The sequence below is a fragment of the Nocardioides psychrotolerans genome (assembly GCF_943371775.1).
In the GTDB taxonomy this organism is placed as follows: Bacteria; Actinomycetota; Actinomycetes; order Propionibacteriales; family Nocardioidaceae; genus Nocardioides; species Nocardioides psychrotolerans_A.
The window spans coordinates 57,275-100,315 of sequence record NZ_CALRWD010000003.1 but is presented as its reverse complement, the minus strand read 5'-3'; the positions used below and the strand labels follow the sequence as shown (position 1 = coordinate 100,315).

The following is a 43,041-nucleotide window of genomic DNA, read 5'->3' as shown; positions in this document are numbered from 1 at the left end:
CCGATCACCGAGGCGTTGTTGATGATCACGCCCTTGGTGCCCGACGCGACGAAGCGCTGGCCGGCCGCCCGCACGCAGCGGAACGTGCCGGTGAGCGTGATGTCGAGGACCTTGAGCCACTGCTCGTCGGTCATCTCGAGCACGTTGGCCGTGCCGCCGAGACCGGCGTTGTTGATCATGATGTCGACGCCGCCGAGCTCGTCGGCGACGTCGAGGAGAGCCGTCACCTGGGCCTCGTCGGTCACGTCGCAGACCAGCTGCCGCACGCGATGGGCGCCGAACTCCTCGGCCAGCGCGGTCTCGGCCTCGGCGAGCCTGCGGGCGTGGGTGTCGCTGAACACGACGGCCTTGGCACCCTCCTCGAGCACTCGTCGTACGACGGCGGCGCCGATGCCCGCGCCCGCCGCAGCGGTCACGACGACGACCTTGCCCGCGAGCAGGTCGTGTCCGGGGACGTAGTCGGGGACAGGTTGCTCGGGGCGTCCCTGGGTCGGGGCAGCACTCATCCGCGGGGCTCCTTCGGAAGGCCGAGCACACGCTCGGCGAGGATGTTCTTCTGGACCTCGTCGCTGCCGCCGTAGATCGTGTCGGCGCGGGAGAAAAGGAAGAGTCGTTGCCACTCGTCGAGGTCGTAGGGCGTGCCCGACTCCCGTGCGAGCAGCGAGGCGGGACCGGCGACCTGCATCGCGACCTCGCCGAGCCGCTGGTGCCAGTTGGCCCAGACCAGCTTGAAGATCGAGCCGGCTCCCCCGCCGGCGGCCGAGTCGGAGCCGCCCTCGACCGAGGAGAGACCGCGCAGGGCGAAGGAGCGGGTCACCTCGAGCTCGGCGCTCAGCGCGGCGAGCCGGTCGCGCAGGACCGGGTCGTCGATCGCCCCGGTCCGCTTGGCCAGGTCGACGACCCCGGCGAGCTCGCGGGCGTAGTCGACGGTCTGCGCGAGCGTGGACACCCCGCGCTCGAAGCCGAGCAGCCCCATCGCGACGGGCCACCCCTTGCCGATCTCACCGACGACCAGGTCGGCGTCGGTGCGAGCACCGGTGAAGAAGACCTCGTTGAACTCCGAACCGCCGGTCAGCTGCTCGATCGGACGCACGTCGACGCCCTCCTGGTCGAGCGGCACGAGCAGGAACGACAGTCCGTGGTGACGCTGCGAGCCGGGCTCGGTGCGCGCGATCACGAAGACCCACTGCGACAGGTGGGCGTTGGACGTCCACACCTTCTGCCCGTCGATCACCCACTCCTCGCGCTCCCCGTCGGTCGGGACCAGGCGCGCCTTCGTCTGCACGTTGGCCAGGTCGGAGCCGGCTCCGGGCTCGGAGTAGCCCTGGGCCCACAGCTCCTCGACCGCCACGATCTTGGGCAGGAAGCGCGCCTGCTGCTCGGGCGTGCCGAAGGCGATGAGGGTCGGCCCCATCAGCTCCTCGCCGAGGTGGTTGACGCGAGCCGGGCCCTGGGCGCGGGCGTACTCCTCGTGGAAGATCACCTGCTGCCACAGGCTCAGCCCGCGACCGCCGTGCTCGACCGGCCACCCGACACAGGTCCAGCCGTGGGCGGCGAGGTGCCTGTTCCACGCGAGCCGCTCCTCGAACATCTCGTGGTCGCGACCAGGGCCGCCGACACCGCGCAGGGCGGCCCACTCGCCGGTCAGGTTGTCCTCGAGCCAGGTCCGGATCTCGACCCGGAACGCCTGGTCTTCCTCGGAGTAGCTCAGGTCCACGAGTGCTACCCTACCAAGCACTTGCTTGGTATGGATAGGAGAGGCGATGGCGACGACCCTGCCGCAGGTCCTGCGTGACGCTGCCAGGCGTTTCGGTGACCACCCGGCGTACGTCGACGGCGACCGGGTCCTGTCGTTCGCCGCCCTCCTCGAGCGGGTGCGGGCGGTCGCGGCCGGCTACCGCGCCCGGGGCCTCGAGCCCGGCGGCCGCGTGGTCGTCTGGGCCCCCAACAGCATCGACTGGGCGGTGGCCGCCCTCGCGGTGACGTACGCCGGCGGCACGCTCGTCCCGGTCAACTCGCGCTACACGGGCCCCGAGGTCGCCGACGTGGTCGACCGCACCGGCGCCGTGCTCGTCGTCGCGGCCGACGGCTTCCTCGGCCGGACCCAGGTCGCCGACCTGCGCGCCGCCAGCACACTGGCGACGGTCGCCGAGGTCCTCGAGGTCACGCGGCTTGACGACGTGGCGGGCGACCCCGGCGGCATCGACGGCATCGACGCAGTGGCCGACGCGGTGGCCGCCGACGACGTGGCCGACATCCTCTTCACCTCCGGGACGACCGGACGCTCCAAGGGCGCGATGTCGGCGCACCGCCAGACCATCGGCGTCGCGCAGGTGTGGGCCGACCTCGGCGGGGTGCGGGCCGACGACCGCTACCTCGTGGTCAACCCGTTCTTCCACTCCTTCGGCTACAAGATCGGCATCGTGGTCGGGCTGCTGACCGGGGCGACGCTCTATCCCGTCGCGACCTTCGACGTCGACGAGACGATGCGGCTCATCGAGCGCGAGCGGATCACGCTGCTCCCCGGTGCGCCGACCATCTACCAGTCCCTGCTGGGCGCTCCGGGTCGTGCGGAGCGGGACCTCTCGTCCCTCCGGCTCGCCGTCACCGGGGCTGCCGTCGTGCCCGTCGTGCTGATCGAGCGCATGCGCGCCGCCGCGCCGGAGGGCCTGGCGATCGAGCAGGTCGTCACCGCCTTCGGCATGACCGAGGCCGTCGTCGCGACGATGTGTCGACAGGACGACTCCGCCGAGACCGTCGCCACCACCTGCGGTCGCGCGATCCCCGGCATGGAGGTGCGCGTCGACGCCGCTGCGGGCGAGGCCGGTGAGCTGCTGCTGCGCGGGGAGCACGTGATGCTCGGCTACCTCGACGACCCCGCGGCGACCGCCGAGGCGATCGACGCCGACGGCTGGCTCCACACCGGCGACGTCGGGACGGTCGACGACGCGGGCAACCTGCGCATCACCGACCGGCTCAAGGACATGTACATCTCCGGCGGGTTCAACGTCTATCCCGCGGAGGTCGAGCAGGCCCTCGCCCGTCTGGACGGCGTCGCCGACGTCGCCGTGGTCGGCTCGCCCGACGAGCGCCTGGGCGAGGTCGGGACGGCGTACGTCGTCCGCGTCGGCCAGCCCGCCGGAGCGGACCTCACCGCGGAGGCTGTCGTCGCCTTCGCCCGCGAGCGACTGGCCAACTTCAAGGTGCCCCGCCACGTCGTCTTCGTCGAGGCACTCCCCCGCAACCTGTCGGGCAAGGTCCTCAAGACCGCCCTGCGAGAGGACTGAGATGGACCTGACCCTGTCGGAGTCGGAGCTGGCCTTCCAGGCCGAGGCACGCGCCTGGCTCGCGGCCAACGTGCCGAGCGAGCCGCTGCCGTCGATGGACACCGCCGAGGGCTGGGTGGCCCACCAGGAGTGGGAGGCCCGCCTCTCGGCCGCCCGCTGGTCGGTCGTCTCGTGGCCCGCGGCCTACCACGGGCGTGAGGCGTCACTGGTCGAGTGGGTGGTCTTCGAGGAGGAGTACTACCGCGCCGGGGCACCCGGTCGTGTGTCGCAGAACGGGATCTTCCTTCTCGCCCCGATCCTCTTCGACCACGGCACCCAGGAGCAGCAGGACCGCTTCCTGCCGTCGATGGCCACCGGCGAGCAGGTCTGGGCGCAGTGCTGGTCCGAGCCGGAGGCCGGCTCGGACCTGGCCTCCCTCACGTCCACGGCACGACGCGACGAGGCCCGCGGCGGCTGGCTGCTCAACGGCCAGAAGACCTGGTCCTCGCGGGCCTCCTTCGCGCACTGGGGCTTCGGGCTGTTCCGCTCCGATCCCGAGGCCCAGCGGCACGCCGGCCTGACCTACTTCCTCTTCCCCCTCGACGCCGAGGGCGTCACGGTCCGCCCGATCGCGCAGCTCGACGGGGAGGCGGGCTTCGCGGAGATCTTCTTCGAGGACGTGTTCGTCCCCGACGCCGACGTGCTCGGCGGGGTCGGCGAGGGGTGGAGCGTCGCGATGAGCACCGCCGGCAACGAGCGGGGGCTGTCCCTGCGCTCGCCCGGGCGGTTCTGTGCCGCTGCCGACCGGCTCGTCGAGCTCTGCAGGGCGACACCCGACGCAGGTCCGGCCACCGACCGGGTGGTCGACGCGTGGCTCAAGGCGCAGGCCTACCGGCTCTACACCTGGGGCACCGTGACCCGCCTGGCCGGAGGTGGCGACATGGGGGCGGCCGGGTCGGTCAACAAGGTCTTCTGGTCCGAGCTCGACATCGCCCTGCACGAGACGGCCCTCGACCTGCTCGGCCCGGAGGCCGAGGTCGAGTCCCCCTGGCTCGACGGCTACGTCTTCTCGCTGTCGGGACCCATCTATGCCGGCACCAACGAGGTGCAGCGCAACATCGTGGCGGAGCGGATCCTTGGCCTTCCGCGCGAGCCGAAGGGAGTCAAGGCGTGAGGTTCGAGCTGACCGAGGACCAACGCGACTTCGCGTCGTCGCTGGAGTCGCTGCTGTCGTCCTCCGACACCGTGGGCGTGGCACGCGCCTGGGCGGCCGGCGACCACGCAGCCGGTCTGCGCCTGTGGGCGAGACTGGCCGAGCAGGGGCTGACGATGCTGGCCACCGAGGCCACGCCCGTCGAGCTCTGCATCGCCTTCGAGGCACTGGGCCGGCACGCGGTGCCGGGGCCGTGGGTCGAGTCCGCGGCCTACCTGCCGCTCGCCCTCGGCCACGAGGTCGAGGGCGTGGCCACCGTCGCCATCGCACCTCTGGTCCCCTACGCCCTGGACGCCGACGTGGCCGACCAGGTCCTCGTCGTCAAGGACGGCTCGCTGCACCGCGCGACGGTGGGCGAGGCCACGACCTCGGTCGACGGCACCCGTCACCTCTTCACCGTCACGGCCGGCGAGAGCGTCGAGCACGGCGACCTCGACGCGGCGTTCGACCTGGCCGTGCTGGCCACCTCGGCCCAGCTCCTCGGCGCCGGTGAGCGGATCCTGGCCGACGCCGTGACCTACGTGAAGCAGCGCCGGCAGTTCGGACGCGAGATCGGCTCCTACCAGGCGATCAAGCACGCGCTGGCCGACGTGCGCATCGCTCTCGACTTCGCCCGCCCGCTGGTCCTCGGGGCGGCGCTCGGCGAGGTCAGCGCCTCCGCAGCCAAGGTGGCCACGGCCGACGCCGCCTACCTCGCCTCACGCACGGGCCTCCAGGTCCACGGCGCGATCGGCTACACCGCGGAGCTCGACCTGAGCATCTGGATCACCAAGGTCCGCGCGCTCGTGACCGCCTGGGGCACCCCCGCCCACCACCGCGCCGCCGTCCTCCGCGAGCTGGTGGGCTGATGGACTTCGCGTTCTCCCCCGAGCAGCAGGAGCTGGCCACGATGGTCCGCTCGTTGCTGGACAAGCGCGCCGACTCGCGGGCCGTGCGGGCCGCGATGGGATCCGACCTCGGGCACGACGAGGCCCTCTGGCAGACGCTGTGCGACCAGATCGGTGTCAGCGCGCTCGCCGTCCCCGAGGCCTACGACGGCGCGGGCTTCACCCTCCTCGAGCCGCTGATCGTGCTCGAGGAGCTCGGCAGGTCCCTGGCGCCCAGCCCGCTGCTGTCCTCCCTGGTGGTGACGGAGGCGCTGCTCGCCGGCGCCGACGAGGAGGCCAAGCGGCGACTGCTCCCCCGCATCGCGGCCGGCGAGGTCGCGGCGATCGTGCTCGACGACGGACCGGTCCTCGACGGTGACACCGCCACCGTGCTGGTGGCGGTCACGGAGGCCGGGCTGGTCGAGGTCGACCCGGTCAGCGCCACCCGCACGTGGGCCGAGTCGATGGATCAGACGATCCGCCTGGCGCACGTCGACCTGGCGGGCGCCACCACGACCGTCATCGGTGACGCCGCTCCGGCGCTCGCGCGCGCCCGCCTCGTGGGTGCCGTCGGCACCGCCGCGCTCCAGGCGGGGCTGGCCGCCCGCGCCCTGGACATGACCGTCGCCTACACGAAGGACCGCGTGCAGTTCGGTCGGCCGATCGGCTCCTTCCAGGCGCTCAAGCACCGCATGGCGGACATGCTGGTGCTGCTCGAGATGTCGCGATCGGCGTCGTGGGCGGCGTCGTACGCCGTCTCGAGCGGCGCTGACAACGCCGAGCGGCTGACCCACGTCGCCAAGTCCTACTGCTCCGACGCGCTGGCCCGCATCGCCGGGGAGACCGTGCAGCTGCACGGGGGCATCGCCATCACGTGGGAGCACGACGCTCACCTGGTGCTCAAGCGCGCGCATGCGCTCGGACAGCTCTTCGGCCAGGCGCACGAGCACCGCGCGCTGCTCGACCTCTGAGGGCAGGAAACCCCAGTCTTTGTTAGGGATTCGTGGACGATCCGTGTGTCCTGAGTGGAGAGCCGGTCCCTAGGGTCAGGTCATGAACGACTTCGACGACGACACCGAGTCCCGCGAGTCCCTGGAGGTCACGACCCTCCCCAGCGCCGACGAGGCCTATCCCCCGGGGATGCTCGCCAACCCGATCCGCACCCGCATCTGACGCAGGCGCACCGGGTCGCCCGGATTCAGGGCGCCAGTACCTTCTCCAGGAAGGCGACCTGCGCGGTGACGTTGGGCTCGAACACCTCGTCGACGTAGACGTCGAAGTGGCCGCAGTCGAAGGACACGGTCTGCGCCAGGTCGCCCAGCCGCCGCGCCACCTCGCGCACCGATGCCACCGGGGCGATGTTGTCCTGCTCCGCGACGACCAGGAGCACCGGGCACGTCACGTCGGCCGCGTGCCGCACCGGGCGGTTGGCGGCGATGCGCAGGATCCCACGGGCGCACATCTCGTTGCGGAACGTGGGACCCATGATGGCGCCGTAGCCGGCGACCGCCCCCGGCGCCGAGATCACCGCGGCCGAGCCCGGCTCGCCCACGACCGGCACGAGGTGCGGCTCGCGACGGGTCGCCCATCGAGCGAGGTCCTTGAGCCCGGCCCCGGTAAGCGCGAGCGCCTTGCCGCTGCCGCTGGTCTGCTGCACCCCGCGGAACGCCGCGAGCCCGTCCATCGCCGCACCCTGGCTGATCACGCCGGCGATCCGGTGGTCCCCTGCCGCCACGACGACCACGTGGCCCCCGGAGTAGGAGCTCCCCCAGAGCACGATGCGGTCGGGATCCACGCCCTCGAGCCCACGCGCTGCGACGACGGCCGACCGGTAGTCCTCGCGGTGGCGTCGGTGGTCCACGTCCTGGCGTGGCCAGCCGTCGGACGTGCCGAAGCCGCGGTAGTCGAAGACGAGCACGTCGGCACCGGCGTCGGCGAAGCGCTCCGCGAAGGGCAGCAGCCCGGCGTCCCGGGTGGCCCCGAACCCGTGACCCATCACGACGCACGGCCTGCCGCCTGCGGTCGTCAGGGCATCGGACCGGGCGGCCAGCAGCCAGGCCTCGCAACGGACACCATGGCTGTCGAACGTGATCGTCTCCACGGCACTCAGTCTCGCCGATGCGGGAGCGAGACGGGAGGGCCGTTCAGCACTCAGTCGGTCGAGCGGTACTGCCCCTTGTAGAACAGCAGCGGCGTCTCGGCGCCCTGGAGTCCGAGGTCGACGACGCGGCCGATCACGACGTAGTGGTCGCCGGCCTCGTGGACCGCGTGGATGGTGCAGTCGACGTAGCCGACGGTGTCGGCGAAGAGCGGGGAGCCGGTCGCGGCCGAGGGGGCCCAGTCGACGTCGGCGAACTTGTCGGTGCCGCGGCTGGCCATCGTGTTGGACAGGTCGGCCTGGTCGGCGGCGAGGAAGTTGACGCAGAACTTGCCGGAGCGCTGCATGAGCGGCCACGCCCGCGAGGTCTTGGCCGGGATGAAGAGCACGAGCGGCGGGTCGAGCGAGACGCTGGAGAACGACTGGCAGGTCATGCCGACCGGCTCGCCGTTGCTCGTGGAGGTGACGACGGTGACGCCCGAGGCGAAGCTGCCGAGGACGTCGCGGAAGCGTCGCGCGGCGGCGACGGCCTCCGGATCGTCCGCGTGGACGCTCGAGCCCTCACCGGGACGCCACTCGACGTCGAGGTCGATATCACCGAGCCAGGAGCTGATGAGCTCGGGGCTGGGCCACGTCTCGCGAGCGTCGTGGCTCATCCCGTCGGGGATCTCGGGAGTCCCGGAGTGGTGTGGCATGGCCCCAACGCTAGCCATGCTCAGTGGCCCGCGCCGAAGTCGTGTCCCCAGTAAGACACGGCCGTCGACTCCCGGGCCACCCAGCGATCGTCCTCGACGGTCAGGCCGTCGGTGCCGAACTCGACGTCGAAGCCACCCGGGGACTTCACGTAGAACGACACCATCTCGTCGTTCATGTGCCGACCGAGCGTGGCCGAGAGCGGCGCCTGGTGCTTGCGCACGCGGGTCAGCGCACGACCGACGTCGTCCAGGTCCTCGACCTCGAGCATGACGTGGACGCACTTGGACGCGTTGGGCATCGGCAGGAACGCGAGCGAGTGGTGGCGCGGGTTGACGCCGAGGAAGCGCAGCCACACCTTGGAGCCGGGCTCCTTGCCGACGAACTCCCCCGGCATGCTCATCGAGTCGCGCAGGCGGAAGCCCAGCACGTCGGTGTAGAAGCGCAGCGCCTCGACGTCGTCGAGGACGGGCAGCACGATGTGGCCCATACCCTGGTCGCCGGTGACGAACCTCGCGGCGTACGGCGTCACGAGCGGGTGGGACTCGTAGGTGATGCCGTGGAACAGCTCGAAGACGTTGTCCCACGGGTCACTGAACCGCACGAGCTCCTGCACGCGCCGCTCGGCGAGCTCCTCGGCCGTGCCCTCCTCGAACGCGACACCGGCCTTCTGCAGGTGCTCACGCGCCTCCTGCAGGGCGCGCGGGTCGGCGACCTCCCAGCCGACCGCGGAGAGCTGGTCGACGTCGGAGGGGAAGACGACGAGCCGCGCGGAGACCTGGTCGATGCGCCAGTACTGGTGGTCGGGGTCGGGCCCGCGCCCCTCGGCCAGCCCGAGCACCTTGCCCGCGAAGGTGCGCCACTGCTCGAGGTCGGTGGAGGCCACGCGGACGTAGCCCATGGACTTGATGTCGATGGTCATCAGGACTCCTGGGGCGGTGCGGGGCGTCGTTCGACGTGCCGTGCGTAGAACGACGTGGCCACGTCGCGGAACTCGTCGGCAGCCTCGATCTGTGCCCAGTGCCCGCAGTTGGGGAAGACATGCAGCGACGCCTTCGGGATCAGCTTGAGCGCGACCATGGCCCCGTCGAGCGGGTTGACGCGGTCCTCGCGCCCCCAGGTGAGCAGGGTGTGCTTGCGCAGGCGGTGCGCCTCGCGCCACAGCATCCCGTCCTCGGCCGTCTCGGGGTTCCAGAAGGACATGCCCATCGAGCGCATCGCCTCCTGGGCGCCGGGCGCGGTCGCGTCGGCGAACCGCTCCTCGACCAGCTCGTCGGTGACGAGCGACTGGTCCACGACCATGGTGGAGATGAACGCGCGCAGCTTGTCGCGGGTCGGGTCTGCCCCGAAGTCCATCAAGCGCTGCACGCCCTCGGTCGGGTCGGCGTGGAAGAGGTTGAGCGACAGCCCGCCCGGTCCCATGAGCACCAGGCGACCGACCCGCTCGGGGTAGGTGAGCGCGAGGCGCATCGCCGTGCCGCCGCCGAGGCTGTTGCCCAGCAGGTGCACCTTCTGGATGCCGAGCTCGTCGAGCAGCCGGACGACGTGGTCGGCCGCGTGGCGGTAGAAGTTGCCCACCACGGGTGGCTTGTCGGACGCGCCGAAGCCCGGCTGGTCGACGAGGAGCGTGCGGAACGACGCAGCGAAGCCCGGCAGGGCCCGGCCGAAGTTGGACCAGGCGCTGGCGCCGGGCCCGCCGCCGTGGAGCATGACGAGGGGCAGCCCCCCACCGAGATCGGTCGAGACCCCCGCCTCGTAGTAGTTGAGGGTGATCTCGCCGGCCTTCGCCGAGCGCCGAGTCGCTTCCTGGGAGAAGTCCGTCATCGCAGGTCAGTACATCCCGGGGTCGACCTTGTGGCCGAACTCGTGGGCGCCGAACATCTGCAGTGCGCGCTCGGGGTCGTTGGCCGCGTGCACCCGGCCCGCGTGGGCGTCGCGCCAGGCGCGCTGGAGGTAGGTGCCCTCGGTCAGGGCACGACCCCCGGACGCCTCGAACAGCGCGTCGATCGCCTCGATCGCACGCTGGCTGCCGATGACCTGGTCACGACGGACCTTCAGACGCGTGCCGAGCGGGATCTTCTCCCCCTTGGCGACGTAGTCCTGCTCCTCGCGGATGTTGTTGACCAGCAGGGCCCAGGCGGCGTCGATCTCCGAGGAGGCACGCGCGATGCGCACCATGGCGAAGGGGTCCTTGGAGGCTTTCTCGCCGAGGTAGGCCGCGCGGCTGCGCTTCTGCTGCATCTCGATGTGGTCGGCATAGGCACCCATCGCCATGCCGATGATCGGGGTGGTGATGGTGCCGGTGAAGATCGAGTGGAACGGCAGCTTGTAGAGGTCGGAGGTGTTCTGCTCCTGGCCCGGGCCCTTGCACTGCCCGGTCTCGCCCATGCTCAGCGTGAAGGCCTCGGGGATGAACACGTCCTCGACCAGGATGTCGTTGGAGCCGGTGCCGCTCAGGCCGACCATGTGCCAGACGTCGATGATCGTGTAGTTGTCGCGCGGCACCATGAAGGTCTTGAAGTCGATGACGTTGCCGTCCTCGTTGAACACCAGGCCGCCGAGCAGCACCCACGAGCAGTGGTCGCAGCCCGAGGAGAAGCTCCACTTGCCCGAGAGGATGTAGCCACCCTCGGTCACGGTCGCCTTGCCGGTCGGTGCGTAGGACGAGCTCAGGCGGGTGTTGGTGTCCTCGCCCCAGACGGCCTGCTGCGCCTCGTCGGCGAACAGCGCGACCTGCCAGGGGTGGACGCCCACGACGCTGGAGACCCAGCCGGTCGACCCGCACGCGCTCGCGATGTCGCGCACCGCGGTGTAGAAGGTGATCGGGTCGGCCTCGTGGCCGTCGAACCGCTTCGGCTGGAGCAGCTTGAAGAAGCCGGTCTCCTCGAGCTCCTTGATGTTGGACTCCGGGACGACGCGCAGACGCTCGGTCTCGTCAGCGCGGTCACGGAACGTGGGGAGCAGATCACGAACACCGTCGAGCACAGCCTGGGACATCTCGATCTCCTGTCATGGTGGGACGCGACCAATACTAGAACACGTTCTTGTTTTGGACCATATCCGGGGGCCTGCGCAACTTATGCAGTTCTCGATGCGGTGGGGGGTATCGGCCGGCAACCGCACCACCCCAGCCCCTCGTCACCCGCTCCCCGGGCCTACGTCCGCAGGTGGAAGCGGACCCGTCCATCAGCGAGCCGGTCGCTGCGATAGCGGTGGTCGTGGGCGCGATGGTGGTGGAAGGAGCACAGCAGCACCCCGTCGCTCAGGTCGGTCCGCCCACCCCGCGACCAGGGGGCACCGCCGTGGTGGGCTTCGCACCAGGCGGCCGGGATGTCGCATCCTCGCCCCGACACGTCGTTCTGCGGAGCGGGCGTTCCGAGCAGACCTGGTGTCGGCAGATCACATGCGTCGAACCACCGCGATCGGCTCGGCCCGCGGGCCCTCAGGCACTGACTATCGTGGGCGTCGATGATCACCCGCCGCGACGCTGCCCAACGCCTGGACATCCCCCTGGAGATGGCCACCCGACACGGCCTGCCCACGACGCTCACCGAAGCCCAGCTGCGTCAGATAGAGGACAGCCCGCCACCGTGGCTGGTCCAGTCCCGTGCCCATCGGACCGGCAAGAGGCCGGTGTGGGTCGATCTGGTCTGCAGTGTCTGCGGGTCTGCCGAGAGAGCCCGGCCGAAGAAGTGGTGGCCGACCTTCACCTTCATCAGCTGCGACCACCACCAGCCCTCCGATCTGCCGCCTCCGCTCCGCGGCGACCATCGTGAGGAGATCCTGGGAGTTGGCAGCCGCTTCGTCGGCTGGGTCGACACCCCACTGGACTGAGCCAACCGTCGCCCGGCATTTGGCGCTGACGCTGGGGCCGGCGCTTGGGCTGGGAACGGTCAGGAGTTGGCGGTCAGCTTGTCCTGCTCGGCCTTGAGCATCAGCGCGATGTCGATGAGCTGGTCCTCCTGGCCGCCGATCAGCTTGCGGCGACCGGCCTCGAGCAGGATCTTGGCGCCGGAGACGTCGTAGCGCTCGGCGGCGTTGCCGGCGTGCTTGAGGAAGGAGGAGTAGACGCCGGCGTAGCCCATCATCAGCGTCATCCGGTCGAGCTGGCACTCCTCGGGCATGGCGGGCCTGATGACGTCCTCGGAGGCGTCGACGATGGTGAGGAAGTCGATGCCGGTCTTCCAGCCGAGCTTGTCGCAGACCCCGACGAACGCCTCGAGCGGCGTGTTGCCGGCGCCGGCGCCGAAGCGACGCACGGAGCCGTCGATCTGGGTGGCACCGGCACGGGCGGCGATCACGGTGTTGGCGACGCCGAGGCCGAGGTTCTCGTGGCCGTGGAAGCCGACGGTGGCCTCGTGGCCGATCTCGGCGACGACCGCTGACACCCGGTCGGCGGTCTGCTCCATGACCAGGGCACCGGCGGAGTCGACGACGTAGACGCACTGGCAGCCCGCGTCGACCATGATGCGCGCCTGCTTCGCCAGCACCTCGGGCGGCTGGGTGTGGCTCATCATCAGGAAGCCGACGGTCTCCAGGCCGAGCTCGCGGGCCAGCCCGAAGTGCTGGATGGACACGTCGGCCTCGGTGCAGTGCGTGGCGACGCGGCAGATCTGGCCGCCGTTGTCCTGGGCGGCGCGGATGTCGTCCTTGGTGCCGAGGCCGGGCAGCATCAGGAAGGCGATCTTGGCGCGCTTGGCGGTCTCGGCCGCGATCTTGATGAGCTCCTGCTCGGGGGTGCGGGAGAAGCCGTAGTTGAACGACGACCCGCCGAGGCCGTCGCCGTGGGTCACCTCGATCACCGGCACCCCGGACGCGTCGAGCGCCTCGACGATGTCGTGGACCTCGGTGGCGGTGAACTGGTGGCGCTTGTGGTGCGAGCCGTCGCGCAGGCAGGTGTCGGTCAGCCGCAGGTCCAGCTCGCCCCACGGCTCGGTGCCGTGGGTGCCGGACCAGGTGCGGGACAGGGCGTTGAGGTCGCTCATGCGACACCTCCAAGGACGGAGCGGGCGATGTTCTGGCCGACCTGGGTGGCCGCGGCGGTCATGATGTCGAGGTTGCCGGCGTAGGGCGGCAGGAAGTCACCGGCACCCTCGACCTCCACGAAGATCGAGACCTTGGTCTGGCCCTGGGTGGCGGCCGACGGCTCGTCGATCTGGGGCTCCTGGAGGAGCCGGTAGCCCGGGACGTACTCCTGGACCGCCTTCTCCATCGCGAAGACCGACGCGACGATCGCGTCGCGGTCGGCGTCCGGGGAGACCGCGCAGTAGATCGTGTCGCGCATGATCATCGGCGGCTCGGCGGGGTTGAGGATGATGATCGCCTTGCCACGCTCGGCTCCCCCGATCGACATGACGCCCGCAGACGTCGTGCGGGTGAACTCGTCGATGTTGGCGCGCGTGCCGGGGCCGGCGGACATCGACGAGACCGAGGCGACGATCTCGGCGTAGGACACCGCGGCGGCGCGCGAGACGGCCGCCACCATCGGGATCGTGGCCTGACCGCCGCAGGTGATCATGTTGACGTTCCACGCACCCACGTGCTCCTCACCGTTGACCGGCGGGATCACGGCAGGCCCGACAGCGGCGGGCGTCAGGTCGATCGCCCGGATGCCGGCCTCCTCGTAGCGCGGGGCGTACTCGCGGTGCACGTAGGCCGACGTCGCCTCGAAGATCAGGTCCGGCAGCACGTCCTGCTTGAGCAACCAGTCGACCCCCTCGTGGGAGGCCTCCAGCCCCTTGCCGGCCGCGAGGCGCAGCCCCTCGGAGGAGGGGTCGACGCCGATCATCCACCGCGGCTCGATCACGTCGGACCGGAGCAGCTTGTAGAGCAGGTCGGTGCCGATGTTGCCGGGGCCGACGATCGCCGCCGTCAGCTTGGTCTGGGTCTGAGTCATGGGTCTACTCCTCGAACTGGGCGACCAACGGGGCGAACCCGCTGATGGACGCCTCCACCCGGTCACCCGGCGCGAAGGGGACGAACGGGCCGAGGGCCCCGGACAGGATCAGGTGGCCGGCCCGCAGCGGGTCACCGAAGCGGAAGGCCTGCACGGCGAGCCAGCGCAGCGCCTCCAGGGGGTCGCCGAGGCAGGCGGCGCCGGTGCCGCTGGAGCGCTCCTCACCGTTGATCGTCAGCGACATCACCACGTCGATGGGCTCGACCTCGTCGAGCGTGCGGCCCTCGCTGCCGACGACGTAGAGCCCGCTCGAGGCGTTGTCGGCCACGGTGTCGGTGAAGCCGATCGCCCAGTCGGCGATCCGCGAGTCGACGATCTCGAGCGCCGGGAGCGCGACGTCGACTGCCGCGCGCACCAGGTCGAGGGTGATCTCCTCCTCCGTCGCCGGCGCGATGTCGCGCGCGAGCACGAACGCGACCTCCGCCTCGACGCGTGGCTGGAGCAGCCGCGCCATCGAGATCGGCTCGTGGGTGCTGACGTCCATCTCGTCGAGGAGGTAGCCGAAGTCGGGCTGGTCGACGCCGAGCTGGCGCTGCACGGCCTCGGAGGTGGCCCCGATCTTGCGGCCGACCACGGTGGCGCCCGTCGCGAGGCGACGCTGCACCAGCCCCTGCTGCACGGCGTACGCCGCCGGCAGGTCGTCGGTGCCGATGAGGTCGCGCACGGGGGCGCAGGGAGTGCGGGTCTCGAGCGCCTCCGCCAGCCGATCCACGGCGGCCGAGACAGCGTCCTGGTGAGTCACGGGACTCATACTAGAACCTGTTACAGTTTCGTGCCATGAGCACCCCTCTGCCTGAGTCGGTGGACGTGGTCGTGGTCGGCGCCGGTGGCGCCGGCATGACCGCTGCGCTGGCCTCCCGCAAGCACGGCCTGGACACCATCCTCGTCGAGAAGAGCGCCTACTTCGGTGGATCGACCGCCCGCAGCGGCGGAGGCGTGTGGATGCCGGGCAACTACGCGCTCCAGTCCGCCGGCCAGGCCGACGCGCTGGAGGAGTCCAAGCGCTACCTCGACTCCATCGTGGGCGACGTCGTGCCCAAGGTCCGCCGCGACACCTACCTCGAGCGCGGCGCCGAGGTCATGGACTTCATCCGCGACAGCACCCCGGTGCGCTTCACCTGGGTCCCGGACTACGCCGACTACCACCCCGAGGCACCGGGCGGACGGCTCAAGGGCCGCTCGGTCGAGCCGGTCCCCCTGGACGCGAGCTTTCTCGGCGACGAGCTCAAGCGGCTGCACCCGCAATACACCAAGGCCCCGGCCAACATGATCGTCACGCAGGCCGACTTCCGGAAGATCAGCCTCGGGATGCGCACGATCAAGGGCCCGATCACGATGGTCAAGGTGCTGATCAACCGGATCATCGCCGGACTCCGTGGTCGCCGCATGTATGCGATGGGCAACGCGATCGCCATCGGCCTGCGCAAGGGACTCATCGACGCCGGCGTGCCCGTGCACTTCGAGACCGAGCTCAAGGACCTCGTCATCGAGGACGGCCGGGTCGTCGGCGTGCGCGTGCTGCGCGACGGCGAGGAGCACGTCGTACGAGCCCGGCGGGGCGTCATCCTCGGCAGCGGCGGCTTCGAGCGCAACCTCGAGATGCGGGAGAAGTACCAGCCGCAGCCGACCTCCGTCGACTGGACCACCGGCTCGGAGTTCAACACCGGTGGCGGCATCCTGGCCGGCATCGACGCCGGCGCCCAGACGGACCTGCTCGACGACGCCTGGTGGGGACCGACCATCCCGCTGCCGTCGGGACCGTGGTTCTGCCTCGCGGAGCGCAACCTGCCCGGCTCGATCATCGTCAACCAGGCCGGGCAGCGCTACATGAACGAGGCGCTGCCCTACGTCGAGGCGGTGCACGAGATCTACAAGGGCGAGGAGACCGGCGTCGGTCACGTGCCGAGCTGGATGATCATCGACCAGCGCTACCGCAACCGCTACCTCTTCGCCGGGCTCATGCCGCGCCAGCCCTTCCCGGGCCGTTGGTACAAGCAGGGCACGATCCGCAAGGCCGACTCCGTCGAGTCGTTGGCTGCCGAGATCGACATCCCTGCGGAGGCCCTGGCCGCCACGATCGAGCGCTTCAACGGCTTCGCCCGCTCCGGCACCGACGAGGACTTCCACCGCGGCGAGTCGGGCTACGACAAGTACTACTCCGACCCCACGGTGAAGCCCAACCCGTCGCTGCACACCATCGACCAGGGCCCCTTCTACGCCGTCAAGATCGTCCCCGGCGACCTCGGCACCAAGGGTGGCCTCGTCACCGACGAGCGGGCCCGGGTGCTGCGCCCCGACGGCTCGGTGATCGGCGGCCTCTACGCCGCCGGCAACGTGTCGTCGGCCGTCATGGGCAACACCTACGCGGGCCCCGGCGCCACCATCGGTCCCGCGCTGGCCTTCGGCTACCTCGCCGCCGAGGACATCGCCGCCACGCCCGCGAGCGCTCCCTCGCCGGTCGAGAAGCAGGAGACCGCCTGATGCCCATCGACCCGTCCGTCGCGATCGGCGCCGAGATCGGTGAGCGCAGCTTCACCTGGTCGCCCAGCGACGTGCTGCTCTACCACCTCGGCATCGGCGCCGGCTCGCGTGCCGGTGACAACCTCAGCGCGGACGCGCTGCGCTACACCCTCGACGGCCCGGCGCTCCAGGTGCTGCCGTCCTTCGGGGTCGTCGCGCCGAGCTTCCACGAGACCGACCCGCCCCCGCTCGACCTCCCCGGCTGCGACATCAACCTCGCCCAGGTCGTGCACGGCTCGCAGTCGATCACGGTCAACGGCCCGCTCCCGACGTCCGGCGAGGCGACGATCCGGGTGCGCATCAGCGACATCTGGGACAAGGGCAAGGCCGCTGTCATCTGGCAGGAGGGCGTGGCCACGGCGCCGTCCGGCGAGGAGCTGTGGACGGTCCGCTCGTCGATCTTCGTCAAGGGCGAGGGCGGCTGGGGGGGCGATCGCGGGACCTCCGAGAAGGTCGAGCTGCCCGACCGGCCGGCCGACACCGACACGACGTACGACGTGACGCCGCAGCAGGCGCTCCTCTACCGGCTCTGCGGTGACCGCAACCCGCTGCACGCCGACCCCGACTTCGCGAAGGCGGCCGGCTTCCCGGCGCCGATCCTGCACGGGCTGTGCTCCTACGGGATCGTGCTGCGCGAGCTCACCGACGGGCTGCTCGGCGGCGACGCCACCGCGGTGTCCGGCTTCGGCGGCCGCTTCTCCGGCGTGGTCCTCCCCGGCGAGACGATCCGCGTGCAGGGCTGGCGCGAGGACGGCCGGGTCGTGGCCGCGGCGAGCATCGCCGGCGGCGAGCGCGACGGCTCGCCGGTGCTCTCCGACGTGGCGCTGACGCTAGCCTGACCGCATGGACCGGGGGCTGCTCGCGCACCTCGAGCCCCAGGTCGGTCCGGCCTCGGCGCAGAGCCTCGTCGGCGTGCTGCGCGAGCTGGACAGCGGCGCCCGCGACGCCCTCGGTGACGAGGTCGTGAGCATCCACCTGGTCGGCTCCTTCGCGACCGGGGACGCCGACGAGCACAGCGACGTCGACGTCGTCGTGGTCACCCGCACCGCGCCGACGCCGGCGGCCGAGGCAGCGCTGACGACGCTGCACGCCCACCTGCCCGACCTGGGCTCCTCGTGGGCGGGGCGCCTCGAGGGCAGCTATGCCCCGGTGGCCGACCTGGCCAACCCGACGACCGTCGGGCGGCGCTGGCTCCACGTCGACGACGGCAGCCGCGTGCTGGAGCGCTCGGCGCACGACAACACCGCCCACACGCGGTGGGTGCTCCGCGAGCGCGCCCTCACCGTCAGCGGGACGCCCGCCCACGACCTGCTCCCCCGGGTCTCCCGGGGGATGCTCTTCGCCGAGGCCGTCGGCGAGGCCCGCCAGCACGCCGCCATGGTCGAGGACGACCCGGCGTCGCTGGCCGACGTCCGGGCACGGACCCAGGTGATCCTGGGGATGTGCCGCCTGCTGCACACAGCGCGTGAGGGCACCGTGGTCGGCCAGCGAACCGCGGCCCGGTGGACCCTGGGGCTGCTGCCGGAGCAGTGGCACGACCTGGTCCTCGCAGCGCTCGCCCACCGCGCCGACCCGCGGGGGCACCACTCCGGCGACGGCGACGGCGACGGCGACCCGGAACCCGCCCGTCGTACGCGTGCCTTCGTCTGGGACGTGCTCGCCCTGGTGAGCGCCAGCCGCTGAGCGAGGCGGCTGGGCGGCACCCACTAGGTTGTAGCCCGTGACGATCCTGGGCACGCCGCTGAGCGAGACCGCCACCCGAGTGCTGATGCTGGGCTCGGGAGAGCTCGGCAAGGAGGTGGTCATCGAGCTGCAACGCCTCGGCGTCGAGACCATCGCGGTCGACCGCTACGCCGACGCACCGGCCATGCAGGTCGCCCACCGCAGCCACGTCATCGACATGCTCGACCCGGCCGAGGTGCGCCGCGTCGTCGAGCTGGAGCGGCCGCACTTCGTCGTGCCGGAGATCGAGGCGATCCACACCCCCACGCTCCAGGAGCTCGAGAGCGAGGGCGTGACCGTCATCCCCACCGCCCGTGCGGCCCGGCTGACCATGGACCGCGAGGGCATCCGCCGCCTCGCCGCCGAGGACCTCGGCCTGCCCACCTCGCCCTACCGCTTCGCCGGCACCGCCGAGGAGTACGCCGCCGCGGTCGAGGAGATCGGGCTGCCCTGCGTCGTCAAGCCGGTCATGTCGTCGTCCGGCAAGGGCCAGTCGACGCTGCGCACTCCGTCCGACATCGAGCCTGCGTGGGACTACGCCCAGTCCGGCGGCCGCGCCGGCCAGGGCCGCGTGATCGTGGAGGGCTTCGTGCCCTTCGACTACGAGATCACCCTGCTGACGGTCAAGCACGCCTCGACCGACGGCGGCCCCGACGTCATCTCGTTCTGCGACCCGATCGGGCACGTGCAGGTCGACGGCGACTACCGCGAGTCGTGGCAGCCCCAGGCGATGAGCGCCGTCGTCCTCGAGCGGGCGCAGGAGATCGCGGCGTCGGTCGTGTCGGAGCTGTGCCAGCCCGCCGGCCGCGGCCTCTTCGGGGTCGAGCTCTTCGTGCGCGGCGACGAGGCCATCTTCTCCGAGCTCTCCCCGCGCCCCCACGACACCGGCCTGGTCACGCTGGTCTCGCAGGACCTCTCGCAGTTCGCGCTCCACGTGCGTGCCATCCTCGGCCTGCCGATCCCCTCGATCCGCACCCGCGGCGCCTCGGCGTCCTGCGCGGTGCTCCTCGAGGGCGACCAGGTGGCGCCGTCGTTCAGCGGGGTCGACCGTGCGCTCGCCGCCCCCGACACCCAGGTCCGGGTCTTCGGCAAGCCCGCCGTCTCGGGACGTCGCCGCATGGCGGTCACCCTCGCCCTCGGTGACGACGTCGACGCGGCCCGCGCCACGGCGCGCGACGCCGCGGCCTGCATCACGACGTAGGGCTCGTGCGCCCCCGCAACCGTCGTACGACGAACACGGCGAGCAGGAGCGCCAGCAGGACGTAGACGACGTTGGAGACCTCGCCCATGCGGCCCTCGACGACGTGCCACTGCTCGGCCAGCTGGTAGCCGGCGATGATGAGCCCGGCGTTCCACACCAGGCTGCCGGCGGTGGTGTAGCCGGCGAACTGGAGCAGCGGCATCCGGTTGACGCCCGCGGGGATGGAGATCAGGCTGCGCACCCCGGGCACGAGGCGTCCGAGGAAGACCGCGGCGCGACCGTGGGCCTCGAACCACGCGATCGCGCGCTCGACGTCGCGGGCGTGCACGAGCGGGACCCGATCGGCGATCGCGCACAGCCGACGAGCGCCCAGCACCGCTCCGGCGTAGTAGAGGACCAGCGCGCCCACCAGCGACCCGATCGTCGCCCACACGATGGCGGCCACGAGTCCGTAGTGACCCTGGCTCGCGGTGTAGCCGGCCAGGGGAAGCACCGCCTCGGACGGGACCGGGGGGAAGACCGTCTCGAGCGCGGTCGCGAGGCCCACGCCCGGCGCACCGATCGTCTTCATGATCCCGACGACCCAGTCGAGCACCGCGTCCATGGCCCTCCTCCCCCTGTCGTGATGTCGTTGTCGATGTGTGTGGCGTCCTGCGTGGCGACGAAGCCGTCACCGTAGACAGGCGCTCCAAGCCGCAGTGCGGTGGGTCAGCGCGCCGTGGTGGGCGCGCTGAACGCCCCCTCGGCACCGAACGCCAGGGCCGCGAAGCGCTCTCCGATCAGCCGGTGCGTCGCGGCGTCGGGGTGCAGGTCGTCGGGCAGCGGCAGGTCCACGGCGTCGGCCTCGCTGTAGAGCTCCCGGCCGTCGAGGAGGTGCAGGCGCGGGTCGTCCGCGGCCCGCGCGGCAACGATGGCCGCCAGCTGCTCCCGGATGGTCCGCAGGGTCAGCCGCGTCGGGTCAGCGGAGTCGCCCGTCGCGACGAAGCCCAGCCGCCCCTCGGACATCGCGCTCAGGTCGGGCGCCGCCGGCCCCGGGGTCTCCTCGTGGATCTCGCACCAGAGCGGTGAGACCACGAGCAGCGGGGTCGTCGGGTGTCCGTCGCGGATCGTGTCGAGGAAGCCGTGGACGGCCGGGCCGAGGGCGCGCAGCCGCATCAGGTCGTGGTTGACCAGGTTGATGCCGATCTTGACGCTGATCACGTCGGCGGGGAGGTCGCGGATCGTCCGCGCGGTGAAGGGGTCGAGCAGCGCGCTGCCGCCGAAGCCGAGGTTGACCAGCTCGACGCCGCCGGCGACCGCGGCCAGCGCGGGCCACGTGGTGCTCGGGCTGGCGGCGTTGGAGCCGTGGCTGATCGAGCTCCCGTGGTGCACCCAGACGGGTCGCCCCCGGTCCGGGACCGGCTGCACGGGCGCGTCGGAGCGCAGGGCGACGAGCTCGGTCGCCTCGTTGTGCGGCAGCCAGACCTCGACGTCCTTCTCCCCCGCAACGAGCCCGGAGAAGCGCACGGTCCCGACCGCGCCCGGCGTCAGCTCGGCCGCCCCGGTGGTCATGTCGATCGTGTGGACATGGCCGCCGTCGGCGCTCTGCTGGTCGACCAGGACGCCGTCGACGAGCAGGTCGTAGACGCCGTCGGGCCGCGGAGGCGCCCCGCGGTAGGCCATCTTGGTCGGCAGCACGTCGACCTCGAGGGCGGTGGCCGCCGTGCGCAGCACCAGGCGTACGCCGGAGGGCTGGGCCTCTGCCATGGCGAGCTGGCCGTCCGGCACCTGCGCGCGGGCCCAGGCCGGGAGCCGGTGCGGCCGCAGGCCCAGCGCGGTGGGCTCGAGCTCGAGCGCTCCCCGCACGAGGTCGGCGGTGATCGGCGTCGTCAGCCAGGCATCTGCGGAACCCGAGGTCATGCCACCACTGTGCCGGACGCCCTCCCGACGACATACAGCCGCTCGGTGGTCTCGCCCCGGGAGGCCACCGGTCCGCGGAGGTACCACTCGACGTCGGTGAGGCCGGCAGCCTGCACGAGGGCCACGACGTCCGCTGGCTCGTGAGCCACGAAGTCCAGCGCGACGTCCTGGTCGAACCACGTGTCCAGGTGACGCACCGTCGAGCCGGCGTGCAGACCGAGCACGAGCACGCCGCCGGGACGGAGCGGCCGGACCAGCGCCGCGACGGCGTCGGGCAGCTCGGAGCCGGCGAGGTGGATCAGGGAGTACCACGCGAGCACCGCGCCCCAGCCGTCGCTGGTGGTCGGGCGCATCAACCGGCGCAGGTCCCCCACCGCATAGGTCCCGCTCGGGTGCAGCCGTCGCGCCACCTCCACCATCTCGGGCGTGAGGTCGATCCCCGACGCCTCGACGCCCAGGTCGGCCAGGTGGGCGGTCACGTGGCCGGGTCCGCACCCGACCTCGACGACCGGGTGGGGCCCGGCGAGGTCCGCCACGTGCTCCAGGAGCCACCGCTCGAACGGGAGGTCGTCGAGCTCGGAGGCCAGCGCGGCGGCGTACCCCTCCGCCACCCGTGCGTACGACGAGCGGACCCGCTCGTCGCGCGCGTCACCGCCGTCGGCGATCACCTGCTCCCGGTCGACGGCGGGTGCTGCGGCACTGGCGCCCGGAGTGGTGTCGACCTCGACGGGGCCGAGCAGGTGGATCCACCGGTGGTCGTGCTGGCCCGGTCGCCGCTCGAGCTCGCGGACCAACGGGGTCGGCCGCGCGGCGAGCCGCTCGAGGACGGCCTCGACGGCGCCCTTGTCGGCGAAGGCGTGGAGGCGCTCGGAGCGGGTGCGGAGCTCGCCCGGGGTCTGCGCGCCGCGGAGCAGGAGCACGGTCACGAGCGCGCGCTCGTCGTCGGCCAGCGAGAGCTCCTCGGCGAGGGTCTGGTGGTACTTCAGCGTCCGGCGCCCGGTGGCCGCCCACACGATGCGGACCAGCCCGCGGTCCTTGAGCTCGCGGGCGACACGCTCGACGGTCGCCTCGTCGAGGTCGGTGATCGGGTCGCGGCTGCTGGTCTGGTTGCAGGCCGTGCGCAGCGAGTTGAGCGACAGCGGGTAGGACGCGGGGACCGTCGTCTCCTTCTCGAGGAGGCTGCCGAGGAGGCGTTGTTCGGTCGGGTCGAGCACGAGCGGGTCGGCCATGACCCGCACCCTAGTCGGGCCCGTGCCCGCGGGGGCGTCAGTCGCCGGCTGCGTCGCCGGGTCCGCCGGCGCAGCGCAGGGCCGCGTCGGTGAGCGGCGTCCCGGGATCGACGGCGGCGACGGTGCCGTCGTCGGCGACGATCCGGAAGGTGTCCTGCGCGTCGGCGCTCTCGGTGCGCAGCCAGGTCACGGTCATCTCGTAGGTCGCGGCGAGGTCGTCCATGACACCGGGGTCCGCGCGGAGGGAGTAGACCTGAGCCGCGCGCTCGCACGGCGCGGCCTGCTGCCCGAACCCCTGCGCGGTGGCGCCGAGGACCAGCGCCCCAGCCGCAGCCGCACCGAGCCAGACGAGGTTGCCGGCGCGGCGGCGGCGGAGGATGAGGGGCACCAGGAGAGCGAAGGCCAGTCCTGCCCCGAGCAGGAGGAACACGCTGACCACGGTCCCCGAGGAATGGGTCCCACGGGGACCCAGCGTCCGGACTTACCCGACTCTGGGGACGAGGGGGCGACTCATCGCCGGCTCATCACCACCTTGAGCGCCTTGCTCTCGGCTGCGTTGCCGAAGGTCTCGTAGGCCTCGAGGATCTGGTCGAGGTCGAAGTGGTGCGTCGCGAAGCGCTCGGCGTGCAGCTTCTGCTGCGCCACCAGCTTGAGCAGCATCGGGGTCGTCGAGGTGCTGACCAGCCCCATGGTGATCGCGATGTCGGAGATCCAGAGGTCCTGGAGGTTCAGCTGGACCGGTGCGCCGTGGACGCCGACGTTGGCGACCGTGCCGCCCGGACGGACGATCTTGGTGCAGGCGTCGAAGGTCTGCGGCACGCCGACCGCCTCGATCGCCACGTCGACGCCGAACCCGTCGGTCATGGCCATGACCTGCTCCACCCAGTCCTCGGCGGCGCTGTCGACGGTGTCGCTCGCCCCGAAGGCCAGTGCCTGGTCGAGACGGTTGTGGTCGATGTCGAGGGCGATCACACGCGCGGCGCCGTAGAGCCCGGCGGTCATCATCGCGGCCAGCCCCACGGGGCCGGCGCCGACGACGGCCACGACGTCGCCGGGCTTGACGCGCCCGTAGCGGACCCCGATCTCGAAGCCGGTCGGAAGGATGTCGGAGAGCATGACGGCCTGCTCGTCGGTCACCCCCTCGGGGACCTTGTAGACGGAGTTGTCGGCGAACGGGACGCGCACCAGCTCGGCCTGGGTGCCGTCGATGAGGTGGCCGAAGATCCAGCCGATGCCGCTGGCACCCTCCTCCGCCAGGCAGTGCGCGTAGAGACCCTGGTGGCAGTAGGAGCACGAGCCGCAGGCGCTGATGCACGAGATGATCACCCGGTCACCCACCGCGACGGTCGACACGGCTGCACCGGTCTCGACGACGGTGCCGACGCCCTCGTGGCCGAGGATCCGCCCCTCGGTGACCGCGGGCACGTCGCCCTTGAGGATGTGCAGGTCGGTGCCGCAGATGGTGGTGGTGTCGATGCGGACGATGACGTCCGTGGGCTGCTGGATGCTGGGGTCCGGGACGTCGTCCCAGCTCTTGCGACCCGGGCCGTGGTAGACGAGCGCTTTCATGGTGGTCTCCCTCCGCGGAGGGCGGCGGGCCGATGCCCGCGCGAGGCTCCTCCGCCGCCGACTCTTCCGTCGTGGGAGATGCCCGAGAAGGGCCCAAGGTCCCGGTCGGTTCAGGCGATCCAGCCGTGGGCGCGGCGGGTGTGGGCGGCCTTCTTGGCCGGGTCCATGCCGTCGTAGAGGTTGGCGATCATCCGCGACCGGGGGTTGCCGGCGAAGACGTCGTGGTGGTCGCGCACGAAGGTCCAGTAGAGCGCGTCCCAGTCGTCGCACCAGTCGCCCTTCGGTAGGTCCGACATCTTCCTCAGGTAGTTGCTGCCCGACACGTAGGGCTTGGTCGTGATCGCGGCACCTGCGGCGAACTGGCTCATCGCGTAGACGTTGGGCACCATCACCCAGTCGTAGGCGTCGACGAAGAGCTCCATGAACCACTCGTAGGTGGCCTCCGGGTCGGTGCGCAGCAGGCACTGCGCGTTGCCGAGGACCATCAGCCGCTCGATGTGGTGGGCGTAGCCCGTGTCCAGGACCCGCCGCAGGACGTGGTCGACCGGGTCGAGGCCGGTCGTCGCGTCCCACCAGCCCTGACTGAGCGGCCGCGTGTGCTGGAGGTGGTTGCGGCTGCGCATCCGGCGCCCCCACAGGTGGTAGGTCGCGCGCATGTACTCCCGCCACCCGATCACCTGTCGCACGAAGCCCTCGAGGGAGGCCAGCGGCACGTCGTGCTCCTCGGTGTGCTCGAGGGCGCGCGTGAGGACGTGGTGGGGCGAGACGAGCCCGATGTTGAGCCCGGGCGTGAGCAGCGAGTGGAAGACGAAGCCGTGCTGCGCCGAGATCGCGTCCTCGAACGGGCCGAAGTCGACGAGGCGCTGCGCCAGGAACTCGTCGTACGACGCCTCGGCCTCGGCGTGGGAGGTGGGCCAGGCGAACGTGTCGGCGTTGCCGGGCGCATCGGGGAACTCGCGGGCGACCCAGGCGATCGCCTCCTCCACGGCAGGGTGGCGCTCCGGCGGCGTGACCGTCGGGACGGGGTGGCCCTTCGGCAGCTTCTTGCGGTTGTCCTCGTCGAAGGACCACTTCCCACCGACCGGGCTGCCGTCGGCCTCGACGAGCACGTCGAGGCGGCGGCGCTGCCAGGTGTAGAAGGTCTGCATGCGCGCCGACGAGCCGGCGAAGTGGTCGGTGAGCTGCTGTCGGGTCGTGAGGAAGTTGGGGGTCTCGAGGACCTCCAGGTCGGGCACGGCCCGGTGGAGGTCGCGCGAGAGCCAGTCGTCGACGACGTCGTAGACGCTGGTGCCCGCAGGGGTCAGGTCGGTGAGGAGCGCGGTCAGCTGGTCGTGGCTGGTGCGGTCCGCGCTGGTCTGGATGACGTGGACCTCGCGGTCGTGCTCGCGCAGCAGGTCGGCGAAGCGGCGCATCGAGGCGCGGTGCAGGACCAGCTTCTGCGCGTGGAAGCGGTAGTGGCGGAAGAGGAGGTCGTGCTCCACCAGCACGAACGTGGTGCCGTCCCCGGCGTCGAGGTGCTCGCGGAAGAGCTGGTGCGGGAGCACCAGCCGCACGTGTCGCTCCCCCATGCCGCGAGACTAGCCAGACGCCGGTGACCTGCGCCCTATCCTCGGCGCATGACCCTCCTCGACAGCTGGATCCGTGGCGAGCACACCGGCGAGACCCTGCGCGGCACGACGGCGACCTTCCCGACGTACCGCAAGGGCAGCGGCCCCGGGGTCATCGTGATCCACGAGATCCCGGGCCTGACGCCCGAGGTGATCGGCTTCGGCGAGGAGGTCGTGGCGGCCGGCTACACCGTGGTCATGCCGCACCTCTTCGGCACGCCGGAGCGACCTCTGGGCCCCGGGTCCCTCGTGTCGGCGATGCGGCAGGTGTGCGTGAGCAAGGAGTTCACCAAGCTGGCTCGTCGGGAGACGTCGCCGGTGGCCGGGTGGCTGCGCAGCCTGGCCCGCGACCTGCACGCCGAGCTCGGCGGGCCCGGCGTCGGCGCCCTCGGGATGTGCTTCACCGGCGGCTTCGCGCTGGCCATGATGGTCGACGACGCCGTCGCCGCCCCCGTGCTGTGCCAGCCGTCGGCCCCCTTCCCCGTGGGCAAGGAGCGGGCGGCCGACCTCAACCTCTCGCCGGCCGACCTGTCGACCGTGAAGTCGCGCGCGGCTGGTGGTTGCCAGGTGCTCGGGCTGCAGTACTCCTCCGACGCCGCCACCGGCACCCGCTTCGACACCCTGACGCGCGAGATCGGCGGCGCCTTCATCCGCGTCGAGTTCGAGGGCAAGGGCCACTCCACCGTCACCGCGCACCGGCAGCAGGAGGGCGTCGACCGGGTGCTCGCGTTCTTCTCGGAGAAGCTCACGGGCTGACGGAACCTTGTGCGGGAGGTGGGAGGTCTGGTGGGCATGAGTGATCCACGACCTCGGGACGAGGACTTCGACTCCTACATGCGTGCGCGTTGGGGCGACCTGGTGCGCACCCTCGTCTCGATGGGCTGCGAGCCCCACGAGGCCGAGGACGTCGCCCAGACCGCCCTGACCCGGTGCTACCGCTCCTGGGACAAGGTGCGCGCCGCGACCGACGTCGATGCCTACGTCTACCGCACGCTCTTCAACTGCTGGGCCGCGAGCCGCAAGCGGCGCTGGTGGGGCGAGCAGCCGACCGAGACGCTGCCCGAGCGGACCGTCAGCGGCGTGGCCGAGGGGGTGGTGACCCGCAACAGCATCAACGGCGCGCTCGCCCGCCTCACTCCCGACCACCGGCAGGTGCTGGTCCTGCGCTTCGGCGCCGACCTGACCGAGGCCCAGACGGCCGAGGTCCTGGGCATCGCGGTCGGCACGGTCAAGAGCCGCGTGTCCCGCGCCCTGGCCGCCATCGACAGCAGCGACCTGAGCGAGGAGTCCGCATGAACGAGCAGCAGATCACCCAGCTCCTCCGCGAGGAGTGGAGCACCATCGAGGTCGGCCCCGCCCCGGTCGAGGCCGTGACGGCCTCGGCGCGGCTGCGCCGCAGCCGCTTCGCCACCGCCGGCGCCGTCGGCCTCGCCGCCGCGGTGACGCTCGCCGTGGTCCTCGTCACGGGCGGTGACGACCCGCGCACGATCCCGCCCACGGGCACGGACCTCCCTCCGCGCAGCAACCCGGTCGACATCGCGTGGCACGACGGGCAGACCCTGCACCTGCGGGCCGTCGACGTGCCGATGGACCTCGTCCTCGACGTCGCTCCGGTGCAGGACGGGGGGACCTACGGCGCCGTGGTGAGTCGGCTGGTCGACGACGTGGTCGAGGTCGTCCACGTCGACGCCGCAGGCGAGCAGGCCGTCATCGGCACCATCGTCACCAAGGCCGACGTGGTCGGCTCTCCCCGCGACACCGTGGCCGCCTGGGTCGAGGGCACGGGTGCGGACCGCGAGGTCGTCGCCTACGACACGGCCCTTGCAGCGGAGATCGCCCGCACCCCCCTGCCCGCGGACCGCCCGGAGCTGAACGCGGTGGCCGTGGACGGCGGCGCGGTCTACCTCACCGACTCCCAGGGCAGCCAGGTCTGGGTGCCGGGGGACGGCACGCCGACGGCGTACGACGCCGGCGAGGGGTTGCTCCTCGACGTGGCCGGTGGTGTCCGGCTGGTCGCCGCCCGCGACTTCCGCACGGTGAGCGTCGGACCGGTCGGTGCGGCGCGCACCATCCCCGGCGGCAACGGAGCGACCGGGCTCTCTGCGGACGGCTCGTTCGTGCTGCCGGGATCCCCGCTGGGCGTCGGCACCATGGACGCCTCGGAGTCCCCGGTCCACCGGACCGAGGACGGCGAGGCGGTCTCCCTCGATCTAGGCCTCGAGCCCGAGACCGCGGTTCTGGATGCCGCGCTGGGTGACGGCGTGGTCGTCTACGTGATCGCCCGCGACTTCCTGCTCCCCGAGAACCCTGAGGACCCGGCCGGCTATCAGGTGTTCTCGCTCGTGACGTGCGACCTCGGCTCCGGCACGTGCGACACGGCGGTCGCGGACGTGAAGGCCGATCCTTCGTCCCGCTCACCGGTGCTCCTCGCCCGCTGACTGGGCCCTCAGCGGCGCGGCTTCGTGCGACTCGTGGGGGGCGCCGTCCACGGGTCGTCTGGCCAGGCGTGCTTGGGATAGCGACCCCGGAGCTCCGCGCGCACCTGCGGATAGCCGGTGGTCCAGAAGGACGCGAGGTCGGAGGTGACCGCAGCCGGTCGCCGGGCCGGTGACAGCAGGTGGAGCAGCAGCGGCACCCGCCCGTCCGCCAGGGCGGGAGCCGCCGGCCAACCGAAGACCTCCTGGATGCGGACGGCGAGCACGGGCTGGTCGCCGTCGTAGTCCACCCGCACCGACGACCCGCTCGGCACCGCCACCCGCTCCGGCGCCAGCTCGTCCAGGCGGCCGGCCTCGGGCCACGGCAGCAGCCGCCGCAGCGCCGAGGTGACGTCGATGCGCCCCAGGTCACGGGTGCCACGGACCCGGGCGAGGTCGGGCCCGAGCCAGGTCTCGACGGTGTCCGTCAGGGCCGAGTCCGACACGTCCGGCCAGGGGGCGCCGAGGGCGCGATGCAGGAAGGCCAGCCGCTGGCGCAGCTCGAGGGCCGACGGCTTCCACGGGAGCACGGAGAGCCCGTCGCTGCGCAGCCCGTCGCGGACGGCGGTCGCCACGAGGTGCGGTGCCGGGTCGGGGATGGTCACCGACGAGAGCTCGATCGCGCCGAGCGACGTCGTGCGGCGCGCGACGACGCGCCCGTCGACCCACCCCACCTGCTCGGCCTCCTCCCACAGCGCGGAGGCGGCCTCGAGCGCGAGATCCTCGTCGATCGGTGCGGCCGCGCGGATCGTCGCGTCCCGGCGACCGGCCGGGCGGTCGGCGTCGGCCACGGCGAGCCAGGTCACCCCCGACAGCGAGGACTCCCCCGACCGGAAGGCGGCACCGGTGCCGCCGGTCATGAGGTAGGCCGTGCCACCCGGGCGCAGGCGGGCGACGCGCTCGGGGTGGGCCAGGGCGACGACGAGCCCGACGGCGAGGTCGTCCCCGAGCTTCTCGCTGCCGCGCGCGCCCCTCCGGTCCGCCGGCAGCGCCGCCTCGAGGCGCTTCACCGCGGCGGACCAGGGTCCGGCCTCCGGACCGCCGCGTCGCACCGCCCTCAGGGCTGCGACCAGGTCGGCTCCCGGGGCACGGACGTCCTCGGACAGCAGCGCGACCACCTCGGCTGCCCGTCGGCCACCGACCAGACGGGCCCCGTCGAGCAGCGCACGGGCCAGGCGCGGGTCGGCGGCGACCGCGGCGATCGCCCGGCCGCGGTCGGTGACCGACCCGTCGGGCGTCACCGCGCCGAGACCCAGGAGCGTGGTCCGGGCAGCATCCATGGCCGCAGGCGGTGGTGGGTCGAGGAGCGCGAGGCCGTTGCCCTGCGGGCTGCCCCAGCAGGCCAGGTCGAGTGCGAAGGCGGTCAGGTCGGCCGTCGCGATCTCCGGCGCGGGGTGGGCCGGCAGGTGGGCGTGCTCGGCCTCCGACCAGCACCGGTGGACCGCGCCGGGGCCCTCACGACCGGCTCGACCGGCCCGCTGCTCGGCCGACGCCCGGCTCACCCGGACGGTGACCAGCCCCGCGAGGCCACGACGGTGGTCGGTGCGGGGCTCGCGGGACAGGCCGGCGTCCACGACGATCCGCACCCCGGGCACCGTCAGGGACGACTCCGCGACCGCGGTCGACACGACGACCCGCCGTCGTGGGCCGCCGGTGAGCGCGGCGTCCTGCTCGCGAGCGGGCAACCGGCCGTGGAGCGGCAGGACATCGGCGTCGAGGCCGGCCAGTCGTCGTACGACGCCGCCGACCTCGGCCACTCCCGGGAGGAAGACCAGCGCGTCACCGTCGTGCTGCTGGAGCGCGCGGCGGGTGGTCGCCGCGACGTGGTCGAGGAAGGCGGGGGTGATCCCACGGTCGTCGGAGCGCTTCACGCCCGGGGGCAGCGGTGACCAGACCTCGGCGACCGGGTGCAGGGCGCCGGGGACGTCGACGACGGGCACCGGCCGGTCCTCGCCGAGCAGGGCTGCCGTGCGCCCGGCCTCGACGGTGGCGGACATGGCGACGAGGGGGAGGTCCTCGCGCAGGTGTCGGCGTACGTCGACGAGGAGCGCCAGGGTCAGGTCGGTGTCGAGCTGGCGCTCGTGGACCTCGTCGAGCACCACCGCGCCGACGCCGGTGAGCCCCGGGTCGCGCTGGAGCCGACGCAGCAGGATCCCCGTCGTCGCGAACTCGATGCGGGTCGTGCTGCTGACCCGATGGTCGCCCCGCACCGCATAGCCCACCGTCTCCCCCACCGGCTCTCCCAGCAGGTGTGCCAGACGACGCGCGGCCGCGCGCGCGGCGATCCGGCGGGGCTGGGTGACGACCACGCGGCCGGCGACGAGGGCCGCGAGCGCCGGCGGCACCATCGTCGTCTTGCCGGTGCCGGGAGGGGCCATGACGACGGCGGCCCCGCGGCTCGCCACGGCCCGGCGCAGCGCGTCGAGCCCGGCGACGACCGGCAGGTCGGGCGGGTCGGCGAGCAGCCGCTCGATCGGGTCCTGGGCCACGGCGTCAGCGTCGCACGTCAGTCGTGTGCCGCGCGCAGCGCCATGGCCCGTTCTGGGGCACACGACCCACCCCGCGGAGCGAGGCCGGCCGCGCCCAGCAGCAGTCGTGTGCCGCGCGCAGCGCCATGGCCCGTTCTGGGGCACACGACCCGCGTCACGAGCTCGACCCCGGCCCCGTCACACGACCGGCGGCAGCTCCACGCCGTCGCCGACGGCGACGACGCCCGATTCGAGGACCCGGCAGATCGACCCGCCGCGGCGCCGCAGCGCCACCTGCGCGTCGGGACCGATGGTGTCGTCGAGCAGCTTGCACGGGGCGGCGACCCGCACGACCTCGAGGAGCAGGTCGCCGATGCGGATCAGACTGCCCGGCGCCTTCGGGATCTCGCCCGCCGACACCGTGATGTTGCGACGCGTCAGCGCGGGGTCGATCGGCGAGCCGAAGACCTCCGACGCCTCACCGATCGCCGTCAGGCTCTGGATGCTCACCTGCCGGTGCTTGGCGCCCTCATAGCGGTCGCCCACGATCCCGCGCGCGGCCACCACCTCGGCCTGCTCGACCGACCGCATCGGCAGCCGACGCCCCTTGGCGACGTGGATGGACACGACGACGGGCTGGCTCACGCCCGCCATTGTGACGGGCAGACCCTCAGGCCGAGAGGATCAGCCCGCTGGTGGGGACCCCGGTGCCGGCGGTGACGAGCACGTGACCCGCATCAGCAACCGGGTTGACCGACGTCCCGCGGATCTGGCGCACGCCCTCGGCGATGCCGTTCATCCCGTGGATGTAGGCCTCCCCGAGCTGACCTCCGTGGGTGTTGAGCGGGAGCCGGCCACCGATCTCGATCGCGCCGTCGGCGACGAAGCCGGGCGCCTCACCGCGACCGCAGAAGCCGAGCTCCTCGAGCTGCATCAGCACGTAGGGCGTGAAGTGGTCGTAGAGGATCGCCATCGGCATGTCGTCGGGTCGCAGGCCCGACTGGCGCCACAGCTCGCGACCCACGACCCCCATCTCCGGGATGCCGATGTCGTCGCGGTAGTAGGACGTCATCACGAACTGGTCGGCGCCGCTGCCCTGGGCCGCCGCGGCGACGTACGCCGGCTTCTGGGCCAGGTCGCGCGCCCGCTCGGCCGAGACCACGACGAGCGCGACCGCACCGTCGCTCTCCTGGCAGCAGTCGAGCAGGTGCAGAGGATCGGCGATCATCCGTGAAGCCTGGTGGTCCTCGATCGTGATCGGCTTGCCGAAGAAGAACGCCTCGGGGTTGGTCGCCGCGTGCCGGCGGTCGGCCACCGCGACGGCGCCGAAGTCGGCCGAGGTGGCGCCGTACTCGTGCATGTAGCGCCGCGCCTGCATCGCCACCGTGGCCGCGGGCGTGCCGAGCCCCATCGGGTAGGTCCACGCGTTGTCGAGGCCGTTGGTGTTGACCTGCGTCGCAGCGGCGAGGGAGAACTGGCCGAAGCGGCTCTCCGAGCGCTCGTTGAAGCCGCGGTAGCAGACCACGACGTCGGCGACCCCGGTCGCGACGGCCATCGCCGCCTGCTGGACCGTCGCGCAGGCCGCCCCGCCGCCGTAGTTGATGCGGCTGAAGAAGCGCAGCTCCTTGATCCCGAGCTCGCGCGCCACGGCGATCTCCGAGGACGTGTCCATCGTGAACGTCGTGAGCCCGTCGACGTCGGCAGGCGTCAGGCCGCAGTCGGCCAGCGCGTGCTGCACCGCCTCCACGGAGAGCTGCAGCTCCGAGCGCCCCGACTCCTTGGAGAACTCCGTCGCACCGATCCCGACGATCGCTGCCTTGCCGGAGAGCCCGGTCACGCGGACACCCGGACGGTGCCGACGACGTGGTCGCCCAGCGACACCGAGCCCTTGACGTCGATCACGGCGACGCCGTCCTCGATCGCGGAGACCGTGCCGGAGAACGTCAGGGTGTCGTAGGGGTAGGCCGGGGCACCGAGGCGGATCGCGATGCCCCGCACGTCGGTCTCACCGCCGGCCCAGTCGGTGACGTAGCGCTCGACCAGCCCGGTCGAGGTCAGGATGTTCATGAAGATGTCCTTCGACCCGTGCCCCTGCGCGAGGTCGCGGTCGTGGTGGACGTCCTGGAAGTCACGGGTGGCGATCGCGGTGCTCACGATCAGCGTCGGCGTGATCGGCACGCTCCACTCGGGGATGGTGTCTCCGACGTTCACGCGTTCTCCTCATCAGCACGGCGCCAGATCGGCAGGGTCAGGTCGTCGTCGACCCGGTTGAAGTCCACGCGCAGGCGCATCCCGATCTCGATCTCGTCCGCGGGCACGTCGGTCACCTCGCCGACCATGCGCACGCCCTCGTCGAGGTCGATCAGCGCGAGCACGATCGGCAGCTCCTTGCCCGGCACGGGCGGGTGCCGATGGATGACATAGCTGAAGACGGTGCCGACACCGGCCGACACGACGTGGCCCCGGTCGAGCGCCCCGCAGTCGGGGCACGCGGGCCCTGGTGGGAAGCGCAGCTCGCCGCACGCGTTGCAGCGCTGCACGCGCAGCTCGCCCGCAGCCGTACCGTCCCAGAAGAAGCGGGAGTCGCGGCCGATCATCGGCCGGACGCTCATGACGCCGCCTTCGGCACGAACTTCAGCACCCGGAAGAGCATCCGCGCCACCACCTCGTCGTCGACGTACCAGGTGTTGCGCGAGGTCACGAAGTAGCCGACGCCCATGCCGGTCGTCTTGGGGCCGACCACGGAGTCGAGAGCGGTGGTGACCCGGACCTTCTCGCCGACCTTGAGCGTGCGCTCGTAGGTCTGCTCGCAGTTGGTGCCCAGCACGGCGGTGTAGCCCGCGTCGGTGAGGACCTTCATCATGCCGTGCAGCGGGTCGTCGGCGGGCGGCTTGCCGCCCAGGCCGTACATCGTCCATACCTGCGCCATGGACGGCGGCGCCTCGCCGCCCTGCCAGCGCGGGTTGGTGTTGCCCATCGCCTCGACCCAGTTGTTGATCGTCGGCTGGTTGACCGGGTCGCGCGCCTCTCGCTCCGCCGCCTCGCCGAGCGCCTTGATCCGCTCGGCCTCGGCCATGATCTGCTCGTGGGTCTCGCCAGGCTCGACCGACGGGCCGGTCACCGCGGCACCCGCGGCAGCCCGAGACCGAACATCGCGATCAGCTCGCGCTGCACCTCCTGGACCCCACCGCCGAAGGTGAGCACGAGGTTGCGCTTGGCCTGCGCGTCGAGGTAGTCCAGCAGCGCCTTGGTCTCCTCCTCGGCCGGGTCGCCGTAGCGGTGCACGATCCCGACGAGGTCGGCGGCGAGGTGCTGCACCTGGTCGGCCGCGAACACCTTGGACGACGAGGCGTCGCCGACCGAGACCTCGCCCGACGCGCCCGCGCGCGCGACCTCCCAGTTGAGCAGCTCGTTGACGCGGAAGACCGCGGTGACACGGCCCATGACGTCGCGCACGTCGGGGCGGTCGATGACCCCGGCCTTGGTCGCCCAGTCGGCGACCCGGTCGCGCAGGCCCTCGATGCGGCCGGCCGGGCCGAGCATGACGCGCTCGTGGTTGAGCTGGGTGGTGATCAGCTTCCAGCCCTGGTTCTCCTCGCCCACGAGCATGTCGACGGGCACCCGGACGTCGTTGTAGTAGGTCGCGTTGACGTGGTGCGAGCCGTCGGCGGTGATGATCGGGGTGAAGGAGTAGCCCGGGTCCGTGGTGTCGACGATCAGGATCGAGATGCCCTTGTGCTTGGGCGCCTCGGTGTCGGTGCGCACGGCCAGCCAGACGTAGTCGGCCTGGTGCCCGCCGGTGGTCCAGAGCTTCTGGCCGTTGACGACGTAGTGATCGCCGTCGCGACGCGCGGTCGTGCGCAGCGCGGCCAGGTCGGTGCCGGCGTCGGGCTCGCTGTAGCCGATCGCGAAGTGGACGTCGCCCGCGAGGATCTTCTCGAGGAACATCTCCTTCTGCTTCTCGGTGCCGTAGCGGATCAGCGTCGGGCCGACGGTCTGCAGGGTCACGGCGGGCAGGTGCACGTCGGCGCGTTGGGCCTCGTTGGCGAAGAGCGTCTGCTCGATCTCGCCGAGCCCGTGGCCGCCGTACTCCTGCGGCCAGCCGACGCCCATCCAGCCGTCGGTGCCCATCTGCTTGACGACGCGCTGGTAGGTCGGGCCGTGCCGGTCACGGCCCATGTCGACGTGCTGGTCGTGCGAGGCCAGACCGGTGAAGTAGTCGCGCAGCTCGCCCTTGAGCCGGCGCTGCTCGGCGGTGAGCTCGAGGTTCTTGGTGGTCGGGTCCTCGACCGGCACGTCGCCGGGCAGGCAGTCGAGCGCGTGCGCGATGTCGGTGACCCACGAGAAGTAGTGGTGCAGCGGGTAGGTCTCGTCGACCCCCATGCCGCCGTGCAGGTGGTGGCAGGTGCGCAGGGCCTGGGGGCCTTCGGCCCCGATCCAGTACGACGCCACGGCGAGGTCGTCGGCTGCGTCCAGGCCGGCGCCCACCCGCCAGGCGGCATTCTCGGCCGCGAGGTCGATCGTGCGGGAGGCGATGTAGACGTCGGCGATCTGCATCGCGACGGCCTGGAACTCCGCCAGCGTGCGACCGAACTGCGTGCGGCCCTTGATGTAGGCGGCGGTCAGGTCGCGCGCACCGGAGACGACCCCGGCAGCCGTCAGCGTCAGGCCGGCCACGGCGTGGTCGACCAGCGTGCGCGCAGCAGCCGCGCCGCCGCCGAGGAGCTCCGCCGGCGCGCCGTCGAGCACGACCGTGTGGGTGGTGATGCGGGCCGACGAGCCCGACTCGAGCAGCGTGACGCCGGGACCATGGGGGTCGACGAGCGCGACGACGACGTCGTCCCCGTCGAGGGCCGTCACGAGCAGGCGCGCGGCCTGGTCGGCGTAGGTCACCGCGATCTTGCGGCCCGTGACCGTGCCTGCGGTGAAGGTGGTGATCGGACGATCCGTGATCGTGAGGCCCACCTCGCGCAGGGCCGGGGTCAGCAGCGTCTCCCCGGACGCGACGCCGGCCAGCAGCGCCTGCTGCTCGGGCGTGCCGTGGGCGGCGATGGTGAGCGTGGCGCAGCAGAGGGTCTCCCACACGGGCAGGTGCACCGCACGCGCACCCGTCTCGCGCAGCAGCACGCCGACCTCGGCGAGGCCGAGGCCCTCCCCGCCCTGGGCCTCGGGCACCGCGAGGCCGAGCATCCCGGCCGAGGCGAGCGCGGCCCAGTCACCGTCCCGGTCGAGCGCCTGCCCGATGACGGAGCGCACCGCCTCGATGGACTCCTGGTCTGCGGGGGTGAAGCCGTCGGAAGCCACGTCGGTCTCCTGTGCGTGTCGGGGGCGCTGATCAGCGAAACTGTAACCTGTTCTAGTCTAGGGGACCAGACACCGAGGGAGGGCCGATGGCCGTGTTCTCACCGGGCGCGCTCGTGCGTCGCCAGGTCTACATCCCATGGGTGCGCATCCCCCCGGGGCGTCTGGTGGAGCTGCCCGGCCGCGGCGGATCGACGTACGTCACCGACACGCCGGGCCCCTCGCCCGACTCCCCCACGATCGTGCTCCTGCACGCCCTCGGCTGCACCGGCCTGCTCACCTGGTTTCCCGCCATCGGGCCGCTCTCGCGCCGCTTCCGCGTGGTGACGCTCGACCAGCGCTGGCACGGTCAGGGCATCCGCAGCGAGGACTTCTCCCTGGTCGACTGCGCCGACGACGTCGCGGCCCTGATCGACGTGCTCGGGCTCGAGGACGTGATCATCGCGGGCTACTCGATGGGCGGTGTCGTGGCGCAGCGCGTGTGGCGCCAGCACGCCGACAAGATCCAGGGCCTGGTGCTCTGCGCGACGACCGACAAGTTCCAGCTCAACGCCGCCGAGCGGCTCTTCTTCTCCGGCATGGGCGCCACCATGCTCGGCGCCCGTGGCGTCTCGCGATCGCGTACGGCGCTCACGGCGGCTCGTGCCACCGCGCGCGCGCTCGACCTGGCGCCGTCCGACATGCACGAGTGGGCGATGCGCGAGTTCCGCTCGACGAGTCCGTGGGCGGTGGGTCAGGCGCTCGCTGCCCTGGGACGCCACCACTCCCGTCCCTGGCTCGGCCAGATCGACGTGCCCACCGCGGTCGTGGTCGGCACCCGCGACCGGGTCATCCCGGCGACGCGCCAGATCAGCCTCGCCCGGGCGATCCCCGGTGCCACGATCCACGACATCGACACCGGCCACGCCGGCTGCGTGCTCGAGGCGGAGAAGTTCGTGCCGGCCGTCGTCGAGGCCGCGGCCACCGTCAACGCGCGCCGGCGCGACTTCCGGCGCACCTGATCATCGGCCCCTCTAGCGACCCTGCTTCTTCGCCCGCGCCTTCTCCAACGGCGTCACGTCGTCGTTCGACGTCGCGACGGCGCGGCTGAGCCGCTCCAGCTCCAGGGGGAAGTGCTTGACCAGCGACTCGACGTCGGGCATCGACTCGCGGCAGGCGATCACGCCCACGTGCAGGCGGCCGTCGTTGGACATGACGGTGATGTTGACGCCCGCGCCGTGGAAGACCGGTCCGAGCGGGTAGAGGCCGATGATCTGCGCCCCCATGAAGAAGAGCGGGATGGGCGGACCGGGCACGTTGGAGATCACCAGGTTGTGGACCACCGGGTGCTTCTCGGCCAGGCGCAGGCCGGCGTAGGCACGCACCGCGAGTCCGAAGGTGCGCGGCGCGGCGAACTCCGCCCAGTCCTGCAGCGCGTCGGCGCTGATCGCGTTGTGGTGCTCCTTGGCGTGCTGGTTGGACTGCGCCATCTCCTGGAGCCGCTCGAGCGGGTCCTCGACGTCGGTGCCGAGGCGGGCGAAGAGCGTGGAGACCTTGTTGGCTCCGCCGTCACGCTTCGACTGCTCGCGCACGCTGACCGGCACGGACGCCAGGAGCGAGCTGTCCGGGAGCTCGTCGCGCTCCTCGAGGTAGCCGCGCAGCGCTCCCCCGGCCAGCGTCAGCACCACGTCGTTGACGGTGGTCCCCGTGGCGCCCTTGACCTGGCGCACCGCCTCCAGGTCGAGGTCGACCACGCCGATCGTGCGGCGTCCGGTAATGGTGCCGTTGAACGACGTGCGCGGAGCCGTGAGCGGCGCGGCCATCGCCGTGCCGGCGCGGGCGCGGCCGATCGTGCGCGTCACCCCCTTGGCCGTCGGGGCCAGGATCCGGGCGGCGTGCACGGGGCGGGTCAGGTTGGTGAGCACCGCGCGACCGAGCAGCTCGCGGGCCCCGGCCTCGCGGCCGTGCTTCTCGCCCGCCATCAGCGCCATCGGCGGGGCATCGGCCTCGAGCGCACACAGGTGGGAGATCAGGTTGGAGCCGGAGACGCCGTCGACGGTCGCGTGGTGCATCTTGGTGAAGACCACGACCTTGTCGCCGTCCTCGTAGCCCTCGATCACCCACATCTCCCACAGCGGGCGGGAGCGGTCGAGCGGCAGGGCCGCGAGGTGCGAGGTGAGCGCCACCAGCTCGGCGTACCCCCCGGGGCTGGGCAGGGCCAGCCGGTGCACGTGGCGCTCGATGTCGAACTGCTTGTCCCGCACCCAGATCGGGTGGTCGAGCCCCAGCGGCACGCGGCGCAGCTTGCGGGTGAACGCCGGGACGCCCTTGACCTGCTGGTTGATGGCCTCCTGCATCGCCGCGAAGGAGTACGGCGTCGGCATGGTCGCCGGGTCGAGCACGATCACCCCGCACACGTGCATGAGCTGGGCCGGCGTCTCGAGGTAGAGGAAGCTGGCGTCGAGGCCTGACAGGCGGTCCATGGTCGGCATCCTAGGCGTGGGAAGTAGAACGTGTTCTCAACGAGTCGTCTAGCCTGGTGTTATGGGGTTCCTCCGTCGCCAGGTCGTCACCGCTGCTCTCACGGCCAACGCCATCCGGCCCCTGCCGGGCTTCCGGGTCGGCATCCCCGCCTTCTTCGCCGGGTGGCTGACCGGTGAGCTGGCACCGCAGGTGCTCGCACTCACCGCCGCCGACGCCGCGACCCACGCGACCGGACGACGGCGCGACCCGCTCGGGCTCGCGCTGGCCGGGGCCAGCACGGCCGGGCTGGTCTTCCTGGTCCGACAGGCCCACCGCGTCGGCGAGGAGGCCGAGCGGGTGCTGACCGAGGGCGTGGGCGAGGACTACCTCGACCACCTCGAGTCCGCCCCGACCCCCGCCGAGCTCGCCGTGCCGTGGCGCAAGCTCGTCTACCCCTTCCGGATGCGCAACGACCAGGTGCGCGTCGAGCGCGACATCGCCTACAACGACCACGGCAAGCGCGGGATGCTCGACATCTACCTCCCGGCGGGTCGCCCGCCCGAGGGCGCGCCCGTGCTGCTGCAGGTGCACGGCGGGGGCTGGACGATCGGCAAGAAGGAGGAGCAGGGCATCCCCCTGATGCAGCACCTGGCCGCCAAGGGCTGGGTGTGCGTGGCGATCAACTACCGCCTCGCACCGCGCGACCCGTTCCCCGCCCAGGTCATCGACGTCAAGCAGGCGATCGCGTGGATCCGCGAGCACATCGCGTCCTACGGCGGCAATCCCGACTACATCGCCATCACCGGCGGCTCCGCCGGCGGCCACCTGGTCGCTCTCGCGGCCCTCACCGCCGGGGACACGTCGTGGCAGCCGGGCTTCGAGGACGCCGACACCTCGGTGCAGTGCGCGGTCCCCCACTACGGCATCTACGACTTCGCCGGCTCGACCGGCCTCAAGAGCGCCATCCTGATGCGCGACCGCTTCCTCGGCCCCAAGGTCCTCAAGAAGCGCTGGGAGCGCGAGCCCGAGGCCTTCGAGGACGCCTCGCCGATCCTGCGGATCACGCCGGACGCCCCCGACTTCTTCGTCCTCCACGGCGCCCACGACACCCTCGCCCACGTCGACCAGGCCCGCCTCTTCGTCGAGAAGCTGCGCCGCGTCTCCAAGCGCACGGTCGTCTATGCCGAGCTCCCCGGCGCCCAGCACGCCTTCGACGTCTTCCCCTCGATCCGCTCGTCCCACATCGTGCGCGCGATCGATCGCTACCTGCACTGGCACTGGAACACCTACCGTCGCGAGCACCCCTGAGCCGAGTCGGCGCGATGTTGCACGCGCGACGCCGAGTCGGCGCGATGTTGCACGGTCAGCGCACGGAGGCAGCCTCCTGGGCCGCCCGTTGCTGACCACTCGACAACATTGCGCCGACTCGACCTCTAGCGCGGCAGACCCAGGATCCGCTCGCCGACGATGTTGCGCAGGATCTGGGTGGTGCCACCGGCGATGGACAGGCAGCGGGTGTTGAGCATCTCCCAGACCGCGGCCTGCACGTCGTCGTCCGGGGTGACCAGGCGGTCGCCGCACAGCTCCACCACCAGCTCGGCGCCGTCCTGACGGTTGCGGACGCCGAGCAGCTTGGCGACGCTGGACTCCGCTCCGGGTGACTGACCGGCCAGCGAGCGCAGGGTGGAGCGGGTGCCGAGGAGCGAGCAGACCGTCGAGAGCGCCACCGCGTGGCCGACCCTCACGCGCTCCGCCACGGACAGGTCCCGAGCAGCAGCCAGCGCCACCGCACGCTCGGTGCTCTTGTCGAGCCGACTCGTCGCCATGGCGACGCGCTCGTTGGCCAGCGTGGTGCGCGCCAGCCTCCACCCGTCGCCCTCGCCGGCCACCAGGCAGTCGTCGGGCACGAACACGTCGTCGAGGAACACCTCGTTGAAGAGCGCCTCGCCGGTGATCTCGCGCAGCGGGCGCACGTCGATGCCCTCGCTGCGCATGTCGACGAGGAAATAGCTGATCCCCTTGTGCTGTGGGACGTCCGCGTCGGTCCTGGCCAGGCAGATGCCCCAGTCGGCCTTCTGCGCGACCGACGTCCAGACCTTCTGCCCCGTCAGCCGCCAGCCACCGTCGACGCGCACCGCCCGCGTGCGCAGCGACGCGAGGTCGGACCCGGAGCCAGGCTCGGAGAACAGCTGGCACCACACCAGCTCCCCCAGCAGCGACGGCCGCACGAACCGCTCGACCTGCTCGGGCGTGCCGTGCTCGAGGATGGTGGGCAGCGCCCACCCGGCGATGACGATGTCGGGACGCTCGACCCCGGCGCGCGCGAGCTCCTGGTCGATCACCAGCTGGGTGACGGCGTCCGCCCCGAGCCCGTACGGCGCCGGCCAGTGCGGCGCCAGCAGCCCGGTGTCGACCAGAGCGGCGCGCAGCCCGTCGGCACCCGCCCCGGCGACCCGGTCGACCAGCGCCGCGATGTCGGAGCGCACGGCGTCGTCGCGCCCGTCGAGGTCGACGGCGACCCGGCGCCGCGCGCCGTCGACCGCCCTCGTGGTCAGCGACAAGGCCGCCTCGTCCGCAGAGCCGAGCAGGCCACGCAGCGCCAACGCCCGCCGCAGGTAGAAGTGCGCCTCGTGCTCGTAGGTGAAGCCGATGCCGCCGAGCACCTGGATGCAGCTCTTGGCGACCGAGACGGCGCCGTCGAAGGCCACCGCGGAGGCGACGTCGGCCGCGAAGGCCCACTGCTCGTCGTCACCGGACGCCGCGGCCGCGACGTCCCAGGCTGCCGCCGTGACGGCCTCCGCGGTCTCCAGCATCTCGGCACACAGGTGCTTGATCGCCTGGAAGGAGCCGATGGGCTTGCCGAACTGCTCTCGCACCTTGGCGTAGTCGACCGCGGTCTGCAGGCACCACCGCGCGACACCGGAGGCCTCGGCCGCGGCGAACGTGACCGCCGTACGACGGACCAGGTCACCGCTCAGCCCCGCCACGCGCACGACCCCCGGGGCCGCGAGGTCGACGCGCGCCGAGCCGTGGCGACGGGTCAGGTCGAGCCCGAGCGACGCGGTCACGTCGGCGGCCGCAGCGGGCACGACGTACCACTGGTCGTCGGTGTCGCTCACGAGCAGGTGGTCGGCGCCGGGCGCGTCCCAGACCACGGCGAGGGCCGGGTCGAGCGCCAGCCCGAAGGACGACCCGGAGGCCACCAGGCCCTCGAGCGCCGGGTCCGACGAGACGAGCGGCGCCAGCACGGACGTCGCCACCACCGTGGACAGCAGCGCCCCCGGCACCAGCTCGTGGGCGCAGGCCTCGAGCGCGACGGCGACGTCGAGCGGGGTCCCGCCGCCGCCACCCGCAGCCTCGGGCAGACCGATGGTCGCGACCCCCATCTCGGCGACGGAGGTCCAGACCTCGGCGAAGTCCGCCGACGGCTCGGAGTCAGCCGTGCGACTGGCCTCGATGCCCTCGAGCGAGCCCGCCCACTTGCGCAGGCTGGCCGCCAGCTCGACGTGCTCGTCGGAGATACCGATCGACATGCGGGGCCTTTCTGGAGGAGACCAAAACTAGAACGTGTTTCATATTCTAGAGTCACGGTCGTGTCCGACACCAGCACGACCCCAGCCATGAACCCAGCCATGAGCCCAGCCATGAACCCAGGCATGAGCCCCGACCTGCTCGCCCACGCCCTCGCCGCCAAGGGCTTCATGCCCGAGGACGAGGGCCTCCTGCTGCATCGGGTGGCGCGCGAGCGGCTGTCCCACGGCCCCGCGCTCGAGGTGGGGACCTACTGCGGCAAGTCCGCGATCTACCTGGGCGCGGCGGCGCGCGAGGTGGGCGGGACGGTCTTCACCGTCGACCACCACCGCGGCTCGGAGGAGAACCAGGCCGGCTGGGAGCACCACGACGCCTCGCTCGTCGACCCGGAGACCGGGCTGATGGACACCCTGCCGGTCTTCCGCAGGACGATCGCGGCCGCCGGCCTCGAGGACCAGGTCGTCGCCGTCATCGGCAAGAGCCCCACCGTGGCAGCCCTGTGGCGCACCCCGCTCTCGCTGCTCTTCATCGACGGCGGCCACGCCGAGGTGCACGCCCAGGCTGACTACACCGGCTGGGCGCACTGGGTGATGCCGGGAGGCAGCCTGGTCATCCACGACGTCTTCGAGCACCCGGCCGACGGCGGTCAGGCGCCCTTCCACGTCTTCCGCCGCGCGCTCGACAGCGGGGCGTTCGTCGAGGCCGACGCGCTCGGGTCCATGCGGGTCCTGCGCCGCCTCACCGGCGACGCAGGCCACCCCGTCGGCTAGACGAGGTCCCCGACCGCGCACTCGCACTCGAGCATCAGCTCGGCGAAGTGCGGCGCGAGCGAGGTGCCCCGCATGATGCCCGAGCCCGCGGTGCTGTGCCCGTGGGTCTCCCCGAGGGCGTCGACCGCGAGGATCACCGCAGCAGCGGTGTACGTCGTGTGCTCGTGCGGCCAGTGGACGTCGTCGCCGTAGACCCAGCCGGTCCAGTACTTCCCG

Annotated in this window: 41 protein-coding genes (1 of these 41 running past the window's edge); 15 read left to right on the top strand and 26 right to left on the bottom strand. The window is 72.0% G+C overall.

Features of this window, described 5'->3' with window-relative positions; all coding sequences use genetic code 11:
• Together AAG827_RS02180 and AAG827_RS02175 are read right to left on the bottom strand one after the other, a co-directional pair.
• Positions 1-506: SDR family NAD(P)-dependent oxidoreductase (locus AAG827_RS02180; protein WP_341924146.1), on the bottom strand; the 506-nt coding region annotated here is incomplete at its 3' end.
• A complete protein-coding gene (locus AAG827_RS02175) occupies positions 503-1,717 on the bottom strand; it encodes an acyl-CoA dehydrogenase family protein (RefSeq protein ID WP_341924145.1) in 1,215 nt (404 codons plus the stop codon). The genes AAG827_RS02180 and AAG827_RS02175, both read right to left, overlap by 4 nt.
• 46 nt (positions 1,718-1,763) lie before the next feature.
• Here AAG827_RS02175 and AAG827_RS02170 point away from each other — a divergent pair, with 46 nt between their 5' ends.
• From AAG827_RS02170 to AAG827_RS02155, 4 genes are read left to right on the top strand one after another with little or no spacing between them, the layout of a single operon-like run.
• Entirely contained in the window at positions 1,764-3,287 is a 1,524-nt protein-coding gene (locus AAG827_RS02170; protein WP_341924144.1) for a FadD3 family acyl-CoA ligase, read from the top strand.
• A 1-nt stretch (position 3,288) separates the two neighbouring features.
• Positions 3,289-4,440 (top strand): acyl-CoA dehydrogenase family protein, encoded by a 1,152-nt coding sequence (locus tag AAG827_RS02165; protein WP_341924143.1) that lies wholly within the window; start codon positions 3,289-3,291, stop codon positions 4,438-4,440.
• Positions 4,437-5,327 (top strand): acyl-CoA dehydrogenase family protein, encoded by an 891-nt coding sequence (locus AAG827_RS02160; RefSeq protein WP_341924142.1) that lies wholly within the window; start codon positions 4,437-4,439, stop codon positions 5,325-5,327. The genes AAG827_RS02165 and AAG827_RS02160 overlap by 4 nt, the downstream gene beginning before the upstream one ends.
• Positions 5,327-6,316, top strand: a complete 990-nt coding sequence (locus AAG827_RS02155) for an acyl-CoA dehydrogenase family protein (protein ID WP_341924141.1) — start codon at positions 5,327-5,329, stop codon at positions 6,314-6,316. Before AAG827_RS02160 ends, AAG827_RS02155 begins: the two co-directional genes overlap by 1 nt.
• A 227-nt stretch (positions 6,317-6,543) precedes the next feature.
• Here the strand turns inward: AAG827_RS02155 and AAG827_RS02150 are convergent, their stop codons facing one another.
• The 5 genes from AAG827_RS02150 to hsaA are packed head-to-tail and all read right to left on the bottom strand — an operon-like array spanning position 6,544 to position 11,133.
• Positions 6,544-7,446, bottom strand: coding sequence for an alpha/beta fold hydrolase (locus AAG827_RS02150; protein ID WP_341924140.1), 903 nt, complete (start codon positions 7,444-7,446; stop codon positions 6,544-6,546).
• 50 nt (positions 7,447-7,496) lie between these two features.
• Positions 7,497-8,138 carry a flavin reductase family protein gene (locus AAG827_RS02145; RefSeq protein ID WP_341924139.1) on the bottom strand — a complete coding sequence of 214 codons (642 nt, stop codon included), beginning with the start codon at positions 8,136-8,138 and terminating at the stop codon, positions 7,497-7,499.
• A 20-nt stretch (positions 8,139-8,158) separates the two neighbouring features.
• Entirely contained in the window at positions 8,159-9,058 is a 900-nt protein-coding gene (gene hsaC, locus AAG827_RS02140) for an iron-dependent extradiol dioxygenase HsaC (protein WP_341924138.1), read from the bottom strand.
• Positions 9,058-9,960, bottom strand: a complete 903-nt coding sequence (gene hsaD / locus AAG827_RS02135; RefSeq protein WP_341924137.1) for a 4,5:9,10-diseco-3-hydroxy-5,9,17-trioxoandrosta-1(10),2-diene-4-oate hydrolase — start codon at positions 9,958-9,960, stop codon at positions 9,058-9,060. Before hsaD ends, hsaC begins: the two co-directional genes overlap by 1 nt.
• A 6-nt stretch (positions 9,961-9,966) precedes the next feature.
• The gene (gene hsaA / locus AAG827_RS02130) at positions 9,967-11,133 is read right to left on the bottom strand and encodes a 3-hydroxy-9,10-secoandrosta-1,3,5(10)-triene-9,17-dione monooxygenase oxygenase subunit (protein WP_341924136.1); all 1,167 of its coding nucleotides are present in this window, start codon (positions 11,131-11,133) and stop codon (positions 9,967-9,969) included.
• A 471-nt stretch (positions 11,134-11,604) separates the two neighbouring features.
• Between hsaA and AAG827_RS02125 the strand changes: the two genes are divergently transcribed.
• Entirely contained in the window at positions 11,605-11,970 is a 366-nt protein-coding gene (locus tag AAG827_RS02125) for a hypothetical protein (protein ID WP_341924135.1), read from the top strand.
• A 59-nt stretch (positions 11,971-12,029) separates the two neighbouring features.
• On the opposite strand, the gene dmpG is transcribed toward AAG827_RS02125, so the two are convergent.
• From dmpG to AAG827_RS02110, 3 genes are read right to left on the bottom strand one after another with little or no spacing between them, the layout of a single operon-like run.
• Positions 12,030-13,121 (bottom strand): 4-hydroxy-2-oxovalerate aldolase, encoded by a 1,092-nt coding sequence (dmpG, locus tag AAG827_RS02120; protein WP_341924134.1) that lies wholly within the window; start codon positions 13,119-13,121, stop codon positions 12,030-12,032.
• A complete protein-coding gene (locus AAG827_RS02115; RefSeq protein ID WP_341924133.1) occupies positions 13,118-14,032 on the bottom strand; it encodes an acetaldehyde dehydrogenase (acetylating) in 915 nt (304 codons plus the stop codon). Before AAG827_RS02115 ends, dmpG begins: the two co-directional genes overlap by 4 nt.
• A 4-nt stretch (positions 14,033-14,036) precedes the next feature.
• Positions 14,037-14,834 (bottom strand): fumarylacetoacetate hydrolase family protein, encoded by a 798-nt coding sequence (locus AAG827_RS02110; protein ID WP_341924132.1) that lies wholly within the window; start codon positions 14,832-14,834, stop codon positions 14,037-14,039.
• A 35-nt stretch (positions 14,835-14,869) separates the two neighbouring features.
• Here AAG827_RS02110 and kstD point away from each other — a divergent pair, with 35 nt between their 5' ends.
• Genes kstD through purT form a run of 4 tightly spaced genes read left to right on the top strand, consistent with a single transcriptional unit; the run spans position 14,870 to position 19,535 of the window.
• A complete protein-coding gene (gene kstD / locus AAG827_RS02105) occupies positions 14,870-16,573 on the top strand; it encodes a 3-oxosteroid 1-dehydrogenase (protein ID WP_341924131.1) in 1,704 nt (567 codons plus the stop codon).
• A complete protein-coding gene (locus AAG827_RS02100; protein WP_341924130.1) occupies positions 16,573-17,451 on the top strand; it encodes a MaoC/PaaZ C-terminal domain-containing protein in 879 nt (292 codons plus the stop codon). Before kstD ends, AAG827_RS02100 begins: the two co-directional genes overlap by 1 nt.
• 4 nt (positions 17,452-17,455) lie before the next feature.
• The gene (locus AAG827_RS02095; protein ID WP_341924128.1) at positions 17,456-18,295 is read left to right on the top strand and encodes an aminoglycoside adenylyltransferase domain-containing protein; all 840 of its coding nucleotides are present in this window, start codon (positions 17,456-17,458) and stop codon (positions 18,293-18,295) included.
• A 37-nt stretch (positions 18,296-18,332) separates the two neighbouring features.
• The gene (gene purT / locus AAG827_RS02090; RefSeq protein ID WP_341924126.1) at positions 18,333-19,535 is read left to right on the top strand and encodes a formate-dependent phosphoribosylglycinamide formyltransferase; all 1,203 of its coding nucleotides are present in this window, start codon (positions 18,333-18,335) and stop codon (positions 19,533-19,535) included.
• Here purT and AAG827_RS02085 read toward each other — a convergent pair.
• From AAG827_RS02085 to AAG827_RS02060, 6 genes are all read right to left on the bottom strand, one after another.
• On the bottom strand, positions 19,525-20,139 hold the full coding sequence (locus tag AAG827_RS02085; RefSeq protein WP_341924125.1) for a DedA family protein: 615 nt from the start codon (positions 20,137-20,139) through the stop codon (positions 19,525-19,527). The genes purT and AAG827_RS02085 overlap by 11 nt on opposite strands.
• A 104-nt stretch (positions 20,140-20,243) precedes the next feature.
• Positions 20,244-21,434: a GDSL-type esterase/lipase family protein gene (locus tag AAG827_RS02080; RefSeq protein ID WP_341924123.1), complete on the bottom strand. Its 1,191-nt coding sequence runs from the start codon at positions 21,432-21,434 to the stop codon at positions 20,244-20,246.
• Positions 21,431-22,663 (bottom strand): DUF480 domain-containing protein, encoded by a 1,233-nt coding sequence (locus AAG827_RS02075; protein WP_341924122.1) that lies wholly within the window; start codon positions 22,661-22,663, stop codon positions 21,431-21,433. Before AAG827_RS02075 ends, AAG827_RS02080 begins: the two co-directional genes overlap by 4 nt.
• A gap of 37 nt (positions 22,664-22,700) precedes the next feature.
• The gene (locus AAG827_RS02070; protein WP_341924121.1) at positions 22,701-23,093 is read right to left on the bottom strand and encodes a hypothetical protein; all 393 of its coding nucleotides are present in this window, start codon (positions 23,091-23,093) and stop codon (positions 22,701-22,703) included.
• A gap of 80 nt (positions 23,094-23,173) precedes the next feature.
• Positions 23,174-24,232 (bottom strand): zinc-dependent alcohol dehydrogenase family protein, encoded by a 1,059-nt coding sequence (locus AAG827_RS02065; protein ID WP_341924120.1) that lies wholly within the window; start codon positions 24,230-24,232, stop codon positions 23,174-23,176.
• A gap of 110 nt (positions 24,233-24,342) precedes the next feature.
• Positions 24,343-25,800, bottom strand: a complete 1,458-nt coding sequence (locus tag AAG827_RS02060) for a cryptochrome/photolyase family protein (protein ID WP_341924119.1) — start codon at positions 25,798-25,800, stop codon at positions 24,343-24,345.
• Between the two features lie 48 nt (positions 25,801-25,848).
• On the opposite strand from AAG827_RS02060, the gene AAG827_RS02055 reads away from it, so the two are divergent.
• Genes AAG827_RS02055 through AAG827_RS02045 form a run of 3 tightly spaced genes read left to right on the top strand, consistent with a single transcriptional unit; the run spans position 25,849 to position 28,277 of the window.
• Positions 25,849-26,595, top strand: coding sequence for a dienelactone hydrolase family protein (locus tag AAG827_RS02055; protein ID WP_341924117.1), 747 nt, complete (start codon positions 25,849-25,851; stop codon positions 26,593-26,595).
• 36 nt (positions 26,596-26,631) lie between these two features.
• Positions 26,632-27,135 (top strand): SigE family RNA polymerase sigma factor, encoded by a 504-nt coding sequence (locus AAG827_RS02050; protein ID WP_341924116.1) that lies wholly within the window; start codon positions 26,632-26,634, stop codon positions 27,133-27,135.
• Positions 27,132-28,277, top strand: coding sequence for a hypothetical protein (locus AAG827_RS02045; protein ID WP_341924115.1), 1,146 nt, complete (start codon positions 27,132-27,134; stop codon positions 28,275-28,277). The genes AAG827_RS02050 and AAG827_RS02045 overlap by 4 nt, the downstream gene beginning before the upstream one ends.
• 8 nt (positions 28,278-28,285) lie before the next feature.
• Here the strand turns inward: AAG827_RS02045 and hrpB are convergent, their stop codons facing one another.
• The 7 genes from hrpB to AAG827_RS02010 all read right to left on the bottom strand — a co-directional run bounded on the left by hrpB (position 28,286) and on the right by AAG827_RS02010 (position 36,085).
• Positions 28,286-30,802 carry an ATP-dependent helicase HrpB gene (gene hrpB / locus AAG827_RS02040; RefSeq protein ID WP_341924114.1) on the bottom strand — a complete coding sequence of 839 codons (2,517 nt, stop codon included), beginning with the start codon at positions 30,800-30,802 and terminating at the stop codon, positions 28,286-28,288.
• A 177-nt stretch (positions 30,803-30,979) separates the two neighbouring features.
• Positions 30,980-31,426: an MOSC domain-containing protein gene (locus AAG827_RS02035; protein WP_341924113.1), complete on the bottom strand. Its 447-nt coding sequence runs from the start codon at positions 31,424-31,426 to the stop codon at positions 30,980-30,982.
• Between the two features lie 25 nt (positions 31,427-31,451).
• Positions 31,452-32,618 (bottom strand): lipid-transfer protein, encoded by a 1,167-nt coding sequence (locus AAG827_RS02030; protein ID WP_341924112.1) that lies wholly within the window; start codon positions 32,616-32,618, stop codon positions 31,452-31,454.
• Positions 32,615-32,992 carry a MaoC family dehydratase gene (locus AAG827_RS02025; protein WP_341924110.1) on the bottom strand — a complete coding sequence of 126 codons (378 nt, stop codon included), beginning with the start codon at positions 32,990-32,992 and terminating at the stop codon, positions 32,615-32,617. The genes AAG827_RS02030 and AAG827_RS02025 overlap by 4 nt, the downstream gene beginning before the upstream one ends.
• Complete coding sequence (locus AAG827_RS02020) at positions 32,989-33,393, bottom strand: Zn-ribbon domain-containing OB-fold protein (protein WP_341924109.1); 405 nt, start codon at positions 33,391-33,393, stop codon at positions 32,989-32,991. The genes AAG827_RS02025 and AAG827_RS02020 overlap by 4 nt, the downstream gene beginning before the upstream one ends.
• Positions 33,390-33,902, bottom strand: coding sequence for a MaoC family dehydratase N-terminal domain-containing protein (locus AAG827_RS02015; RefSeq protein WP_341924108.1), 513 nt, complete (start codon positions 33,900-33,902; stop codon positions 33,390-33,392). Before AAG827_RS02015 ends, AAG827_RS02020 begins: the two co-directional genes overlap by 4 nt.
• A complete protein-coding gene (locus tag AAG827_RS02010) occupies positions 33,899-36,085 on the bottom strand; it encodes an acyl-CoA dehydrogenase (protein ID WP_341924107.1) in 2,187 nt (728 codons plus the stop codon). Before AAG827_RS02010 ends, AAG827_RS02015 begins: the two co-directional genes overlap by 4 nt.
• Positions 36,086-36,171: 86 nt before the next feature.
• Here AAG827_RS02010 and AAG827_RS02005 point away from each other — a divergent pair, with 86 nt between their 5' ends.
• Positions 36,172-37,083 carry an alpha/beta hydrolase gene (locus tag AAG827_RS02005; RefSeq protein ID WP_341924106.1) on the top strand — a complete coding sequence of 304 codons (912 nt, stop codon included), beginning with the start codon at positions 36,172-36,174 and terminating at the stop codon, positions 37,081-37,083.
• Between the two features lie 12 nt (positions 37,084-37,095).
• Here the strand turns inward: AAG827_RS02005 and AAG827_RS02000 are convergent, their stop codons facing one another.
• Positions 37,096-38,544: a wax ester/triacylglycerol synthase family O-acyltransferase gene (locus tag AAG827_RS02000; RefSeq protein WP_341924105.1), complete on the bottom strand. Its 1,449-nt coding sequence runs from the start codon at positions 38,542-38,544 to the stop codon at positions 37,096-37,098.
• Between the two features lie 61 nt (positions 38,545-38,605).
• Between AAG827_RS02000 and AAG827_RS01995 the strand changes: the two genes are divergently transcribed.
• Complete coding sequence (locus AAG827_RS01995) at positions 38,606-39,832, top strand: alpha/beta hydrolase (RefSeq protein ID WP_341924104.1); 1,227 nt, start codon at positions 38,606-38,608, stop codon at positions 39,830-39,832.
• 125 nt (positions 39,833-39,957) lie between these two features.
• Here the strand turns inward: AAG827_RS01995 and AAG827_RS01990 are convergent, their stop codons facing one another.
• Complete coding sequence (locus AAG827_RS01990; RefSeq protein ID WP_341924103.1) at positions 39,958-42,057, bottom strand: acyl-CoA dehydrogenase; 2,100 nt, start codon at positions 42,055-42,057, stop codon at positions 39,958-39,960.
• Positions 42,058-42,168: 111 nt separating this feature from the next.
• Between AAG827_RS01990 and AAG827_RS01985 the strand changes: the two genes are divergently transcribed.
• The gene (locus tag AAG827_RS01985; RefSeq protein WP_341924102.1) at positions 42,169-42,825 is read left to right on the top strand and encodes a class I SAM-dependent methyltransferase; all 657 of its coding nucleotides are present in this window, start codon (positions 42,169-42,171) and stop codon (positions 42,823-42,825) included.
• Here AAG827_RS01985 and AAG827_RS01980 read toward each other — a convergent pair.
• Positions 42,822-43,041, bottom strand: partial view of a prenyltransferase gene (locus AAG827_RS01980; RefSeq protein WP_341924101.1) — the 3' portion only. The gene runs 863 nt beyond the window's last position; the window shows 220 of its 1,083 coding nt (coding positions 864-1,083); its start codon lies beyond the right edge, outside the window — the gene reads right to left on this strand; its stop codon occupies positions 42,822-42,824. The two genes, AAG827_RS01985 and AAG827_RS01980, sit on opposite strands and share 4 nt — an antisense overlap.

Excerpts from the sequence above, each read along its gene's own strand:
- kstD (WP_341924131.1), top strand. The coding sequence starts at position 14,870 with ATGAGCACCCCTCTGCCTGAGTCGGTGGACGTGGTCGTGGTCGGCGCC.
- AAG827_RS02020 (WP_341924109.1), bottom strand. The coding sequence starts at position 33,393 with ATGAGCGTCCGGCCGATGATCGGCCGCGACTCCCGCTTCTTCTGGGAC.
- AAG827_RS02065 (WP_341924120.1), bottom strand. The coding sequence starts at position 24,232 with ATGAAAGCGCTCGTCTACCACGGCCCGGGTCGCAAGAGCTGGGACGAC.
- AAG827_RS02045 (WP_341924115.1), top strand. The coding sequence starts at position 27,132 with ATGAACGAGCAGCAGATCACCCAGCTCCTCCGCGAGGAGTGGAGCACC.
- AAG827_RS01995 (WP_341924104.1), top strand. The coding sequence starts at position 38,606 with ATGGGGTTCCTCCGTCGCCAGGTCGTCACCGCTGCTCTCACGGCCAAC.
- AAG827_RS02075 (WP_341924122.1), bottom strand. The coding sequence starts at position 22,663 with ATGGCCGACCCGCTCGTGCTCGACCCGACCGAACAACGCCTCCTCGGC.
- AAG827_RS02115 (WP_341924133.1), bottom strand. The coding sequence starts at position 14,032 with ATGACTCAGACCCAGACCAAGCTGACGGCGGCGATCGTCGGCCCCGGC.
- AAG827_RS02000 (WP_341924105.1), bottom strand. The coding sequence starts at position 38,544 with ATGGACCGCCTGTCAGGCCTCGACGCCAGCTTCCTCTACCTCGAGACG.
- AAG827_RS02055 (WP_341924117.1), top strand. The coding sequence starts at position 25,849 with ATGACCCTCCTCGACAGCTGGATCCGTGGCGAGCACACCGGCGAGACC.
- hsaA (WP_341924136.1), bottom strand. The coding sequence starts at position 11,133 with ATGTCCCAGGCTGTGCTCGACGGTGTTCGTGATCTGCTCCCCACGTTC.
- AAG827_RS02060 (WP_341924119.1), bottom strand. The coding sequence starts at position 25,800 with ATGGGGGAGCGACACGTGCGGCTGGTGCTCCCGCACCAGCTCTTCCGC.
- hsaD (WP_341924137.1), bottom strand. The coding sequence starts at position 9,960 with ATGACGGACTTCTCCCAGGAAGCGACTCGGCGCTCGGCGAAGGCCGGC.
- AAG827_RS02085 (WP_341924125.1), bottom strand. The coding sequence starts at position 20,139 with ATGGACGCGGTGCTCGACTGGGTCGTCGGGATCATGAAGACGATCGGT.
- AAG827_RS01990 (WP_341924103.1), bottom strand. The coding sequence starts at position 42,057 with ATGTCGATCGGTATCTCCGACGAGCACGTCGAGCTGGCGGCCAGCCTG.
- AAG827_RS02095 (WP_341924128.1), top strand. The coding sequence starts at position 17,456 with ATGGACCGGGGGCTGCTCGCGCACCTCGAGCCCCAGGTCGGTCCGGCC.
- AAG827_RS02145 (WP_341924139.1), bottom strand. The coding sequence starts at position 8,138 with ATGCCACACCACTCCGGGACTCCCGAGATCCCCGACGGGATGAGCCAC.
- AAG827_RS02100 (WP_341924130.1), top strand. The coding sequence starts at position 16,573 with ATGCCCATCGACCCGTCCGTCGCGATCGGCGCCGAGATCGGTGAGCGC.
- AAG827_RS02005 (WP_341924106.1), top strand. The coding sequence starts at position 36,172 with ATGGCCGTGTTCTCACCGGGCGCGCTCGTGCGTCGCCAGGTCTACATC.
- AAG827_RS02155 (WP_341924141.1), top strand. The coding sequence starts at position 5,327 with ATGGACTTCGCGTTCTCCCCCGAGCAGCAGGAGCTGGCCACGATGGTC.
- AAG827_RS02170 (WP_341924144.1), top strand. The coding sequence starts at position 1,764 with ATGGCGACGACCCTGCCGCAGGTCCTGCGTGACGCTGCCAGGCGTTTC.
- AAG827_RS02125 (WP_341924135.1), top strand. The coding sequence starts at position 11,605 with ATGATCACCCGCCGCGACGCTGCCCAACGCCTGGACATCCCCCTGGAG.
- hsaC (WP_341924138.1), bottom strand. The coding sequence starts at position 9,058 with ATGACCATCGACATCAAGTCCATGGGCTACGTCCGCGTGGCCTCCACC.
- AAG827_RS02080 (WP_341924123.1), bottom strand. The coding sequence starts at position 21,434 with ATGACCTCGGGTTCCGCAGATGCCTGGCTGACGACGCCGATCACCGCC.
- AAG827_RS01985 (WP_341924102.1), top strand. The coding sequence starts at position 42,169 with ATGAACCCAGGCATGAGCCCCGACCTGCTCGCCCACGCCCTCGCCGCC.
- AAG827_RS02050 (WP_341924116.1), top strand. The coding sequence starts at position 26,632 with ATGAGTGATCCACGACCTCGGGACGAGGACTTCGACTCCTACATGCGT.
- dmpG (WP_341924134.1), bottom strand. The coding sequence starts at position 13,121 with ATGAGCGACCTCAACGCCCTGTCCCGCACCTGGTCCGGCACCCACGGC.
- AAG827_RS02165 (WP_341924143.1), top strand. The coding sequence starts at position 3,289 with ATGGACCTGACCCTGTCGGAGTCGGAGCTGGCCTTCCAGGCCGAGGCA.